55 protein-coding genes (1 of these 55 only partly in view) are annotated in these 51,149 nt (G+C 66.4%); 23 read left to right on the top strand and 32 right to left on the bottom strand.

From position 1 onward, the window contains the following. Positions 1–215: 215 nt before the first annotated feature. Entirely contained in the window at positions 216–686 is a 471-nt protein-coding gene (locus tag WS62_RS25320; protein WP_066576739.1) for a hypothetical protein, read from the bottom strand. Positions 687–1,046: 360 nt separating this feature from the next. On the opposite strand from WS62_RS25320, the gene WS62_RS36925 reads away from it, so the two are divergent. Beyond that, positions 1,047–1,562: a hypothetical protein gene (locus WS62_RS36925; RefSeq protein ID WP_156441130.1), complete on the top strand. Its 516-nt coding sequence runs from the start codon at positions 1,047–1,049 to the stop codon at positions 1,560–1,562. Positions 1,563–1,589: 27 nt separating this feature from the next. On the opposite strand, the gene WS62_RS25310 is transcribed toward WS62_RS36925, so the two are convergent. From WS62_RS25310 to WS62_RS34880, 3 genes are all read right to left on the bottom strand, one after another. After that, positions 1,590–1,922: a hypothetical protein gene (locus WS62_RS25310; protein WP_197422919.1), complete on the bottom strand. Its 333-nt coding sequence runs from the start codon at positions 1,920–1,922 to the stop codon at positions 1,590–1,592. A 13-nt stretch (positions 1,923–1,935) separates the two neighbouring features. Then, positions 1,936–2,463, bottom strand: a complete 528-nt coding sequence (locus tag WS62_RS25305) for a phage regulatory CII family protein (RefSeq protein WP_082721273.1) — start codon at positions 2,461–2,463, stop codon at positions 1,936–1,938. An 85-nt stretch (positions 2,464–2,548) separates the two neighbouring features. Continuing rightward, on the bottom strand, positions 2,549–2,758 hold the full coding sequence (locus WS62_RS34880) for a hypothetical protein (protein WP_082721272.1): 210 nt from the start codon (positions 2,756–2,758) through the stop codon (positions 2,549–2,551). A gap of 116 nt (positions 2,759–2,874) precedes the next feature. Here WS62_RS34880 and WS62_RS25300 point away from each other — a divergent pair, with 116 nt between their 5' ends. The 10 genes from WS62_RS25300 (at position 2,875) to WS62_RS34870 (ending at position 8,112) form a co-directional block, all read left to right on the top strand. After that, positions 2,875–3,390: a helix-turn-helix domain-containing protein gene (locus WS62_RS25300; RefSeq protein WP_197422918.1), complete on the top strand. Its 516-nt coding sequence runs from the start codon at positions 2,875–2,877 to the stop codon at positions 3,388–3,390. Beyond that, positions 3,332–3,868, top strand: coding sequence for a hypothetical protein (locus WS62_RS36920; RefSeq protein ID WP_156441129.1), 537 nt, complete (start codon positions 3,332–3,334; stop codon positions 3,866–3,868). Before WS62_RS25300 ends, WS62_RS36920 begins: the two co-directional genes overlap by 59 nt. A gap of 81 nt (positions 3,869–3,949) precedes the next feature. Further along, the gene (locus WS62_RS25290) at positions 3,950–4,168 is read left to right on the top strand and encodes a hypothetical protein (protein ID WP_066576701.1); all 219 of its coding nucleotides are present in this window, start codon (positions 3,950–3,952) and stop codon (positions 4,166–4,168) included. A 53-nt stretch (positions 4,169–4,221) separates the two neighbouring features. Beyond that, positions 4,222–4,569 carry a hypothetical protein gene (locus WS62_RS25285; RefSeq protein ID WP_066576698.1) on the top strand — a complete coding sequence of 116 codons (348 nt, stop codon included), beginning with the start codon at positions 4,222–4,224 and terminating at the stop codon, positions 4,567–4,569. After that, complete coding sequence (locus tag WS62_RS25280) at positions 4,569–5,171, top strand: helix-turn-helix domain-containing protein (RefSeq protein WP_066576696.1); 603 nt, start codon at positions 4,569–4,571, stop codon at positions 5,169–5,171. The genes WS62_RS25285 and WS62_RS25280 overlap by 1 nt, the downstream gene beginning before the upstream one ends. Beyond that, complete coding sequence (locus tag WS62_RS25275; protein WP_066576695.1) at positions 5,168–5,617, top strand: ACP synthase; 450 nt, start codon at positions 5,168–5,170, stop codon at positions 5,615–5,617. The genes WS62_RS25280 and WS62_RS25275 overlap by 4 nt, the downstream gene beginning before the upstream one ends. Beyond that, positions 5,617–6,936, top strand: coding sequence for a ParB/RepB/Spo0J family partition protein (locus WS62_RS25270; RefSeq protein ID WP_066576691.1), 1,320 nt, complete (start codon positions 5,617–5,619; stop codon positions 6,934–6,936). The genes WS62_RS25275 and WS62_RS25270 overlap by 1 nt, the downstream gene beginning before the upstream one ends. After that, positions 6,933–7,379 carry a hypothetical protein gene (locus tag WS62_RS38430; protein ID WP_231748414.1) on the top strand — a complete coding sequence of 149 codons (447 nt, stop codon included), beginning with the start codon at positions 6,933–6,935 and terminating at the stop codon, positions 7,377–7,379. Before WS62_RS25270 ends, WS62_RS38430 begins: the two co-directional genes overlap by 4 nt. Positions 7,380–7,387: 8 nt before the next feature. Continuing rightward, positions 7,388–7,861 carry a hypothetical protein gene (locus WS62_RS25260; protein ID WP_059473698.1) on the top strand — a complete coding sequence of 158 codons (474 nt, stop codon included), beginning with the start codon at positions 7,388–7,390 and terminating at the stop codon, positions 7,859–7,861. Beyond that, the gene (locus tag WS62_RS34870) at positions 7,858–8,112 is read left to right on the top strand and encodes a helix-turn-helix transcriptional regulator (RefSeq protein ID WP_331460084.1); all 255 of its coding nucleotides are present in this window, start codon (positions 7,858–7,860) and stop codon (positions 8,110–8,112) included. The genes WS62_RS25260 and WS62_RS34870 overlap by 4 nt, the downstream gene beginning before the upstream one ends. Here the strand turns inward: WS62_RS34870 and WS62_RS25255 are convergent. Then, positions 8,063–9,364 carry a tyrosine-type recombinase/integrase gene (locus WS62_RS25255; RefSeq protein ID WP_059577227.1) on the bottom strand — a complete coding sequence of 434 codons (1,302 nt, stop codon included), beginning with the start codon at positions 9,362–9,364 and terminating at the stop codon, positions 8,063–8,065. The genes WS62_RS34870 and WS62_RS25255 overlap by 50 nt on opposite strands. Before the next feature lie 159 nt (positions 9,365–9,523). Between WS62_RS25255 and mutS the strand changes: the two genes are divergently transcribed. Beyond that, positions 9,524–12,205 carry a DNA mismatch repair protein MutS gene (gene mutS / locus WS62_RS25250; protein ID WP_066576688.1) on the top strand — a complete coding sequence of 894 codons (2,682 nt, stop codon included), beginning with the start codon at positions 9,524–9,526 and terminating at the stop codon, positions 12,203–12,205. Further along, complete coding sequence (locus WS62_RS25245; protein WP_066576732.1) at positions 12,192–13,481, top strand: hypothetical protein; 1,290 nt, start codon at positions 12,192–12,194, stop codon at positions 13,479–13,481. Before mutS ends, WS62_RS25245 begins: the two co-directional genes overlap by 14 nt. Here the strand turns inward: WS62_RS25245 and WS62_RS25240 are convergent. Next, complete coding sequence (locus WS62_RS25240; protein ID WP_066576686.1) at positions 13,461–14,012, bottom strand: FKBP-type peptidyl-prolyl cis-trans isomerase; 552 nt, start codon at positions 14,010–14,012, stop codon at positions 13,461–13,463. The genes WS62_RS25245 and WS62_RS25240 overlap by 21 nt on opposite strands. 68 nt (positions 14,013–14,080) lie before the next feature. Between WS62_RS25240 and WS62_RS25235 the strand changes: the two genes are divergently transcribed. Beyond that, positions 14,081–15,268 carry a cupin domain-containing protein gene (locus WS62_RS25235; protein WP_066576684.1) on the top strand — a complete coding sequence of 396 codons (1,188 nt, stop codon included), beginning with the start codon at positions 14,081–14,083 and terminating at the stop codon, positions 15,266–15,268. Positions 15,269–15,325: 57 nt separating this feature from the next. Continuing rightward, positions 15,326–15,595 carry a hypothetical protein gene (locus WS62_RS38910; protein ID WP_009904701.1) on the top strand — a complete coding sequence of 90 codons (270 nt, stop codon included), beginning with the start codon at positions 15,326–15,328 and terminating at the stop codon, positions 15,593–15,595. A gap of 304 nt (positions 15,596–15,899) precedes the next feature. On the opposite strand, the gene WS62_RS25230 is transcribed toward WS62_RS38910, so the two are convergent. The 10 genes from WS62_RS25230 to WS62_RS25185 form a co-directional block, all read right to left on the bottom strand. After that, positions 15,900–16,676, bottom strand: coding sequence for an MBL fold metallo-hydrolase (locus tag WS62_RS25230; protein ID WP_066576682.1), 777 nt, complete (start codon positions 16,674–16,676; stop codon positions 15,900–15,902). Positions 16,677–16,680: 4 nt separating this feature from the next. After that, positions 16,681–17,826, bottom strand: a complete 1,146-nt coding sequence (gene bamC / locus WS62_RS25225; RefSeq protein WP_066576680.1) for an outer membrane protein assembly factor BamC — start codon at positions 17,824–17,826, stop codon at positions 16,681–16,683. A gap of 110 nt (positions 17,827–17,936) precedes the next feature. Beyond that, positions 17,937–18,839, bottom strand: a complete 903-nt coding sequence (dapA, locus tag WS62_RS25220; protein WP_066494561.1) for a 4-hydroxy-tetrahydrodipicolinate synthase — start codon at positions 18,837–18,839, stop codon at positions 17,937–17,939. A gap of 44 nt (positions 18,840–18,883) precedes the next feature. Beyond that, positions 18,884–19,492: a class I SAM-dependent methyltransferase gene (locus WS62_RS25215; RefSeq protein ID WP_442855101.1), complete on the bottom strand. Its 609-nt coding sequence runs from the start codon at positions 19,490–19,492 to the stop codon at positions 18,884–18,886. A 5-nt stretch (positions 19,493–19,497) separates the two neighbouring features. Beyond that, positions 19,498–20,700: a tryptophan--tRNA ligase gene (locus WS62_RS25210; RefSeq protein WP_066576666.1), complete on the bottom strand. Its 1,203-nt coding sequence runs from the start codon at positions 20,698–20,700 to the stop codon at positions 19,498–19,500. An 8-nt stretch (positions 20,701–20,708) separates the two neighbouring features. Continuing rightward, complete coding sequence (locus WS62_RS25205; protein ID WP_066576664.1) at positions 20,709–21,374, bottom strand: site-2 protease family protein; 666 nt, start codon at positions 21,372–21,374, stop codon at positions 20,709–20,711. Between the two features lie 97 nt (positions 21,375–21,471). Further along, entirely contained in the window at positions 21,472–22,101 is a 630-nt protein-coding gene (locus WS62_RS25200) for an L-threonylcarbamoyladenylate synthase (protein ID WP_066576662.1), read from the bottom strand. Between the two features lie 67 nt (positions 22,102–22,168). Next, entirely contained in the window at positions 22,169–22,999 is an 831-nt protein-coding gene (locus WS62_RS25195; RefSeq protein WP_066576660.1) for a 3',5'-nucleoside bisphosphate phosphatase, read from the bottom strand. A gap of 256 nt (positions 23,000–23,255) precedes the next feature. Next, the gene (locus tag WS62_RS25190) at positions 23,256–24,146 is read right to left on the bottom strand and encodes an alpha/beta fold hydrolase (RefSeq protein ID WP_066576730.1); all 891 of its coding nucleotides are present in this window, start codon (positions 24,144–24,146) and stop codon (positions 23,256–23,258) included. Positions 24,147–24,566: 420 nt separating this feature from the next. Further along, on the bottom strand, positions 24,567–25,385 hold the full coding sequence (locus WS62_RS25185; RefSeq protein WP_066576728.1) for a ferritin-like domain-containing protein: 819 nt from the start codon (positions 25,383–25,385) through the stop codon (positions 24,567–24,569). 185 nt (positions 25,386–25,570) lie between these two features. Here WS62_RS25185 and WS62_RS25180 point away from each other — a divergent pair, with 185 nt between their 5' ends. The 3 genes from WS62_RS25180 to WS62_RS25170 all read left to right on the top strand — a co-directional run bounded on the left by WS62_RS25180 (position 25,571) and on the right by WS62_RS25170 (position 27,510). Next, positions 25,571–26,095, top strand: a complete 525-nt coding sequence (locus WS62_RS25180) for a gamma carbonic anhydrase family protein (protein ID WP_066494570.1) — start codon at positions 25,571–25,573, stop codon at positions 26,093–26,095. 39 nt (positions 26,096–26,134) lie between these two features. Next, positions 26,135–27,085: an Hsp33 family molecular chaperone HslO gene (gene hslO, locus WS62_RS25175; RefSeq protein ID WP_066494573.1), complete on the top strand. Its 951-nt coding sequence runs from the start codon at positions 26,135–26,137 to the stop codon at positions 27,083–27,085. A gap of 80 nt (positions 27,086–27,165) precedes the next feature. Beyond that, the gene (locus tag WS62_RS25170) at positions 27,166–27,510 is read left to right on the top strand and encodes a hypothetical protein (RefSeq protein WP_066494574.1); all 345 of its coding nucleotides are present in this window, start codon (positions 27,166–27,168) and stop codon (positions 27,508–27,510) included. A 192-nt stretch (positions 27,511–27,702) separates the two neighbouring features. On the opposite strand, the gene ftsB is transcribed toward WS62_RS25170, so the two are convergent. From ftsB to WS62_RS25125, 9 genes are all read right to left on the bottom strand, one after another. Beyond that, positions 27,703–28,134 carry a cell division protein FtsB gene (gene ftsB / locus WS62_RS25165; protein WP_066576658.1) on the bottom strand — a complete coding sequence of 144 codons (432 nt, stop codon included), beginning with the start codon at positions 28,132–28,134 and terminating at the stop codon, positions 27,703–27,705. A 91-nt stretch (positions 28,135–28,225) separates the two neighbouring features. After that, complete coding sequence (eno, locus tag WS62_RS25160; protein WP_006751590.1) at positions 28,226–29,509, bottom strand: phosphopyruvate hydratase; 1,284 nt, start codon at positions 29,507–29,509, stop codon at positions 28,226–28,228. A gap of 106 nt (positions 29,510–29,615) precedes the next feature. Next, positions 29,616–30,470 carry a 3-deoxy-8-phosphooctulonate synthase gene (gene kdsA / locus WS62_RS25155; RefSeq protein WP_066576656.1) on the bottom strand — a complete coding sequence of 285 codons (855 nt, stop codon included), beginning with the start codon at positions 30,468–30,470 and terminating at the stop codon, positions 29,616–29,618. Further along, positions 30,467–32,128 carry a CTP synthase gene (locus WS62_RS25150; protein WP_066494578.1) on the bottom strand — a complete coding sequence of 554 codons (1,662 nt, stop codon included), beginning with the start codon at positions 32,126–32,128 and terminating at the stop codon, positions 30,467–30,469. Before WS62_RS25150 ends, kdsA begins: the two co-directional genes overlap by 4 nt. A 234-nt stretch (positions 32,129–32,362) precedes the next feature. After that, positions 32,363–33,193 carry an alpha/beta fold hydrolase gene (locus WS62_RS25145; protein WP_066576650.1) on the bottom strand — a complete coding sequence of 277 codons (831 nt, stop codon included), beginning with the start codon at positions 33,191–33,193 and terminating at the stop codon, positions 32,363–32,365. Positions 33,194–33,229: 36 nt separating this feature from the next. Continuing rightward, on the bottom strand, positions 33,230–35,752 hold the full coding sequence (locus tag WS62_RS25140) for a DNA internalization-related competence protein ComEC/Rec2 (protein WP_066576648.1): 2,523 nt from the start codon (positions 35,750–35,752) through the stop codon (positions 33,230–33,232). A 51-nt stretch (positions 35,753–35,803) separates the two neighbouring features. After that, positions 35,804–36,592, bottom strand: a complete 789-nt coding sequence (locus WS62_RS25135) for a TatD family hydrolase (protein ID WP_066576647.1) — start codon at positions 36,590–36,592, stop codon at positions 35,804–35,806. 4 nt (positions 36,593–36,596) lie between these two features. Continuing rightward, the gene (gene lolD, locus WS62_RS25130) at positions 36,597–37,346 is read right to left on the bottom strand and encodes a lipoprotein-releasing ABC transporter ATP-binding protein LolD (protein WP_059473720.1); all 750 of its coding nucleotides are present in this window, start codon (positions 37,344–37,346) and stop codon (positions 36,597–36,599) included. Further along, on the bottom strand, positions 37,339–38,592 hold the full coding sequence (locus WS62_RS25125) for a lipoprotein-releasing ABC transporter permease subunit (protein WP_059473721.1): 1,254 nt from the start codon (positions 38,590–38,592) through the stop codon (positions 37,339–37,341). The genes lolD and WS62_RS25125 overlap by 8 nt, the downstream gene beginning before the upstream one ends. 361 nt (positions 38,593–38,953) lie before the next feature. Here WS62_RS25125 and WS62_RS25120 point away from each other — a divergent pair, with 361 nt between their 5' ends. From WS62_RS25120 to WS62_RS25095, 5 genes are all read left to right on the top strand, one after another. After that, positions 38,954–40,030, top strand: coding sequence for a regulator (locus WS62_RS25120; RefSeq protein ID WP_082721276.1), 1,077 nt, complete (start codon positions 38,954–38,956; stop codon positions 40,028–40,030). Between the two features lie 14 nt (positions 40,031–40,044). Continuing rightward, positions 40,045–41,739 (top strand): single-stranded-DNA-specific exonuclease RecJ, encoded by a 1,695-nt coding sequence (gene recJ / locus WS62_RS25115; protein WP_066576645.1) that lies wholly within the window; start codon positions 40,045–40,047, stop codon positions 41,737–41,739. Positions 41,740–42,230: 491 nt separating this feature from the next. Further along, positions 42,231–43,335, top strand: a protein-coding gene (prfB, locus tag WS62_RS25105) for a peptide chain release factor 2 (RefSeq protein ID WP_156441127.1) whose coding sequence is annotated in 2 segments (ribosomal slippage) — positions 42,231–42,311 and positions 42,313–43,335 — 1,104 coding nt in all. Because the reading frame shifts where the segments join, the coding sequence is not laid out codon by codon here. A gap of 91 nt (positions 43,336–43,426) precedes the next feature. Continuing rightward, the gene (lysS, locus tag WS62_RS25100; protein WP_066576643.1) at positions 43,427–44,953 is read left to right on the top strand and encodes a lysine--tRNA ligase; all 1,527 of its coding nucleotides are present in this window, start codon (positions 43,427–43,429) and stop codon (positions 44,951–44,953) included. Positions 44,954–45,309: 356 nt separating this feature from the next. Next, positions 45,310–46,029, top strand: coding sequence for a glycine zipper 2TM domain-containing protein (locus tag WS62_RS25095; RefSeq protein WP_066576641.1), 720 nt, complete (start codon positions 45,310–45,312; stop codon positions 46,027–46,029). Between the two features lie 363 nt (positions 46,030–46,392). Here the strand turns inward: WS62_RS25095 and iscX are convergent, their stop codons facing one another. The 7 genes from iscX to WS62_RS25055 form a co-directional block, all read right to left on the bottom strand. Further along, the gene (gene iscX, locus WS62_RS25085; protein ID WP_059473727.1) at positions 46,393–46,602 is read right to left on the bottom strand and encodes a Fe-S cluster assembly protein IscX; all 210 of its coding nucleotides are present in this window, start codon (positions 46,600–46,602) and stop codon (positions 46,393–46,395) included. Between the two features lie 18 nt (positions 46,603–46,620). Then, a complete protein-coding gene (gene fdx, locus WS62_RS25080) occupies positions 46,621–46,962 on the bottom strand; it encodes an ISC system 2Fe-2S type ferredoxin (protein ID WP_010104990.1) in 342 nt (113 codons plus the stop codon). 92 nt (positions 46,963–47,054) lie between these two features. Further along, the gene (gene hscA, locus WS62_RS25075; RefSeq protein WP_066576639.1) at positions 47,055–48,923 is read right to left on the bottom strand and encodes a Fe-S protein assembly chaperone HscA; all 1,869 of its coding nucleotides are present in this window, start codon (positions 48,921–48,923) and stop codon (positions 47,055–47,057) included. A gap of 56 nt (positions 48,924–48,979) precedes the next feature. Continuing rightward, a complete protein-coding gene (gene hscB, locus WS62_RS25070) occupies positions 48,980–49,507 on the bottom strand; it encodes a Fe-S protein assembly co-chaperone HscB (protein WP_066576637.1) in 528 nt (175 codons plus the stop codon). A gap of 116 nt (positions 49,508–49,623) precedes the next feature. Then, a complete protein-coding gene (gene iscA, locus WS62_RS25065) occupies positions 49,624–49,947 on the bottom strand; it encodes an iron-sulfur cluster assembly protein IscA (protein ID WP_059473730.1) in 324 nt (107 codons plus the stop codon). Between the two features lie 84 nt (positions 49,948–50,031). Further along, positions 50,032–50,439 carry a Fe-S cluster assembly scaffold IscU gene (gene iscU / locus WS62_RS25060; RefSeq protein WP_059473731.1) on the bottom strand — a complete coding sequence of 136 codons (408 nt, stop codon included), beginning with the start codon at positions 50,437–50,439 and terminating at the stop codon, positions 50,032–50,034. Positions 50,440–50,504: 65 nt separating this feature from the next. Continuing rightward, a protein-coding gene (locus WS62_RS25055) for an IscS subfamily cysteine desulfurase (protein ID WP_066576635.1) crosses the window boundary here: on the bottom strand, positions 50,505–51,149 show its 3' portion. 579 nt of this gene lie beyond the right edge of the window; the window shows 645 of its 1,224 coding nt (coding positions 580–1,224); its start codon lies beyond the right edge, outside the window; it ends in the stop codon at positions 50,505–50,507.

Genomic DNA, 51,149 nt, shown 5'->3' with positions numbered 1-51,149 from the left:
CCGACCCGCCGTTCTGAACGGTACCGCCGTCGCAACACGTCAAAGGGGCCCGAGGGCCCCTGCGTACTTGAGAAAATTACTCAGCATTGCGCCGCCGTTTAAGCGCGGTTTTACGCCGCCATCAACACGCGCGCGAATCCGAACGCACGGCGAGGGGAAACGAATGGGGAAAGGAGATGCGATGCAGCGCACGCAAAGCAACTTGGCTCGCGTCGCTACAGCGTCTTGAGCAGCGCTTGCAACTGGCGAAGCTTGTCAGCCTCGCGCCCGTTCGCCGACTGCTGTTCCTCGATCACGAGCGCGGCGGTTTCGATCTCGACGGCGATCTCACGTATCGATTCCACGGTCGCGGTCAGGCGGTTTGCGATGCCCGACAGCAGATCGATCGGCGACGCGCTGCTATCGCGCTTGCCCGGCGCTTCACTCGCGGGCGCTCGACTTTCCGGCTCCGCCTCGTCGCCCATATCAGCCGTGACGCCACACGTCGCGAGCCGGACGCGTCGAAATTCGCCGCGCGTCACCTCGCGGACGAGCCCGGCATCCCTCAGCCGTGCGAGGCAGTTGTCCGCCGTTCGCGAATCGATTTGCGCCTTGGTCGTGGCTTTCACCTGTGTCACGATCTGCTTGGTCGTCCACGATTCTTGAATCGGCACGAACTCGAAGACCTTCTGCGCGACGGACGGCATGCCACGCAGAATGGATTGCTGACGGCCGGGGTTCATGCCTGCCCCCGCCGCTTTGAGCCCGTCGAAATACCCTTTTGCATAAACCCTCCTGTATGCGTTGCGATCCTTTTCCATCGCTGCTTCCCCTCCATCACCGCGCGCCCGAGACGTTCATGCCGACCAGCTCGGTCATGCGACGATCGTGCGCCAACTGATGCGAGTAGTTCCGCCAACGCGCCCGGCCGGCGATGTAGGTCTGTTGCCCGGACGGCGAGCGCCGGTAGTGGGATGCTCGGCGACGCACGCCGCTGCTCGTGCTGTTTATATTCACTTCGTGTCTCCAGTGCCAACTTCCTTCCAACCCTCACCAACGAAGCACTCATGGAACCGTTATCGATAATTTCGACTGTAATTTCGACGCTTGATTCGGCACTCAACCTGCGTGAGAAAGCCGTAAAGGCGCGCGATGATCGAGCCGTGGTATCGCAAATACAGGTCTGGCTCAGAGATGCTGAGGTCACGCGGCAGGCTGCACTTCAACTTGAGGAGAAAGTGAGATCGCTCATGAACGAGAACGATGCACTTCATAAGAAGGTTTGCGAATTTGAGACACGAACGAGAGATCTTGCACGCTACCGTCTGCACAAATTTCCCGACGCCGGGATCGTTTACAAACTCTCTGAAGATCCAAATAGCGAGACCAGTGATATTCCCCACTACATTTGCCAGCCCTGCGCTGACAATCGACATCAGAAAAGCGCGCTCCAGACGGTTGGAAAGCAAGGTCATGTCTATTTGCACTGTCCAGAATGCAAGGCGTATTACTCGACGGGCGACACGTACGCAGTCGCGCCACGTCGGGTCGGACCAAGTCGGTATATACATATCAAACGGTGATTTCATCGTCACATCCTCGAATTCATGTTATTTGCCGCGCAGGCGTCGCCACTCGGCCGACATCAACTCGTCGAAGATCGCAAGATCCGCCGAACTGAGACAGCCCGCGATCTGATTGCGGAAGGCGTGGCGCTCAGCCTTGGTCGGCAATGCCGCGCAGGGCAACGCCGCGCGTTCGATAAACAGCGCGACACGATCGGAGAAGGTGGAGATCAGGGAGATGAACAGCCGTCCGGCCTGCTCCGGGGCGGTTTCGAATCGGTACGTGAGCGCAGCAACGGCGCATGCGATCTGCTCAGAGCGGTCGCAACACAGCTGCACCTGCTCGCGCGCGATACGGCAGCACCCCATGTCGGGCATGAATCGCTGCATGTCAGCGACGACGCCGGGCGGCAAGGTTGCGGGCGGCATGGATCAGGCGCTGGAACAGACGCTGCCCCTTGCGGCCGGTCGCGATGATCTGCTCGGCTTCGCGATCGTCGATTCGCTGATCTTCGAGTGCACGCGTCACGTCGTCGGCGACCTTCCCCACATGCGCTTGCAAGTGAAGCGTCGTCGTCACGAGACGCATCGTGCCGGGATCGTGCCCTTCGTCGACGGGGTGATCGTCGACGCGCTCGGCCACCAGTCCGAATCGAGCGTTGAGCGCATGCAGCGCATCGAGCGCGTGCGCCTGGGCCTCGCTTTTCTCTTGCATCCACTCGATGAGCAGCTCGAACATCTCCATCGAGAGCCGACTGTCGCCGACGCCGCGCAGACGCAGTCGAAGCGATTCGGCAGAGATGTTTTTACCGCGACGGACGGTCAGGTGATTTGCGGCATCCGCCACACCACCCTGCGTGTTGCGTACGGACGTGTAGAGCACGTCGAGCCATTCAGTAATGTCGTATCGGCAGGTCATATCGGGTATTTGAAAAGATGCGCCGTTCATCCTGTCGTGGGTAAAGGCTCACGCGTAAGATGCGGCTATGGTCCATGTCCGTACCTCACCGGACGTCGACCGCTTCACGCTCGGCGAAGTAGTCATACAAGGCCTGAACCGTCGAAACACGCGGATCTGTTACAGCACGCGAACTGATCTTTGACAAAGTGGAGTACGGCACGCCCGTCGCCTCTGAGATCGCTCGCATGCCGCCCTTCTCTCGATCTAGACATTCAAGCGTCACTGCCAACAGCGGACGGCGGTGATAGGTCATCGCGGAATCCCGGAGCTATGAGCCTCGACATAATAACCATTAATGGCTATTTCCGCAATCAAACACAACCCCGAAATTGCCGCAAATGGATAGCCGCAAGTGGCACGCTGTGCATCATGAAGAAAATCGACATTCGGCAAGTGCTGGCGCAGCGCCTTCAGAGCCTCATGGCGCTGGATCCGAGCCTTGACACACAGGTCAAGGTTGCTGCGCGCGCAAAGATCGCCCAAAGCACCGTAGGTCGCATCCTGCGCGCCGAGGTGTACGCACAGCTCGCCCAGGTGCAATCTCTCGCCGAGGCGTTCCGCGTCTCCACCGCATCACTACTATCAGACGACGGCGATACGCAAAATGCGCAGCTCATGTACGATCAGGCCGGGTTTTCAGCCCTACCCGAAGCCGAGAAAGAACAGATCAGAACCTTCATCGACTTCGTAATCAAGCGCCACCAAGCGTCGGCCAACGCCGAAACCCTCTCCCTCAGCTCAAGCAGGGAACCTCCGGCGGGCCTGAAGGAACGGCTCTTGAATGCCATTCAGCGTGAATTGAATGATGACACGCTGAATCTACCCAATGAACCAAAACAAGAGAGCAATCAACCGCGTCGAGGCCGACGTTCTTCGTCTCAGTGATTTCCGAGGCAACCCAAATCAAATCGACCAAGCCGCCATCCGAGCGGCGATCGCGCGAACCGTTGCAGCGCGGCAGCACATAACCGATACCCTACTTAACCCGCAGACCCCAGCCGTTGCCGCTGCGGCTGTATTCATCGACATACACGGCAAGGTATCGATCTCTGCCACCGGCATCGAACCTGAAATGGCCGCATCGATCGCCGACGAGCTACGCTCGCTCGCAGCACTCATAGAGCAACATCAGCAGCGCACACACGAAAAAGGCAAGCGGCAACGCGGCGATTGCAGCCTTTTCATCCTCGCCACACTGGCGTTCATGAGCGCAACGTACCTCAATCAGGTCGACTGGATTGACGCAGCGCTATCCATCGCAGCACAAGTCTCTGCCGCCCTATTTGCACGCCACACACGCGCACAAAGCCAACAAGCAACAACCACAAAGGGCGCTGCGGAACGCTTGTTCATCTTAAAATAACCATTTATGGCTTGCCGAAATTTCCATTAATGGCTATTCTCCGGTCAATGCGTCACCCGACGCTCAACCGGAGAATCATCAATGAAACCGACCGATCTTCACGCAGAGGCCCGCCGGAACTGGCTCCGTGACGAGCAAGCGCCCCGCGTTGTGCCTTCTGCGCCCGCCCGCCAAAGCAACTTGGAAAAGTCTCTGCTGTTCAAGTGCGTCCTTGCCGCCGCCGCACTGATCATCGTCGCGAACGTGCTGGATAACAGCCCCGTCGCCGACAAGCCCGCGACCTACCGCGCCACTGTCTGACATCGTCGACGCCGAGCGCAGAACAGTCCGCTCGGCGCACTGGAGACCACACCATGCCTCGCATCAACGCACTGCAACACGCGGGCGTTCCGCGCCGCGACACCCTTCCCTTGCGCACCGTCGTGCGCTACGAGCGCAACCAGCAGTTGCCGTCGACGCCGATTCTTGTCGGCAAACACATCGTCATGCGCCGCCCGCTCGTAGACGGCGTCTACACCGAATACCTGATCATGTACGGCAACCGGATCGCGGCGCGGCAGATTTCGATCCCGGACGAATCCGACTGCGCGGCAGCGATCAACCGTCTACGCGCCGCGATGCGTCCTGCCAACGATGCCGCGCGCGACGCAAAAGAGAAGACGAAGAAGTCGCGAGCGCTCACGATCCGGGAGGCGGCCTAATGCACACGCCCCCGAACCACGACGCACCGCGATTTAATCCGCCAGTCGACCTGACCGCCGGACAACGCGCCGAACTTGCAATGCGGATCCTCGACGCATTTCGCCAATCCAAGCGCGCGATGACGGCGGATGAAGTCTGCAAGACGTTTTTCGCCGACATGCCGACTGCCGCCGCTCAGCACATTGACAAGCTGGCGCGCGGCGGCCTTCTCCGCCGTCAGCCGCGCCCCCACGATCTTCGGTTCGTGTACTGGCTCGCGGGCTCGGATGCGGCTCCGCCCCTCCGGATTCCGTGCAAACAAGCAGACGGGACGTTTGCCACCGATGCTGTCGACTCGACCGCACTGCGCCACGCTGGCGACCGGGCGGCAGCGTCGGCCGGCTCGATGCTCACCCGCCCAGAGTTTCATTCGCTCATCACGCGGGACGACGGCCGGCACGTCGCAGTGTCGTTCCCTCATCTGTACCCGCTCGAAGTCACTGCAGACGCGTTGCACGAATCCGCGACACGCAGGCTTCGCTATCTCCGTTTGTTCCGCCAAAGCGTCGATCTTGAAATCGCTCGACTCGAACAACTGACCCATCGTCGGGGGGCTGCATGAAGCGCCATGCCACCTACAAGCACCCGACGTCGTACAACGAGATCGTCGCTCACGCGAATGCCGTTCACGCACGTCGCCTCGCTCAACTCAAGAAGGCGGAGAAGCATATTCGCGCCATCGAGTGCGACCTCACGTTGGTCGCTGAAGGCGGGATATACATTGCCCTCGACGAGTATTCGATGCGTCTCGAAGATTGCCGTAGCCCCCACGAATACGGCCTCAACGTGCGTGCGAAATGGGCACTCCGCATCGGCACCGGGATTTTCAGCGAAACCGCCGATCGTGCCGTCCGCGCATTTCTCGCGCTCGGCTGGATCGTCGAGCGCATCGACGCCACTCCGCATCGCGCGAAGCTCCTTCTTCGACGTCCGAAAACGCAGTCTCGCCTGCTGCTCGACTGCACCGTGGAACTCGCCCAAAGTCTCCAACCGCACGAGGCCGAGTAATGGATACCCGTACCCAATCGCTCACGCTCGTCGAGCCGATCGTCACCGGCAACACGAAGGCCGCCGCTGCGGCGGCGGGCGCGACGTCGGCAGACCTCTGGATGGTGCCGTACGAACAACTTCACTACGATCCGCGCGACAACGTGCGTCCCGTCGATCACCAGTGGGTGTCGCACCTCACCGCCCTGATGATCGCGAACGGCTACGACAAGAGTCAGCCCCTCCACTGCTACATCCGGAAGGTCGACGGGAAGGATCTCATCTACGTCTACAAGGGACAACACCGCTACCTCTCCGCAGGCAACGCGATCCGCGCGGGAAAAACGCTCGGCAAGATCCCGGTCGTCGTGCGCGATGCAAAGACGGTTGAACGCGCCGAGATGGTGATCGACGGATACCTCAGCAATGAAAGCAAGCGCGCGTCTCCGCTCGAACTTGCGACGCTCGTCGCGGAACTGCGCGACGTACATGGCGTCGACACGAAAACGATCTGCAAGCGCCTGAACGTTACGGATCAAACCATTCGCGACGTCGGCCTGCTTGAAAATGCACCTGTAGAGATTCACCAGTTCGTACGCGACGGCTCGATCTCGGGCACGCTTGCTATCGAGCAGATACGGCAGCACGGTGCGGAAAGGGCGCTGGAGCGGATTGCCACGGGCATGTCGAAAGCGAAAGACGCAGGCAAGACGAAGGTCACGAAAAAGCATCTTCACGCGACGTCGCCCAAGAGCGTCGCGGCGACCACCGCCGCCGCCGAGCCTCAACGGAAGATTGGCGAACAGCACGCAAAGCAACTTTTTCAAGCGCTGCAAAGCGTGTTGCACGATCCCGGCTTCGGCAAGTTGTCGCCGGGCACGATCGAAGGCGTGCATCGCGCGCTGACGGGCCTCGAAGACCTGCTCGATGCCGTGCCGGCACGTCGCCCGAAGTATCCGATTGCCAAGGCAAACGAGCATGGCGTGTATGAGCCGTCGGAAATCTTGTCCGCTCCCATCTCAAAGAGCACCGGACGCACGGCTGTCGAGATTCGGCTCGCACAGATCGCCGAGGGCGATTGGGAATTCGGATACTCGTACACGTTTAACAGCGCGGGCGGATCGTCGCCATGCAAACGCATCGACGGCGAATCGCCCGGCCGGTACAGGACGCGCGTCGAAGCGATCCGAGCTGCGGTTCAGGCGCTCACGCTCATCCTCGAAAACAGCAGCGCCTCGAAAGCGAAGGAAATGGCAGGCGTTCGGCGGTGGCTCGACAAGCTGTTCACGATGCCGGATCCGGACTGGACGCCAGGAATGGCGCAGGAGACCGCTCAATGACCCTGCGCCCGGCCCTTTCTACCCCACGTCCGCTGCCGCGAAAGCGGGAACGCGCGGACAAGCGCCCGGCTATCGCACTGGCGAGCGTCGACGGCAATGCGGTTTCGAACCGTGTACGCGGGCTTGCGCCCGCAAAGGCAATCCAGAAGGACGAAACGCCGCGTGCGCGGCGAAAAGCGATCCAGAGAAACGAAACCCCTGCGGATACCCGCAGGGGCATGCACGCACGCCTCGACGCGCTTTGCATCGAGATCCGCGCCCTTGTGAGCGACGTCTCTCACTCGGCCGACATCGTGCTGCTCGACCTGATGGCCGACGACATCGGCGGCTACGCGCGGCACAAAGCGGCGCAGGACGCTCGCACTTGGGCGGCGGCCGCCGGCGTCACGCTCGAAACGGGTTTGATGCAGCTCGGCCGGGCGATACCACACAATCAGAATTGAGGACGACCATGAACGACAAACAGAACACCGCACCGAACTGGTTGCAGGAAGGCGATCTGCTCTATCGCATCACGATCGACACGCACCGGCAAAACCATGACGAAATCTATGTCACGCTGGCTGAAGGATCGCGGGACATACGTGCACGAGCAGCGCGGGCGGCGGAGCTTCGGGAAACTTTGAAGCGGCTCGGACCCAACAGGCTAATCGATGGCACCTCGCCCGAAGCGCTCACGAAGCTCAAAAGGCTCATTGCCGCCGACGAATACGCGATCTCGTTTCAGACGATGCAGCAGTATCGATCCGCGCTGCTACGGGAAATTGACAACGCGAGTCCCGTTCGCTCGATCCCGGCTACGATGACGCAAGAACAGCACGCGGCGATCGAGTTCGCGCTTGGCGCATGTGCCGGTCATCCGGCCGGCGAACAGCATGTGGCCGCACTTGAATCACTGCTTTCGCGGGGAGGCGACCACGCATGACTGTCGCGATGAAGCCCATATATCTCGACATCGCATCGATATCAGCGGCGGTCTCCCTGTCGCCCGCGGTCATCCACAAACTCGTCCGGCAAGAGGAGTTCCCGAAGCCGCGCGCCCTTTCCGGGCGACGCGTCGGTTGGCTCACGCGGGAAGTCGAAGAGTGGGCAGAAGCTCGAACGCCGTCCGAGTTCCTGCCGCCGCCTAACTGCGGGACCGGCCGGCGGAAAGCGACAATTGATGCGACCGGGTAACAGCCTCCAGCTTCTCATCGAGCTTCGTCAACCAGAGCCGGCGCTCGGCGTCATACGAGTGCCGGTTATAGATACCGCCGACACCCGGCAACATGTGCCCAAGGATGGCCTCGCCGATCTCGTACGGACAGCCGAGCGCAGCCAACATCGTGCGAGCCGTTCGACGCAGATCGTGAGGGGCCCAATGCGTGACCGGAAGACGCGGCCGGGCTTGTTCCGGCCGCGTCTCGCTATAGGGCATATGGAAATGAACGGCCTGACCGAACACCTTCTGCTGCATGTGCCCGCCTCGCTCAGCCGGGAACACCCTCCCCTTGCCGTAACGTTCGAGGCGTCGGCGCACAACAGCATCCGCACGTCCGATTAACGGCACCCGAAGATCCGTCGCCTGCTCGTGCCGGGCGTTCTTGGTCTTGGCCTTGGGAATCGTCCACCACAGGCCGTCCCGTTCGTCGGTAATCTCTGCCCCTTCCATTGCGCCGATCTCGGCACCGCGCGTCCCGGTCCAAAGGTACAGCGTCAACGCATCCTCGACATTGCGACTGAAATTCGGCAACCAGTTGATCAATGCACCCGCCTCGACGTCGCTCAGGAACCGCTTTGCGGTACCGACCGGCTGCCCTTGGATCCGTCTGCCGTTGCTGCGTAGTCGACCGCGCATGATTTGTCGCCACCAGTTCGACGCAGACTCGGGCAGCCGGCCAGCATCCAGAGCGTAGTCCCAAGCGGCCCCGAGTTCGAGTCGAAGCTTCGACGCCTGCACCGGAATTTGCCGATACGAGTCGATCTTGCTGAACGCCCGCTCGCGCGTCAGCTCGGCGGCCGGCAGCGCTGCAATATCTCCCAACATCGTCCGGAACATCCGGGCCACTTCGGCCGCCCCCTTCGGCTGTCGATTGCGCTCGACGTGCCCCTTCAGGTAGGCCATACAGATATCGCGCACTGTCGGCGAATCCCCTTGCTGTACCATAACGCCGACAGAATCGTTTGCTTGCCGCTTGGCGAGCGCCGGGTCGTTGCCTGAGTTGCGCTCTTGTTTCAGACGCTCCCACTCAACGGCGGCCGCCGCGATGGAAAGCGCTGGCCACTCGCCGATTTTGATTTGTCGCATACGCCCATCGACGAGCGACTTGTAACGGTAAATCCAACTGCGACGCGATGCCGTCGCCTCGAGCCTGAGCCCCGGACAGCCATCGATTTTCAGGTGTGCACCGGGCAAAAGTTGCTTTGCCGATCGGGCGTCAAACCGCATTCAGACCTCAGCGTAGGTTTCCGCCACGCGCATAACATCAGCGGCGTAGGCGTAGGTTCTGGAAGAGCCGAAAAGCTACGCTGACAATGGAAATTTAGCAAGATGTCGATAGGCAGGGATATTCGACAGCGAACACCCCGAAATGGACGGAAAGCCTTGATGGATAAGGACGTGCAAGAAATTACGGATTCAAAACAGCAGCTTACAGAAGGGGCGTTCAGCAACCACACGCCGATGATGCAGCAGTACCTTCGCATCAAGGCCGAACACCCCGACACGCTCGTGTTCTACCGGATGGGTGACTTCTACGAGCTCTTCTTCGAAGACGCTGAAAAAGCCGCGCGCCTGCTCGACCTGACGCTCACGCAACGCGGCGCGTCCGCTGGCACCCCGATCAAGATGGCGGGCGTGCCGCATCACGCGATCGAGCAATACCTCGCGAAGCTCGTGAAATTCGGCGAATCCGCGGCGATCTGCGAACAGATCGGCGATCCGGCGACGTCGAAGGGCCCCGTCGAGCGCAAGGTCGTGCGCGTCGTCACGCCGGGCACGCTGACGGATGCCGCGCTGCTGTCCGACAAGAGCGACGTGTTCCTGCTCGCGCTCTGCCCCGGGCACAACAAGCGCGGCGTCGCATCGAACATCGGCCTCGCCTGGCTCAATCTCGCGAGCGGCGCACTGCGGCTCGCCGAGATCGCGCCGGACCAGCTCGGCGCGGCGCTCGAGCGCATCCGGCCCGCCGAGATCCTCGCAGCGGACGGCGCAATCGAATCAGTGCCCGCCGGCTTGGGCGCGAACACGCGCGTGCCCGCGTGGCACTTCGACATCGCGTCGGGCACGCAGCGCCTGTGCGACCAGCTCGAAGTCGCGAGCCTCGACGGTTTCGGCGCGCAAGCGCTCACGAGCGCTTGCGGCGCGGCAGGCGCGCTGCTGATCTACGCGGCGGCCACGCAAGGCCAGCAGTTGCGCCACGTGCGCAGCCTCAAAGTGGAAAACGAATCCGAATACATCGGGCTCGATCCGTCGACGCGGCGCAATCTCGAACTCACCGAAACGCTGCGCGGCACCGAATCGCCGACGCTCTATTCGCTGCTCGACACCTGCTGCACCGCGATGGGCAGCCGCCTGTTGCGCCATTGGCTGCATCATCCGCCGCGCGGGTCGGTCGCGGCGCAAGGGCGTCACCAGGCGATCGGCGCACTGCTCGACGCGCCCGCGAACGCGAGCCTCGACAGCCTGCGCTCGGCGCTGCGGCAGATCGCCGACGTCGAGCGGATCACCGGCCGTCTCGCGCTCCTGTCCGCGCGGCCGCGTGATCTGTCGAGCCTGCGCGACACGTTCGCGGCCCTTCCCGCATTGCGCGAGCGCGTCGCCGAAATCGCCCCGAACGCGCCGGCGCTCGGCCGCCTCGAAGCCGCGCTCGAGCCGCCCGCCGGCTGTCTCGACCTGCTTGCGCGCGCGATCGCGGTCGAGCCGGCTGCGATGGTTCGCGACGGCGGCGTGATTGCTCGCGGCTACGACGCGGAACTCGATGAACTGCGCGACATCTCCGAGAACTGCGGCCAGTTCCTGATCGACCTCGAAACACGCGAGCGCGCACGCACAGGCATCTCGAACCTGCGCGTCGAGTACAACAAGGTGCATGGCTTCTATATCGAAGTCACACGCGGCCAAACCGACAAGGTGCCCGACGACTATCGCCGTCGCCAGACCCTCAAGAACGCGGAGCGCTACATCACGCCCGAGCTGAAGACGTTCGAGGACAAGGCGCTGTCCGCACAGGAGCGCGCGCTCGCTCGCGAACGCGCGCTTTATGACGGCGTGCTGCAAGCGCTGTTGCCGCATATCGAAGGCTGCCAGCGCGTCGCAAGCGGCCTCGCGGAACTCGATTTGCTCTCGGCGTTCGCCGAACGGGCCCGCACGCTCGATTGGGTCGCACCGGAATTCACCGACGAGATCGGCATCGAGATCGATCAGGGCCGCCATCCTGTCGTCGAAGCGCAGGTCGAGCAGTTCATCGCGAACGATTGCACGCTGAATACGGATCGCAAGCTGCTTCTCATCACCGGCCCGAACATGGGTGGTAAATCGACGTTCATGCGACAGACGGCGCTCATCGCGCTGATGGCGTACGTCGGCAGCTACGTACCGGCGAAAGCGGCCCGCTTCGGTCCGATCGACCGCATCTTCACGCGAATCGGCGCGGCGGACGATCTCGCGGGCGGCCGTTCGACGTTCATGGTCGAAATGACGGAGGCCGCGGCAATCCTGAACGACGCGACACCGCAAAGCCTCGTGCTGATGGACGAAATCGGCCGCGGCACGTCGACGTTCGACGGCCTGGCGCTCGCGTGGGCGATCGCGCGCCATCTGCTGTCGCATAACCGCTGCTACACGTTGTTCGCGACGCACTACTTCGAGCTCACGCAGTTGCCGGCCGAATTTCCGCAAGCGGCAAACGTGCATCTGTCGGCGGTCGAGCACGGCCATGGCATCGTGTTCCTGCATGCGGTCGAAGAAGGTCCGGCGAACCAGAGCTACGGGCTACAGGTCGCTCAGCTCGCGGGCGTTCCGGCACCGGTGATTCGCGCCGCTCGCAAGCATCTCGCGCACCTCGAGCAGCAGTCCGCCGCGCAAGCGACGCCGCAGCTCGACCTCTTCGCCGCACAACCGTCCGTCGACGAACCCGAATACGACGAGCCGCCGGCGGCCACGCCGCACCCGGCGCTCGAGCGCCTGCTCGAGCTCGATCCGGACGACTTGAAGCCGCGCGACGCACTCGAGCTGCTCTACGAACTGCATGCGCTCGCTCGCTCAGGCGCGACGGATGCGCAACACTGACGACACCGCGCGACGCGCGGCGCTTCGCTCGCATCTCGCCGCGCTCACGCTCGCCTGCGCACTTGCCGGCGGCGCACAGGCGGCCGCGCCCGCGTCGCCGGCTGGCGGCGAGCCGTACACGTTCGCGGTGCTGTCCGGCGTAATCGCGTCAGCAGACGACGAGCCGCATGCTCGGCGCCTGCTCGATGCGGTCGCGCGCGACCGCTCGGTGTCGTTCATCGTCTACGAAGGCAATCTGAAGGGACCGAAGGAAGCCTGCCGCGATCGGCTGTACGAGCAGCGCAACCTGCTGCTCACGACGTCCCGAGTCCCGCTCGTGCTGCTGCCCGGCCAGTTCGACTGGGCCGCATGCGGCACGCGCGACGCCGGCGCGTACGACCCTGTCGAGCGGCTCGACTTCCTGCGTCAGAACATCTTCTCCGAGCCCGCATCGCCCGGCGCGAATCCGTTGCCGCTGTCGCGCGAAAGCGAAGTGGCGCGCTTTCATCCGTATCGGGAGAACGTCCGCTGGGTCCGCGACGACACGGTGTTCATCGGCCTGAACGCGCCGAACCCGAACAATCGCTATCTGACGGCGGGCGGCCGCAACGGCGAGTTCGAAGATCGCGTCATCGCGAACGCGTTCTGGATCGATCATGCGGCCGAGTACGCGAAGCGCCGCAGTGCGCGCGCGCTCGTGATCTTTCTCGAAGGCGATCCGCAGTTCGAACGCTACCAACGTTCGGAGCGCTTCGGATGGCTGCGCTTCAACCGCCCTCGCGTACGCGACGGCTTTCGTGAATTCAAACGTGCATTGGCGAAAGCCGCGGCGGTCTTTCGCGGCTCGATCGTCGTCGTGCACCCGAGCGGCGAGCCGCTCGCGAACGGCTTCAGGATCGACCGTCCGCTGCGCGACGACAAAGGGGATCTTGTCGGCAATCTGACGCGCATCGCGATCGCGCCGCGCGCGCGTCTGAGTCAATGGGTGCGGATCGGAGTCGATCCGGCGAAACAGCCGATGTTCAACGTGAGCGTGCAGACCGTGCCGAAGCATCTGCCTCAACCGCCCGCACTACCCGTCGTGCCGCATGACGACACGCCGCTGCCCGAGATGCCGGAAATCCCGGCGCCGCCGACATTACCGGATTCGAGTGCGAGCGGCGTGGAGCCGCCCGGTTATGGCTATGACGAATGGCATGGCGTGCACGACGCCCACTACGATCACCGTGCGTCAGGCGCGACACCCGGCCAGTCGCCGAGCGTCGCCCCGCCCGGCTCAATGCAGGGTGCGCACTGAACCGTTACCGTCGTTGTCGTTTTCGTCGTCATCGTCCTCGTCGACGATTTCGAGCCCCTCCGCGCCGTGCGCGTGCTCATGCTCGATCTCGTCTTCCGTCGCTTCGCGCACGTCCTTGACGGTCAACGAGAAGCGCAGCGCCATCCCGGCGAGCGGGTGATTGCCGTCGAGGACGACCTTGTCTTCCGCGACATCGGTCACGGTGTAGACCAGCGAATCGATTTCCTCGTCACCGTCTTCCGGCGTGCCTTCGAACTGCATACCGACTTCGAGCGGCTCGGGGAAACGGTCGCGCGGCTCGATCTTCACGAGTTCAGGATCGTAATCGCCGAACGCATCCTGCGGCTCCAACTGGATTTGCGCTTGATAGCCGGGTTCCTGGCCGTCGAGTTGTTCCTCGATCTTGGGGAACGTGCCATCATAGCCGCCGTGCAGATAGACCATCGGCTCATCGCTCTCCTCGATCAGATTGCCTTGCGCATCCGACAGCTTGTAAGCGACCGATACGACAGTGTTTTTTGCGATTTTCATCCAATTCTCCCAAGTACAACAGTCATTATACGATGCCCAAACGGCCATCACCCGAACCGTCCGGCCGTGTGCGCGAACGCACGCGCGCGCCGCTGTCCGAGGCGCCGACTCAGCTTCTCGGCAACCTCACGCCTGCGCAATTCATGCGCCGGTATTGGCAGAAAAAGCCGCTTCTCATTCGCCAGGCCATTTCCGACATCGCACCGCCGCTGTCGCGCGATGCGCTGTTCGAGCTCGCGAGCGACTATGACATTGAGTCGCGGCTCATCACCCATTTTCGTAACAGATGGCAACTGGAGCACGGCCCGTTCGAGCCGGAGCATCTGCCATCCGTGAAGCGCCGCGAATGGACGCTGCTCGTGCAGGGGCTCGATCTGCATGACGAACGTGCACGCTCGCTGCTCGAGCGTTTTCGCTTCATTCCGGACGCGCGCCTCGACGACCTGATGATTTCGTACGCGACGGACGGCGGCGGCGTCGGCCCGCATTTCGACTCGTACGACGTGTTCCTGCTTCAGGTGCACGGCAAGCGCCGCTGGCGGATCGGCGCGCAGCAGGATCTGTCGCTGCAGGAAGGATTGCCGCTCAAGGTCCTCGCGCATTTCGAGCCGACCGACGAATGGGTGCTCGAACCCGGCGACATGCTATATCTGCCGCCGCACGTCGCGCACGACGGCGTTGCGCTCGGCGAGTGCATGACGTGCTCGATCGGCTTCAGAGCCCCGTCCGCAGGCGAATTGCGCGCTCAGTTCCTCTATTACCTGGCCGAGCGCGGCGGTTTGCACACGGGCGCGCGCGACGACGCGCCGTACCGCGATCCGGCGCAGCCCGCGGTCGACGCCCCGGCGATGCTGCCCTCGGCAATGGTCGAGCGTGTCGCCGCGATGCTCGCCGGAATCAAATGGGACGAGCGCGATATTGGCGATTTTCTTGGCTGTTACTTGAGCGAGCCAAAATCGAACGTCGTTTTCGAGCCCCCTGCCCGGCAGTTGGGCGAAGCCGCGTTCGCGGCCCAGGCCGCGCGCCACGGCATCCGACTCGACAGGAAAGCGGCGTTGTTGTATAACGCGCGCTCGTACTTCATCAACGGTGACGCGTTTCCGCTCGCAACTGCGGCAAAATGGCTGCCGGAACTGGCCGATACGCGCCAGATGGAGGCGAAACGGTTTGTAACACTCTCCCGGGCCCCCTCCATGACAGCCTTGCTGCACGAATGGTATCGTGCGGGCTGGATACGGGTGGGCAACATGGAGTAAAGTTGCCCGGCCGTATGCCCATGCAGATGCGTGTTTTTGTATGGGAAAGACAACGTATTGACCCCGCATTTGTCGACGGTCGATAGGAAAGTGCATATAATTTCCGCCCAAGCCGTAGGGAAGATTCACGCTCTAGAAGTGCATCTCCACCAGCGGCCCAGGTCGGTGTTGGAGCACATTACCGGTATTGTTTCGCGCTGTTGCTTACCTTTAACCATAAAAGGACGTGATCATGAAGAAATCCCTCCTCGTAGCTTCCCTGTTGGCTGCCGTTGCACTGGCTGCGTGCAACAAGAGCTCCGAGCAAGCTGCTTCGTCGGCTGCTAGCGACGCTACCGCCGCCGCTGCTTCGGCTGCTTCGGGCGTTGCCGCTGCTGCTTCGGAAGCGGCTTCGGGCGTTGCTGCCGCTGCGAGCGATGCTGCTGCTGCTGTGGCGTCGGCTGCTTCGGCAGCGACGGCTGCTCCGGCTTCGGGCGCAAGCCAGTAAGTCGCGTCAGCATCAGCTGAAAAAAAACCGGCCCGCGGGCCGGTTTTTTTTACGTCTTCAGCACGCCTTTCCTACGGCGTCACGGCCTCTTGTTCAGGGTCCCCATACGCCGCAGCGGGTACGTGTGCGCCCGCCGACGTCACGTCAGCGCAGGCTGAGCCAGCCGAAGCCGTCGTCCTGCGACGCGACGAGCACGTCACCCACCCCTCCTCCCAATGCCGCCGACAGCGCCGCTTGCGCGAGCGCCGGCGAATTGTTCTGCTGACTCAGATGCGCGGCCACCAGATGGTGCAGCCGGCTGCGATCGAGCTCGGCGAGGATGGCCGCCGCCGCATCGTTGCTCAGATGGCCGCGGGGGCCGCCGATACGCGCCTTCAGCGACGCCGGGTAGCGGCTTGCCGCGAGCATCGCGACATCGTGGTTCGCTTCGAGCACGAGGCCGTCACAGCCGCTCAGGACGGCGCCGATATGCGGCGTCGACATGCCGACGTCGGTCAGCACGCCGAGGCGCGCCGCGCCGTCGCTGAAGACGAACTGGAGCGGCTCGCGCGCGTCGTGCGGGACCGTGTAGGGCAGCACGCACAGATCGCCGAGCGCCGCCTCGTCGCCGCTCCAGAGGACGTGGAGGTCGACGTCGGCGTCGTCCGCGCCAACCGCGCGCGCGGTGCCCCAGCTCATGTACAGCGGCAGCGATGCGCGGCGGGCGAGCGTCAGCGCGCAACCGACGTGATCGCCGTGTTCGTGGGTAACGAGGATCGCGTCGAGCTCGTCGACGCGCAAATCGAGGCGCGCGAGCCGGCGTTCGAGTTCTTTCGCCGAGAAACCGCAATCGAGCAGGACGCGCGTCGTCGTCGCGCCATTCGACGCTTCGACGACGAGCGCATTTCCTTCGCTGCCGCTTCCGAGGCTCGCGAATCGCACGCGCTTAGTTCAACTGCGCGTGCAGCAGCGAGATGAGCCGCTGCGCGTCGGACGAGCTGTCGATCTGGCCGTTCGCGTCGACGACAGCCACTTGCGTCTTCCCGTCGCCTTGCGGACGCACGTTGACGAGAAACTCCTTGCCCGACTTCGCGGCCGTCGAACCGCCGTAGAACAGCTTGCCGAACAGGCCGTCGCGCTTCAGCTCTTCCATCGAATTCGCATAGCGCACGTAGTAGATGCCCTTCGTGCGATCGCGGTTGTCGACCGTGAAGTTCGTCCGGTCGAGCGCGATGCCGACGCGCAGCCACGCGCGATCGAACGATTCGGCCAGATCGAGCGTCGACGCGCCGGCATTGGTGTCGACGACGGTCGCGGGCGCCGTCGCCGGGCGCGCATCGGCGAGCAATTGCTTCGCCTGCGCATCGGTCAGACCGAATTTCTCCATCAACTTCGCGAGGAACACCGCTTCGAGCACCGGGTTGCGGGGACGCTCCTCCCAGCGCGACGACGTGCCGCCCTGCGCGCCCGTCAGCTTCTCTTCCATCGCGCTATGCGTGATCGAGATGTCGGTATTGCCGCCCGAGGTGCGCGTGACGAGCGTGCGGAAGCGATCGCGGGTGCCCGACGAATAGGCGAAATCGATCACGCGGCCGATCGTGCGGCGAAACCAGTCATCGGGGATGTTCGCGCGGTTTTCCGCCCAGTCGGTCGACATGATGCCGGTCGAGGGCGCGTCCGTCTTCAGCGCGAAGCCGTTGTCCTGCCAGAACTCCTTCAGCTGCGGCCAAAGCTGTTCGGGCGTGCGGCCGTCGACGACGAGCCAGCGGCGGTCGCCGTCGCGCTCGACGTGCATCCCGAACGGATCCTGCGCGGTCGGCTGCCCTTCCGTCGTGTTGCCCGCCGCGGTGACGGCGCGCGTCGGCGCGGAGCCCAGGCCCGAGTTCGTCGGCGGCGCGATGAACGACGGGCTGAGCGGCACGGCCGTCAGATCCTGCGGCACCTGCAGCGGCGGCGCCGAGCCGGTCGACTTGTAGTTGACCCGGTCGGGCGCGAGATAGTCGTTCAGCGTGTCGCAGCCGGCGAGTGCGCCCAGCGCGAGCGCCAGTACCGAAATCTGGATCGCGCGAGAGGAAAAGGCGGAATGTTTCATGAAGTCCTTCGTCTTGCTAGAACGCGTGTCACGCCCGACGCCGGGAGCGGCCGGGTCGGTGTCGGATCGAACGGGATGCGGCGCGGCCGCATGGGCGGCCGCGTCCGGCCTCACAGGAGGCCGGCCTCGCGAAGCGCGCTGCGCACGGCTTCGTGGCAGCGCTCGTCGAGGGGCGTGAGCGGCAGGCGGATGCCGCCCGCGATCTTGCCCATCTGTTGCAGCGCCCATTTCACGGGAATCGGGTTCGCTTCGATGAACAGATTCTTGTGCAGCGCCAGGAGCTTCATGTGAATCTCACGCGCCGTCTTCGCGTCGGCGGCGAGCGCCGCGCGGCACAGTTCGCTCATCGCGCGCGGCGCGACGTTCGCCGTCACCGAGATGTTGCCGTGGCCGCCCAGGAGCATCAGCGCGATCGCGGTCGGATCGTCGCCGCTGTAAATCGAAAAGTGCGCGGGCGCCGCCTTGATCAGTTGCGCGGCACGGTCGATGTTGCCCGTCGCGTCCTTCACGCCGACGATGCCCGGCACCTGCGCGAGGCGCAGGATCGTCTCGTTCGACATGTCGGCGACGGTACGGCCGGGCACGTTGTACAGGATCACCGGCAGGTCGACCGCTTCGGCGATCGCCTTGAAGTGGCGGTACATCCCTTCCTGCGTCGGCTTGTTGTAATACGGCACCACTTGCAACGTCGCGTCGGCGCCCACCGCCTTCGCGTGCTTCGACAGCTCGATTGCCTCGGCCGTCGAGTTGCCGCCCGCGCCGGCGACGATCGGAATCCGCTTCGCCGCGTGCTTGACCGCGGTTTCGATCATGAGGACGTGCTCGTCGACCGAAAGCGTCGCCGATTCGCCGCTCGTGCCGACCACGACGAGGGCATCCGTCCCCTCTTCGATGTGCCAGTCGATCAGCTTGCGGAAGGCCGCCAGATCGAGGCCGCCGTCCTCGAGCATCGGGGTGACGATCGCGGGGACGCTGCCGCGGATTTGAATGCCGTCTTGAGTGCCGTTAGCCATGAAACAAACGCGATGAAAAATCGGTAAAGGTCGATTGTAGCGGATTAGCCTGCCAGTCCGTAACGCGGAAATCCCGCCCCTGCTTCCGGCGCGGCGCGCTCGCGCACCGCGCAGATTCGTTGGATGAATGCGCCGCGCGGCGCGTCCAGGAATCCGTCCTCGAACGCGACGACGCGCAACTGCCCGCGCACCGCGTCGAGCAACTCGCCCGGCGCGAGCAGGAACGCAGGATTGGACGGCTTGCCGACCGTTTGGTTGCCTTGCGCGAACGTTTCGTACAGCAGCACGCCGCCCGGCGCGACTGCGGCAACGAGACGCGGCAGCAGCGGACGATGCAGATAATGCGTCACGACGACGGCGGCGAAGCGCGCGTCGTCGGCGAGCGGCCACGGCGCGCCTTCGAGATCGGCCGCCTGCGCAGCGATGCCCGGCAGCGCGCGGAGTGACGCGAGCCCGGCCGGATCGCGCTCGAGTGCGCACACCGGATGACCGCCCTCGGCGAACCAGCGCGCGTGCCGGCCGTGGCCCGCGGCGACGTCGAGCACCGCGCCGCCCGCCGGCACCAGATGCGACCACCTGCGCACCCACGCCGATGGTTCGGTCGTCGCACCGTGCGAGCCCGCGTGCGGCGGACCGTCGACTGCAATCGTCAGCGTTTTCAACTGTACGACAGCCCCATTGCCTCGCGCACATCGCGCATCGTCTCGGTCGCGTACTTGCGCGCCTTGTCGCAACCGTCCGCGACGATCGCGCGCAGCAGCGACGGATCGTCCATGTATTTCTGCGCGCGCTCGAGCATCGGCTGCTGCTCGCGCAGGATGCCCTCGATCACCGGCTGCTTGCAGTCGAGACAGCCGATGCCCGCCGAACGGCAGCCCTGCTGTACCCACTCGTGGGTCGTCTCGTCGGTGTAGACCTGATGCAGCTGCCAGACAGGGCACTTGTCCGGATCGCCCGGATCGCTGCGGCGCACGCGCGCGGGATCGGTCGGCATCGTGCGGACCTTCTTCGAGATCGTCTCGGCGTCCTCGCGCAGGCCGATCGTGTTGCCGTACGACTTCGACATCTTCTGGCCGTCGAGGCCGGGCATCCGCGACGCCGCGGTCAGAAGCGCCTGCGGCTCGACGAGGATGATCTTGCGCGCGCCTTCGAGATACCCGAACAGCCGCTCGCGGTCGCTCATCGACAGGCTCTGCGACTCCTGCAGCATCGCGCGCGCCTGTTCAAGCGCCTCGTCGTCGCCCTCCTGCTGATACGCGCTGCGCAGCTCGCGATAGAGCTTCGCGCGCTTGCCGCCCAGCTTCTTCGCCGCTTCGAGCGCCTTGTCCTCGAAGCCCGGCTCGCGGCCGTACAGGTAGTTGAAGCGGCGCGCGATCTCGCGCGTCATCTCGACGTGCGGCACCTGGTCCTCGCCGACCGGCACGAGCGAGCCGCGGTACAGCAGGATGTCGGCCGCCATCAGCACCGGGTAGCCGAGGAAGCCATACGTCGACAGATCCTTGTCCTTCAGCTTCTCGATCTGCTCCTTGTAGGTCGGCACGCGCTCGAGCCAGCCGAGCGGCGTGCTCATGCCGAGCAGCAACGCGAGCTCGGCGTGCTCGGGCACCTTGCTCTGGATGAAGAGCGTCGCCTGCGCCGGGTCGATGCCCGACGCGAGCCAGTCGATCAGCACGTCCCACACGTTCTTCTCGATCACCTCGGGCGTTTCGTAGTGCGTCGTCAGCGCGTGCCAGTCGACGACGCAAAAGAAGCACGGGTACTCGGACTGCAGCTTGACCCAGTTCTTCAGCACGCCGTGATAGTGGCCGAGGTGGAGCGATCCCGTGGGTCGCATGCCGGAAAAGATACGGTCTGGGAACATGATTGTCGTTAGAAAAGCGAGGCGAAAGGAGTCAGGATGGCCGTCACGACGGTGTAGCCGGCGCCCACCAGCGGCCGCAGCCAGAATTTCGTCAAGAGCCCCGTCGCGACGAGCGCGAGCACGATGAAGAAGCCGTACGGCTCGAGCCGCGACAGCGCGATCGATTGCTTCGGCGGCAGCAACGCCGCGAGAACGCGCCCGCCGTCGAGCGGCGGCAGCGGAAAGAGGTTCAGCACCGCGAGCACGAGATTCACGCCGACGCCCGCGCCCGCCATCCGCGTGAAGAACGGCTCGTCGACCGCGAGCGCGGCGAGGCCGATGCTCACGAAGCCCCACAGGAGCGCCTGCACGAAGTTGCAGCCCGGCCCCGCGAGCGCGACCCACAGGCTACCCCAGCGCGGATCGCGCAGATTGCGGAACGTGACGGGCACGGGCTTCGCATAGCCGAACAGGAACGCGCCGCTCGTCAGGAAGTACAGCACGAGCGGAATCACGATCGTGCCGAACGGATCGATATGGCGCATCGGGTTGAACGACACGCGGCCCATCATGTACGCGGTGTTGTCGCCGAGCAGGCGAGCGACGTAGCCGTGGGCAGCCTCGTGCAGCGTGATCGCGAAGACCACGGGAAGCGCATAGACGGCAATCGTCTGTATCAGGGAAGAAGCATTCATAGCGCGCTATTGTAACAAGCGGGAAACGCGCGAACGGCGCGCGTGCATGCGGACCGAAACGGCGGCCGCTCCGAAGCGCCAGGACAGCGCGCGCCGCTCACGCGGCGAGACCGAACGGATCGAGCGGACCGCGCCCCGCCCGCACGAGCTGCGGCTCGTCGCCCGTCAGGTCGATCACGGTCGACGGCTCGCGCGGGCACGCGCCGCCGTCGACCACGAGATCGACCTGCTTTTCAAGGCGCGCGCGGATTTCTTCCGGGTCGTTGAGCGGCTCGTCGTCGGGCGACAGGATCAGCGTCGTGCCGAGGAGCGGCTGGCCGAGCGCCTCGAGCAACGCGAGCGTGATCGCGTGCGCGGGCACGCGCAGCCCGATCGTCTTGCGCGACGGGTGCGACAGCCGCCGCGGCACCTCCTTCGTCGCCTGCAGGATGAACACGTACGGGCCCGGCGTCACCGATTTGATGAGCCGATATTGTCGATTGTCGACCATCGCGAACGTCGCGAGCTCGGACAGATCGCGCACGAGCAGCGACAGGTGCTGCTTCTCGTCGAGCCCGCGGATGCGGCGCACGCGCTCGACCGCGTCCTTGTCGTCGAGATGGCACGCGAGCGCGTAGCTCGAATCGGTCGGCAGCGCGATCACCCCGCCGCTACGCACGATTTCGGCCGCCTGCTTGACGAGGCGCGGCTGCGGATTATCCGGATGAATCCTGAAGAATTGGGACATGAGGACAAGAGGGTATGGATCGGCGCGCACGCCGGCCTGCGGCCGGACGCGCTGCCGGCAAACGCCGCTACAGCCAGCGTTCCCAGACGGGTTTGAGATCGGACGGCAGCGGCGGCAGGCTGCCGAGTTCGGTGCGCCCTTCGCCCGGCGCGTGGAAATCGGAGCCGCGCGACGCCTCGAAGCCGAAGCGCCGCGCGACGTCTGCGTATTCGCGGTACTGGCCGGGCGTGTGACTGCCCGTCACGACCTCGATCGCGACGCCGCCCAGATCGATGAATTCGCCGAAGAACGCGTCGAATTCGACGGGCGTGTACGCATAGCGGCCCGGATGCGCGACGACCGCCTCGCCGCCCGACTGCCGGATCCACGCGACCGCGTCGGACAGCTTGGCCCAGCGGTGCGCGACGTAGCCCGGCTTGCCGTCGCCGAGGTAGCGGTCGAACACATCGGCCGTCGACACCGCATAACCCTTGTCGACGAGAAAGCGCGCGAAGTGCGTGCGCGAGATCAGGTCGGGATTCGACACGTACTCGAGCGCGCCTTCGTAAGCGCCTTCGATGCCGAGCGCGGCGAGCGCGTCGCCGATCGCAACCGCGCGCGCTGCGCGGCCGTTGCGCGTCCGGTAGAGGCCGTCGGCGAGCACGCGGTTCTCCGGATCGATGTGCAGACCGACGATATGCACGGTGCGCGACGCCCACGTCACCGAAATCTCGACGCCGTGCAGATAGCGCATGCCGAGCGCCTCGGCGGCTTCGCGCGCGGCGCGCTGACCGCTGACCTCGTCGTGATCGGTCAGCGCCCACAGCATGACGCCGCCCGCGTGTGCGCGGCGCGCGACGTCGGCGGGAGAGAGCTGACCGTCGGAGACGTTCGAATGGCAATGGAGATCGGCGTTCATGGGGGCATCGGGGACTAAGCGTTCATTCTACTGCAATGCGCAAATTCGCCGCAGCCGCCCCGGTGGTGGGGGAACGGCTGGGGCGGCGGTTTTCGGCTCGTCGCCTCTTGCCTCTTGCCTCTTGCCTCTTGCCTCTTGCCTCTTGCCTCTTGCCTCTTGCCGCCTTGCCGCCTTGCCGCCTTGCCGCCTTGCCGCCTTGCCGCCTTGCCGCCTTGCCGATCTGCCGATTCGCCCGATCGCCGAACCCGCAGTCAGTTCACGCGCAGAACGCTTCGATCAGCGCGGCGATCTGCTCCGGCTGGTCGTGATGGACCATGTGCCCCGCATCCTCGACAAGCTTCTCGCGCCAATCCGCGAACGCCGCAAAGCGCGCCTTGAATTCGGGAATCGGGATTTCGCCCGCGAGGAACGCGAGCGTCGGCGAATCGACGGCCTCGACGTGCAGCACCTTCGCGCGCACCTTCGACCAGATCGCCATCACCTCGTCGAGCCGGTACAACAGCGGGCCGCGCAGCTTGTGCGCGGGATCGGCGAGGAGCCGGTACTGGCCGTCCGCATCGCGCGTCGACCAGTGCGCGGCGAGAAAGGTCGCGCGGCGGGCGTCGAGGCGCGGATTCGTCTTGATGAGGCGTGCGGCGACGTCTTCGAGCGACGCGTAGCGCTTGAGCGTCGGCGGCGTGCGCAGCTCGTCGAGCCACTGCGCGAGGCGCCGCGGCGCCTGCTCGGCGCGCGCGGGCGCAAGCCCGAAGCCCTCCAGGTCGACGACCCGCCGCACCCGCTGCAGCCGCGCGCCCGCGTACAGGCACACGACGTTCGCGCCCATGCTGTGGCCGATCAGGTTCACTTCGCCGTCGGGCGTGTAGTGGTCGATCAGCGCGTCGAGGTCCGCGAGGTACTCGTGGAACCAGTAATGGCCGCCGCCGTGCGCGGCGACCGGCCAGTCGGACAGCCCGAATCCGCGCGCGTCGGGCGCGATCACCTGCCAGTCGCCCGCGAGCGCGTCGACGACGAACTGGAACGACGCCGCGACGTCCATCCAGCCGTGCAGCATATAGAGCGTCGGCGCGTCGGGCCGCCCCCAGCGGCGCACATGCAGCTTCACGCCGCGGATCGTGAAAAAATCGGAAACAGATTGAGTGGAGTGCATCGCAATCGCCAAAAAAGAATGACCGTTCGATTATATCGATCCGGCCCGTCCGGCGTGGGCCGCGCGTCGAGCCTGTGTGTGTCGAGGCACTTCTCTAGGCGGTCCTGGGCCGGAAGCAGCGAACGCTTGATGGGGTCGAAACTGATGCCATGGATCAGGCCGACTGAAATCGCCGACTGCGTCTCGAACGGTTCGGATGTCCGTCGTCTTCGATCGCACTCCGATACCGATCAAATCAAACACGAATCCGGCAACCGACGCGCCCCGCTTGCGAGCGTCTTCGATTAGTCAACCAGTCATCCGCGGCCTCACGCAGTCGACTTCATCGCCCCGCGCCCCGTCGGCCCCCGACGATCCGCTCCCGCGCTCGATTTACACCGCAGCCAAGCCGCCCCCGCACACGCGATGCGCCCCACCCCGTCAAGGCTTCGGCTCGACGTCCTGCGCGACGAGCGCGTTCAATTCGTCGTCGTTGAAACCCGCCGCGCGGCGCGCATCGAAGTTAAACGGACCGCGCAGTCGCGGCGCGCGATACTGCGCGGCGAGCCGTTCGTAGGTCGCGCACGGCTCGAGCCCCGCCTCGCCGCACAGATGGCGAAACCAGCGATTGCCGATCCGCACATGGCCGATCTCGTCGCGCAGGATCACGTCGAGAATCGCTGCCGACGCGTGATCACCGGCCTGCAGAAGCCGCGCGCGGATCGGTGGCGACGCATCGAGCCCGCGCGCCTCGAGCGTGCGCGGCACGAGCGCCATGCGCGCGAGCACGTCGGCCGCCGTCCGCTCGCACATCTCCCAGAGGCCGTCGTGCGCGGGAAAATCGCCGTACGCGTGCCCGAACTCCGCGAGGCGCGCGGCAAGCAGCGAATAATGATGCGCCTCCTCCGCCGCGACTGTCAGCCAGTCGGCATAGAACGCAGCCTGCATCCGCGCAAAGCGCCATACGGCGTCGAGCGCGAGATTGATCGCGTTGAACTCGATATGCGCGAGCGCATGCAGCAGCACCGCGCGCCCTTCCGGCGAGCGCATGCTTCGCCGCTCGAGCCGGCGCGGCTCGACGAGCTCCGGCTGCGCGGGCCGCCCGGGCAAGCCGTGCTCGGGCGCGCACAGCTCGCGCTCCGGCAGCGCCGTCGCGCGTCCGTCGAGCAGCGCGGCGCGCAGCTCGCCGACAAGCGCGGCCTTGCGCGCAGGATCGGGCTCGCAGAGCGCAGCGAGCGCGTCGCTGCGCGCGCAGCGCAGGGGTTCCAACGATGAAATCGGGACGAATGACATGAGAAAGCGACATGCCCGCGCGCGGCGAGCGCGCGCGAACGAACGACAGGGACAACCGTTTACAATAAAGGATTCGATCGCGCCGCATCCAAGCGCAAACACAACCGCGCGCCATTGTACCGGCCGCCCAGACAAGCCCCAAGGGAGACACCGTGACCATCTACAAGCTCGGCGACAACGCCCCGTCCATCCACGAAAGCGTGTTCGTCGCGGACAGCGCGGCGATCGTCGGCAAGGTCGTGCTCGAAGAGAACGCGAGCGTCTGGTTCGGCGCGACGATCCGCGGCGACAACGAGCCGATCACGGTCGGCGCGGGCAGCAACGTGCAGGAAGGCGCGGTGCTGCACACCGATCCGGGCTGCCCGCTCTCGATCGCGCCGAACGTAACGGTCGGCCACCAGGCGATGCTGCACGGCTGCACGATCGGCGAAGGCTCGCTGATCGGCATCCAGGCGGTGATCTTGAATCGCGCGGTGATCGGCCGCAACTGTCTGGTCGGTGCAGGCGCGGTGATCACCGAAGGCAAGACGTTCCCCGACAATTCGCTGATTCTCGGGGCGCCGGCGAAGGTCGTGCGAACGCTGTCCGACGAGGACATCGCGCGGATGCACATGAACACGAAGAGCTACGCGATGCGGCGCGCGTATTTCAAGGAGCAGCTCGTGCGGATCGGCTGAAAAGCCGCGCGCGAGCCGTTTGATTGTCGAGGGAAAAAAGTGAGTGACCAGTTACAGAAATTCATGTTCAACGCGGCTCCGGTGCGTGGCGAGATCGTCTCGCTGCGCAACACGTGGCAAGAGGTGCTCACGCGCCGCGACTATCCGACGCCCGTGCGCAACGTGCTCGGCGAGATGATGGCGGCCTGCGCGCTGCTGTCGGCGAACCTGAAGTTCGACGGCACGCTCATCATGCAGATTTTCGGCGACGGCCCGATGAAGATGCTCGTCGTCCAGTGCAGTTCGGACCTCGCGATGCGCGCGACCGCGAAGTTCTCGGGCGACGCCGCGCAGACGATCGGCGAGGACACTTCGTTCGCCGACCTGATCAACGCGAGCGGCCACGGCCGCTGCGTGATCACGCTCGATCCGACCGACAAACGGCCCGGCCAGCAACCGTACCAGGGAATCGTGCCGCTGAACGGCGAGGACGGCCCGCTCGCGTCGATTGCCGACGTGCTCGAACATTACATGCGGCACTCCGAGCAGCTCGACACGCGCCTCTGGCTCGCGGCCGATCACAATCGCGCGGTCGGCGTGCTGCTGCAGAAGCTGCCGGGCGACGGCGGCATCGTCCCGCGCGTGGAGGAAACCGACACGGACACGTGGGAGCGCGTCTGCACGCTCGGCGGCACGCTCTCGTCGAAAGAACTGCTCGAAGTGGAACCCGAGACCGTGTTCCGGCGTCTGTTCTGGCAGGAGAATGTGCAGCACTTCGAACCAACGAGCACGCGCTTCCATTGCACGTGCTCGCGCGAGAAGGTCGGCGGGATGCTGCGCATGCTCGGACAGGTCGAGATCGACGGCGTGATCGAGGAGCGCGGCCACGTCGAGATCCACTGCGAATTCTGCAATCAGCGCTACGAATTCGATCCGGTCGACGTCGCCCAGTTGTTCTCGACGCCCGAACTCGGCGCGAGCGTAACGCCCGCCGCCGAGCGACGGCACTGATTCGCGCGCGTGCACGCGGGCAACGCGCCGCACGCGCCGTCCGGCGGGCAAGTCGCCGGCACAAGCCAGGAGGCAGCAGCATGAAACCGATTCTTGTTCGCGCCGCACCGATCGCGGCGCTCGTTGCGGCCGCGTCGCTGAGCGGATGCGTCGCGCCGCCACCGACGACGGTCCTGAGCCGCCTGCCCGAGCAGGCAGGCGCGACGTCGCGCACGCTCACGCCCGACGAACGCAAGCGCTACGACGAGATCGACCGGCAGGTGCTGCGCGAGCAAAACGCGGCGATCGCGGCCGACGATGTCGCGCGCGCGTGGACGTACTACTATCCGCCGCCCGTCACCTACTACGGCGGCTATTACGGCGGAGGCTGGGGGCGTGGCTGGGGCACGGGCTTCAGCTACGGCTACCCGGGCTGGTGGTGGTGAAAACACCGGATTCCGAACGATTGAAAATCAGCGGGAAACAAAAAAGCGCGGCCGAAAGACCGCGCTTTTTTGTTAGGCGCTCCGAAGCTTCATCACTGCGCGAAGCTTGCGATGCCCAGCCGGTCGAAGCCGGCAACGCGAGCGATGCGCGTCCCGCCAGGCACCGGCGCATGCGTCGCGCTCGGCGGCGCGTCAGCCGTGCGCCGGCTTGCGCGCCTTGTCGCCGCCGTGCCGCTTTTCGGACTTCGCGCGCGACACCGGATTCGGCACGACGCGCACCGGCGCGGCCGACACCTCGCCGCGCGTCGACGTCGCCGGCTGCGCATTGCTCTGCGCCGCAGGCGCCGGCGAGTTCGGCGACACGAACTGCACGAACACTTCGCCGTCCTTCACCATGCCCATCTCGTAACGCGCACGCTCCTCGATCGCCGAGGTGCCGCTCTGCAGATCCTGCACTTCGCCCGCGATCCGCTCATTGCGCAGCTTCGCGTCGGCGTTCTTCTGCAATTGGTCGTTCAACTGCTGCCGAAGCTCGTGCACTCGCAGCCAGCCGCCATGCCCCCACCACAACGGGTACTGAATCACGATCAGCAAAGCGATCAGGACGACGGTAACGAGCCGCATGAATAAGCCGCAGATATAAGAAGCGCCGCTTCACGAGATCGCGAAGCGGCGTCATCGATGAACAAGACCGATATTAACGCGTTAGCGCGCGTCAGCGCAGGTTATAGAACGCCGACTTGCCCGGGTAGCTCGCGATATCGCCGAGATCTTCCTCGATGCGCAGCAGCTGGTTGTACTTCGAGATGCGGTCGCTGCGCGACAGCGAGCCCGTCTTGATCTGGCCGGCGTTCAGGCCGACTGCGATATCGGCGATCGTCGAGTCTTCCGTTTCGCCCGAACGGTGCGAAATCACGGCCGTGTAGCCGGCGCGCTTCGCCATCTCGATCGCCGCGAACGTTTCGGTCAACGTACCGATCTGGTTGATCTTGATGAGAATCGAGTTCGCGATGCCCTTCTCGATGCCTTCCTTCAGGATGCGCGTGTTCGTGACGAACAGGTCGTCGCCGACGAGCTGAACCTTCTTGCCGAGGCGCTCGGTCAGCAGTTTCCAGCCTTCCCAGTCGCTTTCGTGCATGCCGTCCTCAATCGACACGATCGGGAACTTGTCCGCGAGCGTCGCGAGGTAGTCGGTGAACTCGGCCGACGACAGCTGCAGGCCTTCGCCCGCGAGCTGGTACTTGCCGTCGTGGTAGAACTCCGACGCCGCGCAGTCGAGCGCGAGCAGCACGTCTTCGCCCGCGCGGTAGCCGGCCTTCTCGATCGCCTGCAGGATCGTCGACAGGCATTCGTCGTTGCTGCCGAAGTTCGGCGCGAAGCCGCCTTCGTCGCCGACCGCCGTGCTCATGCCGCGGTCCGACAGGATCTTCTTCAGCGCGTGGAACACTTCCGCGCCGCAGCGCAGCGCTTCGCGGAACGTCGGCTGGCTCACCGGCACGATCATGAATTCCTGGATGTCCAGGCTGTTGTTCGCGTGCGCGCCGCCGTTCACGATGTTCATCATCGGCACCGGCAACTGCATCGCGCCCGAGCCGCCGAAGTAGCGGTACAGCGGCAGGCCGGCTTCTTCAGCCGCGGCCTTCGCGACCGCCATCGACACGGCGAGCATCGCGTTCGCGCCGAGGCGCGACTTGTTGTCGGTGCCGTCGAGTTCGAGCAGCGTCTTGTCGAGGAACGCCTGCTCGGACGCGTCGAGGCCCATGATCGCTTCGGAGATCTCGGTGTTGATGTGCTCGACGGCCTTCAGCACGCCCTTGCCGTTGTAGCGGCCGGCTTCGCCGTCACGCAGCTCAATCGCCTCGCGCGAGCCAGTCGACGCACCCGACGGCACCGCCGCGCGGCCCATCGTGCCCGACTCGAGCAGCACGTCGCACTCGACGGTGGGGTTGCCGCGCGAATCCAGAATCTCGCGGCCGATGATATCTACGATTGCACTCATGGTTTCCTCTGAAAATGACGATGGATTCTGTCTTCAGCGATGGCGGCCAGCGCGCACGCGAAAGCCGCTTTCACTACTGACGCGCGCGAGGGCCGCCGAGTTCATCTCAATTGAAATCGTTTTCCAGGAACGGCGCGCGCTTCACCGCCCGATCGAGCGTGGCGAGCGTCTCCAGCAGCGCGGCCATCTTGCCGAGCGGCACCGCGTTCGGGCCGTCCGACCGGGCCTCGGCCGGGTTCGGGTGGGTCTCCATGAAGAGCCCCGCGATGCCCGTCGCGACCGCCGCACGCGCGAGCACCGGCACGAATTCGCGCTGGCCGCCCGAGCTCGTGCCCTGCCCGCCCGGCAGTTGCACCGAGTGGGTTGCGTCGAACACGACGGGCGCGCCCGTCTCGCGCATGATCGCGAGCGAGCGCATGTCCGACACGAGGTTGTTGTAGCCGAACGACACGCCGCGCTCGCACGCGAGGAAGCGGTCTTCCGACAGCCCCGCGTCACGCGCGGCGTCGCGAGCCTTGTCAATCACGTTCTTCATGTCGTGCGGCGCGAGGAACTGGCCCTTCTTGATGTTGACGGGCTTGCCCGACTGCGCGCACGCGCGGATGAAGTCGGTTTGACGGCACAGGAACGCGGGCGTCTGCAGCACGTCGACGACGGCCGCGACAGGCGCGATCTCGTCGGTCTCGTGCACGTCGGTCAGCACCGGCACGCTCAGCTGGCGCTTCACCTCGGCGAGGATCCGCAGGCCCTCGTCCATCCCGAGCCCGCGAAACGACTTGCCCGAGCTGCGATTGGCCTTGTCGTACGACGACTTGTAGATGAACGGCACGCCGAGCTTCGCGCAGATCTCCTTCAGCCGGCCCGCGGTGTCGATCGTCATCTGCTCCGATTCGACGACGCAGGTGCCGGCGATCAGGAAGAACGGCTGGTCGAGCCCGACTTCGAATCCGGCGAGATTCATGCTTTCACTCCGGCGCGCGACTGCTGATACGCGAGCGCGGCCTGGACGAACGACTTGAAGAGCGGATGGCCGTCGCGCGGCGTCGACGTGAACTCCGGGTGGAACTGGACGCCGACGAACCACGGGTGCATCGCGCGCGGCAGCTCCATCATTTCCGGCAGATTCTCGCTCGGCGTGCGCGCGCTGATCACGAGGCCGCCCGCTTCGAGCTGCGGCACCAAGCGGTTGTTGACTTCGTAGCGGTGACGGTGACGCTCGTTCACGTCCTTGCCGTAGATCTCTTCGGCGAGCGTGCCCGCCTTGATCGGGCAGCGCTGCGAACCGAGCCGCATCGTGCCGCCGAGATCCGATTCCTCGGTCCGCTTCTCGACCTTGCCGTCGCGGTCGAACCACTCGGTGATCAGCGCGACGACACGCTCCGGCGTGTTCGGATCGAACTCGGTGCTGTTCGCCTGCGCGAGGCCGACGACGTCGCGCGCGAATTCGATGACGGCGAGCTGCATCCCGAGGCAGATGCCGAGATACGGGACCTTCGATTCGCGCGCATGGCGGATCGCCGCGATCTTGCCTTCGGTGCCGCGCCGGCCGAAGCCGCCCGGCACGAGGACCGCGTCGAGATGCGCGAGGCTCGCGGTGCCGTTCGCCTCGAGCTCTTCCGAATCGATGTACTCGATGTTGACCTTCGTCGACGTGTGGATCGACGCATGGCGCAGCGCTTCGATCAGCGACTTGTACGATTCCGTCAGGTCGACGTACTTGCCGACCATCCCGATCGTCACCTCGTGCTTCGGATGCTGAAGCTTCTCGACGAGATCCGACCACATGCGGAGATCGGCCGGCTTCGGATCGAGCTTGAGCTCCTCGCAGATGATCTTGTCGAGGCCCTGGTCGTGCAGCATCTGCGGAATCTTGTAGATGCTGTCGACGTCCCACACCGAGATCACCGCGTCTTCCGGCACGTTCGAGAAGAGCGAGATCTTCTTCGATTCGTCGTCGGGGATCGGGCGGTCGGCGCGGCAAAGCAGCACGTGCGGCGAAATGCCGATCTCGCGCAGCTTCTGCACGCTGTGCTGGGTCGGCTTCGTCTTCAGCTCGCCCGCCGTCGCGATGAACGGCACGAGCGTCAGGTGAACGAAGCATGCGCTGTTGCGGCCGAGGCGCAGGCTCATCTGGCGCGCCGCCTCGAGGAACGGCAGCGACTCGATGTCGCCCACCGTGCCGCCGATCTCGACGATCGCGACATCCGGCTCGCCGCAGGTGGCCGACGCCGCGCCGCGCTCGACGAATGCCTGGATCTCGTTCGTGATGTGCGGGATCACCTGGACGGTCTTGCCGAGGTAATCGCCGCGACGCTCCTTGCGGATCACCGATTCGTAGATCTGACCGGTCGTGAAATTGTTGGCCTTGCGCATCTTCGTGCTGATGAAGCGCTCATAGTGGCCGAGGTCGAGATCGGTTTCCGCGCCGTCTTCCGTCACGAACACTTCGCCGTGCTGAAACGGGCTCATCGTGCCGGGATCGACGTTGATGTACGGATCGAGTTTGAGGAGGGTGACTTTGAGACCGCGCGATTCGAGGATCGCGGCGAGAGAAGCGGCGGCAATGCCCTTGCCGAGGGAAGAAACTACGCCGCCGGTGACGAAAACATATTTGGTCATCGCTGGATGCTCGCGGGAAAAACGGATTATACCGTAAAGGCCGCGCGTCACTCAGCAATCAACGCTCGATCACACCCTTTCCTTCTCCTTTCCGGGCGCATGCGCGCCCCTCCCCGGCCGTCCCGCGCCCCCCCCGCCGCACGCCGCGCAAACCTGTCGCGCGGACCTTGCTTCGCGCGCGTTGCGTCCGCCCTCTTGCGCACCGCGGCACGCTCGAAGCGGACGCCGACACGATCACGCGCGCCGCGCTTCGGCGCGGCCGCTCTCGGCGGCGCGCAGCGCGTTGATCATGCGCTGCAGCGCCCGCGCGGTCTCGAGCGGCCGCTCCATCGGGAAGAGATGACTGCCTTCGAGCCACTCGATCCGGCCGCGCGCCGCCCGGCGCGTCGCCGCGAGCCCGATCTGGCGGATCTCGCGCGAACGCGTGCCGGCGAGCAAGCCGATCGGCACGGGCGCGCCGTGCGCAAGCCGCGGGCCGAGCGTATGCGGCAGCGTCCGGTAGATCATGTATTCGATCTGCCGGTCGAACGCGAGCGCGCGCTCGCCCGCCGCACTCGTCTGCGGAATGCCGTAGTCGATATAATCGGACAGCATCCGTTCGTCCCAGCGCGCGAACGACTGCTTCGCGCGGAAATGCCGCCAGGCGTCGTCGCGGCTCGCCCAATGGACGCGGCGGTTGCGCGTCGCGGCGGCGGGCGACAGGCGCTCGTCGAGCCCCGTCCATTGGCTCACGCGCAGCGCGCTGCTGCGCCAGCCCGCGATCACGGGCGAATCGAGCATCACGACGCCGCGCACCCATTGCGGACGCTTGAGCGCCGCCATCAGCGACAGGTAGCCGCCGAGCGAATGGCCGACGAGCCAGACGGGCCGCTCGTACGTGCGGCCGATGTCGTCGAGCAGTTGCTCGACGAGGTGCGGCCAGTCGCGCGTCACCGGAAAGCGGCGGTCGTGTCCGATTCGCTCGATGAAGCGCAACTCGTAATCGTCCGCAAGCTCGGCGAAGATCGTCCGGTAAGTGGATGCCGGAAAGCCGTTCGCATGGGAAAAATGGATGATGTCCTTCAAATGCCGCTGTCTCCCTGTCGTAGCCTCCGCGCCGCATCACCAGCCCATCCAGTAGCGCCGGCGCGCGTCCCGGTATCGGATCGGCACGGGGGCCCCGCCGTCCGACGCCACGTCGATGCGCACCGCGCCGTCGCGGTCGGTGCGAGGCAGCTCGATGCCGCGCCCGACATAGCGCGCCCAGACGGTCGGATGCGGATGCTGGAACCTATTTGCGTAGCCTACCTGAAATACGGCAATGCGCGGCTCGACCGAATCGAGGAAAGGTTCGGTCGACGACGTGCGGCTGCCGTGATGCGGGACGACGAGCACCTGCGCGGCGAGCGCCTCGCGCGATCCGGCCACGAGCGTGCGCTCGGAGCGTGCGTCGACGTCGCCCGTCAGGAGCGCCGCGCGCTCGCCCGCCGACACGCGCAGCACGCAGGACTGCGCGTTCGTCGCACCGCCCGCCCGTGGGCCGCCGCCGGGCCAGAGCGTCGCGAATTCGACGCCATCCCAGTGCCAGCGCTGCCCCGCGGCGCACGGCAGCGCGTCCGTCACGCCGGCTGCGCGCGCGACGCGCCAGAGGCGATTCGAAGGCGGCAGGCCGCCCGTCATCTGCGCGACCGCGACCGATTCGAGCACGGCGGGCGCGCCGCCCGCGTGGTCCGAGTCCGCGTGGCTCACGACGAGCGCGTCGAGCGCGCGCACGCCCTGCGCGTGCAGGAACGGCACGACGACCCGCTCGCCCGCGTTCGACGCCTCGGGCCCCGGGCCCGCGTCGAACAGCAGCGCGTGCCGCGCGGTCTCGATCAGCACGGCGGAGCCCTGCCCGACGTCGAGCGCCGTCAGCCGGAACGCGCCTTCGGGTGGCGCATGCGACGCCGGCGCGAGGAGCGGCAGCCAGGCAAGCGGCGCCGCGTGGCGCAGCGGCCAGCCGCGCGGCGTCAGCGCCCAGACGACGCCCGCCGCCGCCGTCGCGAGCGCGAGGCCGCCAGGCATCGGCAACATCCAGACCGTGCGCCCCGCGCCGGCCGTCGCTTCGAGGAGCCGCACCATGGTCGCGACGAGCGCATGCGCAAACGCGAAGGCGAAAGCATCGAGCGGCGCGGGCAGCACGACGCCGGCGAGCACCATCGGCGTGACGAGCGAGCCGACCCAGGGGATCGCAAATGCGTTCGCGAGCGGCCCGGCGAGCGGAATCTGCGCGAACCACAGCACGGTGAGCGGCGCGAGCGCGATCGTCACCGCGTACTGCGCGCGCGCGGCATCGCGCACACGCCGGGCGAGCCGCCTCATCGCCCGCGCGAACGCCGTGCGCAACCGCGCGGCGTGCGACGGCGGCACGCCGTCGCCACCATCGCCGCCGTCGATTGCGCCGAGCCCCCCGCGTCCATCGTCTGCCTCACGCGCATCGCGCGCGGCACTTCGCCCCGACGACACGAACAGGATCGCCGCGACCGCGCCGAACGACAGCCAGAATCCCGGCGCCGTCACCGCCCACGGATCGACGAGCAGCACGCAGCCGAGCGCCGCCGCCAGCACCGACGATGGCGCGAGCGAACGCCCGCTCAGATACGCGACGCCTGCAGCGGCGAGCATCCACCACGCACGCTGCGCGGGCACATTGAAGCCGGCGAGCGCCGCGTAGCCGGCGCTACCGACGATCGCGCCGATCGCCGCGATCTTCTGCGCGGGCAAGACGAGCGGCCAGTTCCGCCCGACGTAGCCCGAGCGCCGCCAGAACCCGCCCGCGAGCCACGCGCACAAGCCGCCGACCATCCCGACGTGCAGCCCGGAGATCGCGACCAGGTGGCTCGTGCCGGTGTCGCGCAGGATGCGCCAGTCGTCGCCGCCGATGTCGCCCTGCGCGCCGATCGCGAGCGCGACGACGATCCCGCGATGCGCAGCGTCGCCGAGCGCGTCGACGATCCGGCCGCGCAGCCGCGCGCGCAGCCGGTCGATCGCGGCGGCGATGCCGGGCGCCCCGCCCGTCAGCCGCTGTGCATCGTGCGGCGCGGACACGTAGCCGAGCGCCCGGATGCCGCGCGCGAGCCATGCCGCCTCCGCGTCGCGCACGCCGAAGTTCGCGTTGCCGTGCGGGCACTTCAGACGCACGCGCAGCCGCCATCGGTCGCCCGGCACGAGCTCGGGCGGCGGCGCCGTGCGCCTGAACGCATACCAGGCGAGCGACAGCGTCGCGGGAAACCGGACGACGCCCGCATCGTTGTCGTCGACGTCGAACAGGAAGCGCACGCCGTTCGCGTCGCGCGACGGCAGCCCGCGCACCGCGCCCGTCACGACGATGTCACGCCCTTGCCACGGCTCGGGCAGCGCATCGCTCAGGCGCCACTGCGCACGCGCCGCCGCGTAGCCGAAGCCCGCGAGCGCCGCGGCGCAACAGCACGCGCAGAAACCGGCCCGCCGCATGCGCGCACGCGCGTCGCCGCGCAGCGCGGCCGCAAGCCATACGCACAAGCCGAACGCGAGCCCGCCGCCCGCCCATGCCGCCGCACCCGGCAGCGCCGCCTGCTGCTGCAGCGCGACGACGCCGAGCGCGAACGCGCCGCACATCACCCGCATCGCGCCTCCGTGTTTCGCGCCGCCTGGGCGGCGCGCCTGATCACGGATCGATTATGCGGACGAAAGCGCGAGACGCGGCAGCGCGGCGAGCGCGTTAGCCGAAGTGGATAGCGAGAGTCGGGCGACGTCGATGCCGCGCAGCGCGGCGATCGCCGCGCCGATGAGCGGCACCTGGTCGGGCGTGTTGCGCTGCCTGTAGCGCCATTCGGGCGGAATGTCCGGGGCGTCGGTCTCGACCACGAGCGCGTCGAGCGGCAATTGCCCGGCGAGCCGCCTGATCTGCAGCGCGCGGCCGAACGTCACGTTGCCGCCGAAGCCGAGCTTGAGCCCTTGCGCGAGATACGCATCGGCCTGCTGGAAGCTGCCGTTGAACGCGTGCGCGATGCCGCGCCGCACGCCCGCGCGCCGCAGCCCGGCCAGCACGCGATCCTGCGACTTGCGCACATGGCACACGACCGGCAGATCAAAATCGCGCGCGAGCCGCAACTGCGCGTCATAGAAGCACTGCTGCCGGTTCTCGTCGAGCCCCGGCACGAAGTAGTCGAGGCCGATCTCGCCGATGCCGACGAAACGCGGATCATCGAGGCTCGCCTCGACCTCCATCCGCAGCCGGTCGAGATCCTCGTCGCGCGCATGCGGCGTGTACATCGGATGAATGCCGAGCGCGTACACCGCGCCTTCCGTCGCGTGCGCGAGCTCGCGCACCGTCGCGAAATTCATGCGCCCGACGCTCGGGATCACGATCCGCGACACGCCCGCCGCCCGCGCCGCATCGGCAACGGCCCCGCGATCGGCGTCGAACTCGGCCGCGTCGAGATGGCAGTGCGTGTCGATCCACATCGCGTCACACCGGCACGGCCGGCTCCTCGTGCAGCACGCCGTCGCGCAGCCGCAGGATGCGGTCGCAGCGCGCGGCGAGATCGGGATCGTGCGTGACGATCACGAAGCTCGTGTCAAGCGTCCTCGACAATTCGAGCATCAGGTGGAACACGTGATCCGCAGTCGAGCCGTCGAGGTTGCCGGTCGGCTCGTCGGCGAGCACGCACGCCGGCTTCGTGACGAGCGCGCGCGCGATCGCGACGCGCTGCCGCTCGCCGCCCGACAGCTCGCCCGGCCGGTGCTTCGCGCGTGCGCCGAGCCCCACCTCCTCAAGCATCGCGCGCGCGCGATGGCGCGCGTCCTCGGTCGACATCCGGCGGATCCGCAGCGGCATCGCGACGTTGTCGAGCGCGGTGAACTCCGGCAGCAGATGGTGAAACTGATAGACGAAGCCGAGCGCGCGGTTGCGCAGGTCGTTGCGCTCGCGCTCGGCGAGCTGCGTAAACGGCTTGCCGAGCAGCGACACCCGTCCGGCGCTCGGCTCGTCGAGGCCGCCCAGCACGTGCAGGAGCGTGCTCTTGCCCGAGCCCGACGCGCCGACGATCGCAAGCTTCTCGCCGCGCCGCACCGACACCTCGGCGTTGTCGAGCACCTGTACGTTGAAGCCGCCCTGCACGAACGTCTTCGTGATCCCATGCGCCTCGAGCACGCACTCGCGCGCGGCGCCATCCTGATAGTTCTGATTCATCGTCTGTTCGAAGACCCGGTCATTCATAGCGCAGCGCCTCCGCGGGGCGCACCTTCGCGCCGCGCCAGCTCGGATAGAGCGTCGCGAGCGCGGACAGCGCGAACGCGATCACGCCGATCTTGATCACGTCGCCCGGCACGAGCTCGGACGGCAGCTCGCTAATGAAGTACACCGACGGCGGCAGGAACTGCACGCCGAACGCATGCTCGATCATCGGGATGAGCCACGGGATGCTCCACGCGATCAGGCAGCCGAGCGCGACGCCCGTCGCGGTGCCGGCGAAGCCGATCGTCACGCCCTGCACGACGAAGATCTTCATGATCGAGCCCGGCTGCGCGCCGAGCGTGCGCAGGATCGCGATGTCCGCCTGCTTGTTCGTCACGGTCATCACGAGCGACGACACGAGATTGAACGCCGCGACCGCGATGATGAGCGTCAGGATGATGAACATCATCCGCTTCTCGATCTGCACCGCGGAGAACCACGTCTTGTTCTGCTGCGTCCAGTCGCGGATGTACAAGTCGCCCGACAGCGTGTGCGCGAGCTCGCGCGCGACCTGCGGCGCCTTCTGCATGTCCGTGAGGCGCAGCCGCACGCCCGTCGGCGCGGGCAGCCGGAAGAGCGCCTGCGCGTCCTGGATGTCGATCATCGCGAGCGAGCTGTCGTATTCGTAATGGCCGGATTCGAAGAGGCCGACGACCGTGAACTGCTTCAGGCGCGGCATCATCCCGGCCGGCGTGATCGTGCCTTCCGGCGCGACGAGCGTGACCTTGTCGCCGACGCCCACGCCGAGATTGCCCGCGAGCGCGTCGCCGAGCACGATCCCGAACTGGCCGGGCGCGAGCGCCGTGAGCGCGCCCGCCTTCATGTCCTTGCCGATGTCGGACACCTGCGGCTCGAGCGACGGCTCGACGCCGCGCAGCATCACGCCGCTCACCGCGTCCTGGCGCGTGAGGAGCGCCTGCGCGTCGACGTAGGGCGCCGCGCCGATCACGGACGGATTCAGGCGCGCCTCCTTCGCGGTCAGTTGCCAGTCGGGCATCGAGCCCGTCGGCGAAAAGACCTCGACGTGCGCGAGCACCGACAGCATCCGGTCGCGCACTTCTTTCTGGAAGCCGTTCATCACGGACAGCACGACGATGAGCGCCGCGACGCCGAGCGCGATCCCGAGCATCGACACGAGCGCGATGAAGGAGATGAAGCCGTTGCCGGTCGTGCGTTTGCCGGCGCGCGTGTAGCGCCAGCCGATCTGCCATTCGTACGGAAGTTTCAAGCGTATCCTTTCTGCTGGTTGGGACGCCGCGCGCCGCGCGAATCCGCGCGCAGGAACCGGGCCTGCCCGGTCACGCGCGCAGTGTGCCATACAATGCTTAATCGACCCTGAAAACGCTCCGGATCGGGGCGGCCGGCGGCGACGCGGCGGATTCGGTCGAATCCGCCACGCCAGGCGCGATCGACGCGGCGTCGACCGATACTCGCGGGTGCGCCTTCGCCGCGGGCAGCGTGCGCCGGCAAGCGACGCGTGCGCTGCGCCGATCCTCAATTTTACCAACGGAGTCACGCGCGCCGCGCACGCGGCGCGCGGCGCGACATCGGCGACCGGCCTTGCCGTTTGGCCTACAATGCGCACCATCATGCGTGCCCAACGTCTTCACTTCCTCGTGCCTTTCGCGCTGCCGTCGGTCGCCGACGCCGCGTCTTCCCTCCACACGCTCGACAGCCCCGCGCTCGACAAGCTTCTCGCTCGCGCGCGCCTCGTCGAGCGCACGGTCGGCGAAGATTTCCAGCGCACGCTGCCAAACGAACGCTGGCTCGCGCGCCAGTTCGGCGCGATTCCCGCCGACGCCGACGACGCGCCGCTCGCGCCGTACATGCTCATCGCCGACGGCGGCACGCCGGGCGACGACACATGGGCGTGCGTCGAGCCCGTGCACGTGCGGATCGCGACCGATCACCTCGTGCTGATCGATCCCGCGTCGCTCGAGATCGGCGACGACGAAGCCGCCGCGCTGCTCGACACGGCGCGCCCGCTGATCGAGGAGCTCGGCGTGAAGCTGCAGGCGCCGCGGGCATCGCGCTGGTATCTGTCGAGCCCGCAGCTCGCCGGACTCGCGGGTGCCGCGCCGCTGCGCGCGAGCGGACGCAACATCGAGATCTGGCTGCCGCACGAGACGCAGACGGGCGAGCGCTCGCGCGCCTGGATGAAACTGCAGAACGAAGTGCAGATGGCGTGGTTCCAGCACCCCGTCAACGAGGCGCGCGAAGCGCGCGGCTACCCCGCCGTCAATTCGATCTGGTTCCACGCGCAAGGCGCGATGAAGCCGGTGACGAGCCCGTTCGCGCGCGTGCTGTCGCGCTCGCCCGGCGCACGCGGGCTCGCGCTTGCGGCGGGGTCGGCCGCCGGCGAGCCGCCCGCCGCATTCGATGCGCTCGCCGCCGGCGCCGCGGCGCAATCGAGCGACACGACGCTGATCGAGCTCGACGCGCTGACGGCGCCGTTCATCGAGCAGGACTGGGCGCGCTGGCACGACGCGCTCGCCGCGCTCGAGCGCGACTGGTTCGCACCCGCGCTCGACGCGCTCGCGCAAGGCCGCGTCGGCGAGCTCGCGCTCACGCTCTGCGGCGATACGAGCACTGCGACGCTCGCCGCGACGCGCGGCGATCTGCGCAAATTCTGGCGCCGCCGCACGCTCGCCTCCCTGTTCGAATAACGCAACCGCTTCGCATGGCCCACATCGTCACCCGCTCAGCCGCCCCCGCCGCGCTCGATGCGCTCGCCCGCCACGGACTGCATCCCGTGCTCGCCCGCCTCTATGCGGCGCGCGGGATCACGTCGCCCGCCGACGTCGAAACCGCGCTGTCGCGCCTCGTGCCGCCCGCGCAGCTCAAAGGCTGCGCGGACGCCGCCGCGCTGCTCGCGGACGCGCTCGAGGCCGGCCGCAAGATGCTCGTCGTCGCCGACTACGACTGCGACGGCGCGACCGCATGCGCGGTCGCCGTGCGCGGCCTGAGCATGTTCGGCGCGAAGATCGACTACCTGGTGCCGAACCGCTTCGAGTACGGCTATGGCTTGACGCCCGAGATCGTCGAGCTCGCCGCCGCGCGCAAGCCCGATCTGCTGATCACCGTCGACAACGGGATCGCGAGCGTCGACGGCGTCGCGGCCGCGAATGCCCGCGGCATCGACGTGCTCGTCACCGATCATCACCTGCCCGGCGACACGCTGCCCGCCGCGCGCGCGATCGTCAATCCGAACCAGCCGGGCTGCGCGTTTCCGAGCAAGCACATCGCGGGCGTCGGCGTGATGTTCTACGTGCTGCTCGCGCTGCGCGCCGAACTGCGCGCGCGCGGCGCATTCGGCGACGCGCGTCCCGAGCCGCGGCTCGACGGCCTCCTCGACCTTGTCGCGCTCGGCACGGTCGCCGACGTCGTGCGCCTCGACGGCAACAACCGCGTGCTCGTCGCGCAGGGCCTGCAGCGGATCCGCAACGGCCGGATGCAGCCCGGCATCGCGGCGCTCTTTCGCGCGGCGGCGCGCGAAGCGCGCAGCGCATCCGGCTTCGATCTGGGCTTCGGCCTCGGCCCGCGCCTGAACGCGGCAGGCCGCCTGTCCGACATGTCGCTCGGAATCGAATGCCTGACGACCGACGACGTCGGCCGCGCGTGGGAGCTCGCCCAGCAGCTCGACGCGATGAACCGCGAGCGGCGCGAGATCGAGGCGGGCATGCAGCAGCAGGCGCTCGCCGATCTCGCGTCGGTCGACCCGGCCGAAGCGGCGACGATCACGCTCTTCAACCCCAAATGGCACCAGGGCGTGATCGGCATCGTCGCGGGGCGGCTGAAGGAGCGCTTTCACCGGCCGGCGTTCACGTTCGCGCACGCGGACGACAGCGGCGCGCGCGTGAAGGGTTCGGGCCGCTCGATCCCCGGCTTCCATCTGCGCGACGCGATCGACCTGATCTCGAAACGCGAACCCGATCTGATCGTCACGTTCGGCGGCCACGCGATGGCGGCGGGCGTCACGCTCGACACCGAGAACGTGCCGCGCTTCGCCGCCGCGTTCGAGGCGGTCGCGCGCGAACGGCTGTCCGACGATGTGCTCGCGCGCGTGATCGAGACAGACGGCGATCTCGAGGACGCGTATTTCACGCCGCAGGTCGTCGAGCTGCTCGATTCGGCCGTCTGGGGCCAGGGCTTTCCGGCGCCGCTCTTCTCGGGCGAATTCGACGTGGCGTCGCAGGCGCTCGTGAAGGACAAGCACCTGAAACTGCAGTTGATGCGCGGCCGCCAGCGCTTCAACGCGATCTGGTTCAACCACGCCGAGCCGCTGCCCGCGCGCGCGACGCTCGCGTTCCGGCTCGCGAGCGACACGTGGAACGGCATGACGCGCGTGCAGTTGATCGTCGAGCACGCGGCGTAGGGCGCGCCGCCGATCGCCCGCCCGCGATGAAGCGCGCGGACGTGCGCCGATGCGCGTGATCGGCCGGGTGGAGACCGGCGCGATGACGCGCGGAGCGCGAGTGCGGCGCGGAGCGGCACCGCGCGAGGCTTCGCATCGAATGCAAACGCGCCGTGCGATAAAAGCGCCACCCGGTTCGCTTCCGTTCGCGCCCCGCACGCTCTAGCCGCTCGCGCCAGCCGTCCGCGCGCCCGATTCGTCACGGATTTCCGACGAATCGAATCCACGCGGTCCATCCCGCCCGCACGGCTCACGCGATCCGAACACAGCCGCACCGCCAACGCGCGACCTCGAATCCCATCCCGCCGATCGCCGCCCGCCCCGCCGCGCACCGAATCGGCGCCCCCCGCGAGCTGCGCCGCGCCGCGCACCGCCGCCCGCGCCGTACCGGCCGAGGCCGTCGATCGGCTATAATTTCCCCTTTTCACGAAGCGTCAAAAGCGAACAAGATCATGGAAGCGGAACGTCTGAACGCGATCGAAAGCTCCCTCGCGGACCTGCGCCGGCGCGCGGGCGAGCTACGGGGGTATCTTTGACTACGACGTCAAGTCTGCACGTCTAGCCGAAGTCAACAAGCAACTCGAAGACCCGAACGTCTGGAACGACTCGAAGAACGCCCAGGCGCTCGGCCGCGAGAAGAAGTCGCTCGAAGGCGTCGTCATGACGCTCACGGCGCTCGATGACGACCTGCGCGACGCGCAGGACCTGTTCGACCTCGCCCACGAGGAAGACGACGAAGACACGCTCGTCGCGACCGAAGAGGACGCGGCGAAGCTCGAGGCGCGCGTCGCCGACATCGAATTCCGCCGGATGTTCTCGAACCCGGCCGATCCGAACAACTGCTTCATCGACATCCAGGCCGGCGCCGGCGGCACCGAGGCGTGCGACTGGGCGTCGATGCTGCTGCGCCAGTACCTGCGCTACTGCGAACGCAAGGGCTTCAAGGCGGAAGTGCTCGAGGAATCCGACGGCGACGTCGCCGGCATCAAGAACGCGACGATCAAGGTTTCGGGCGAATATGCATACGGCTATCTGCGCACCGAAACCGGCATCCACCGCCTCGTGCGCAAGTCGCCGTTCGATTCGTCGGGCGGCCGTCACACGTCGTTCTCGTCGGTGTTCGTCTATCCGGAAATCGACGATTCGATCGAAGTCGAGGTCAACCCGGCCGATCTGCGCATCGACACGTACCGTGCATCGGGCGCGGGCGGCCAGCACATCAACAAGACCGACTCGGCGGTGCGGATCACGCACATGCCGACGGGCATCGTCGTCCAGTGCCAGAACGACCGCTCGCAGCACCGCAACCGTGCGGAAGCGATGGCGATGCTGAAATCGCGTCTGTACGAAGCCGAGCTGCGCAAGCGCCAGGCCGAGCAGGACAAGCTCGAATCGAGCAAGACCGACGTGGGCTGGGGCCACCAGATCCGCTCGTACGTGCTCGACCAGAGCCGCGTGAAGGATCTGCGCACGAACGTCGAAATGAGCAACACAAAGGCCGTCCTCGACGGCGACCTCGACGACTTCATCGGCGCGAGCCTCAAACAGGGCGTGTAAGCGCCCCCGCGCGGGCGCGGCCCGGCCGGCCCGCGCGCCGGCCGCGTCGGCGCCGCGCCCCGCTGCCGCATTACCATCGAACCCGACCATCATGACCGAACCGACCCAACCGCAGGCCGCTGTCGCAGCGGACGAAAACCAGATCGTCGCCGAACGCCGCGACAAGCTGCGCGCGCTGCGCGACCAAGGCATCGCCTATCCGAACGACTTCCAGCCGACCCACCATGCGGCCGATCTGCAGAACGAATACGCGGACACCGACAAGGAAGCGCTCGAAGCGAAGCACCTCGAAGTCGCGATCGCCGGCCGGATGATGCTCAAGCGCGTGATGGGCAAGGCGAGCTTCGCGACGGTGCAGGACGGCTCGGGCCAGATCCAGTTCTTCGTGACGCCGGCCGACGTCGGCGCCGAGACCTACGACGCGTTCAAGAAGTGGGACCTGGGCGACATCGTCGCCGCGCGCGGCGTGCTGTTCCGCACGAACAAGGGCGAGCTGTCGGTGAAGTGCACGGAGCTGCGGCTGCTGTCGAAGGCACTGCGCCCGCTGCCCGACAAATTCCACGGCCTCGCGGATCAGGAGACGCGCTATCGCCAGCGCTACGTCGACCTGATCGTCACGCCGGAGACGCGCTCGACGTTCCGCGCGCGCACGAAGGCGATCGCGTCGATCCGCAAGTTCATGGGCGACGCCGACTTCATGGAAGTCGAGACGCCGATGCTGCACCCGATCCCGGGCGGCGCGGCGGCGAAGCCGTTCGTCACGCATCACAACGCGCTCGACATGCAGATGTTCCTGCGCATCGCGCCCGAGCTGTACCTGAAGCGCCTCATCGTCGGCGGCTTCGAGCGCGTGTTCGAGATCAACCGGAATTTCCGCAACGAGGGCGTGTCGCCGCGCCACAACCCGGAATTCACGATGATGGAGTTCTACGCCGCGTATACCGACTACCGCTGGCTGATGGACTTCACCGAGCAACTGATCCGTCAGGCGGCCGTCGACGCGCTCGGCACCGCGACGATCCAGTACCAGGGCCGCGAGCTCGATCTCGCGAAGCCGTTCCATCGGCTCACGATCACGCAGGCGATCCAGAAGTTCGCGCCGAACTACACGCACGGCCAGTTGTCGGACGACGCTTACCTGCGCAGCGAACTGAAGCGCCTCGGCGTCGACGTTACTCAGCCGGCGTTCCTGAACGCAGGCATCGGCGCGCTGCAGCTCGCGCTCTTCGAGGAAACCGCGGAATCGCAGCTGTGGGAGCCGACCTTCATCATCGACTACCCGATCGAAGTGTCGCCGCTCGCACGCGAATCGGACACGGTGCCGGGCATCACCGAGCGCTTCGAGCTCTTCATCACCGGCCGCGAAATCGCGAACGGCTTCTCGGAGCTGAACGACCCCGAAGACCAGGCTGCGCGCTTCAAGAAGCAGGTCGAGCAGAAGGACGCGGGCGACGAGGAAGCGATGTTCTTCGACGCCGACTACATCCGTGCGCTCGAATACGGGATGCCTCCGACAGGCGGCTGCGGGATCGGCATCGACCGTCTCGTGATGCTGCTCACCGACAGCCCGACGATCCGCGACGTGCTGCTGTTCCCGCACCTGCGCCGCGAAGACTGAGCCCCGCGCGAGGCGTCTTCCACCCGTTTTTCGCCCGCTTCCCCGGGGCGGAAAACGGCGGCGAACAGCGGCAAGCCCGCCTGCTTTGTAACCGCCCGTAAATCCCGGCCGCCGCGCCGCCCCCCTCTTCCGTCCCCTTCTCTTCGCTTCCTTTGCGCCGCTTGCGCGAGCGGGCATTTGACAGTGTTTGACACGCAAGTTTCCGCAGCGAATCGTTACAACTTGAAACGCCGTGCCCACGGCGTTTGATCGACACTTAGATCCAGAAAATAACGCACGACCGTGTGCGGCACGCTTTGCATGGGATCGGAGTAACTGCCAATGCACTCACTCCGATCGACACAGGAGAGTCGAAAATGGACAACCAGAACACCACCACACAGCAACGTCAGCGCATCCATCCGCTCGTCGCGACGGCCGCAGGCGCCGTCATCATCGCGAGCCTCGCCGCGACGGCCGCCGTCACGGGCCTGTTCCCGAAGGCGAGCAGCATCGATGCGCAGAACCCGCAGACGCAGGCCGCACTGATCGCGTCGCAGCCGGCCGTCGACACGGCCGCCGCCGCGAGCGCCGCGCTCGCCGCGCAAGCCGCGCAGCAGCAGGCCGCGGAACGTCAGGCGGTCGCACAAGCGGCGCCGAAGCCCGCGCCGCGCCCGGTTCATCATCACCGCGCGTCGACCGCGCCGCAGCCGCCGCAATATGCGCAGCAGCCGTATCCGCAACAGCAGCAGCAATCGACGTACTGCGCGACCTGCGGCACCGTCGCGGCGATCGTGCCGGTGCGAACGGCGGGCACGAGCTCGGGGATCGGCGCGGTCGGCGGTGCAGCCGCGGGCGGTCTCGTCGGCAACCAGTTCGGTCACGGCAACGGCCGCACCGCGATGACGATCATCGGCGCGTTGGGCGGCGGCCTCGCCGGCAATGCGGTCGAAAAGCAGGTTCGCAGCGAAACCGACTATCAAGTCCAGGTACAGATGCAGGACGGCTCGACGCGTACGTTCACGTATCACAGCCCGCCGCCGTTCGGCCAAGGCCAGCGCGTGCGCGTCGAGAACGGTTCGCTCGTCGGCGCGTGACGCGAACGCGCGGCGTGGCGGCCGCGCGCCGCTCGCCCGCGGATCGGCCGCCCCGACAATATCGGCCGGCCCATGAAAAAACGGCTCGTGATCGCTTCACGAGCCGTTTTTCTTGACGCGATCGCCGCAGACTTCACCGCAGCCGCGCCGTTGCAACGCCGGCGCGATCCGGTTCACCGCGCCGTTGCGCTGTCAATCGACCGATTGCGGCGACACCGCCGATTGCGGCGCACACCGATCCCACGCGCGGCTATCGAACACCCGCCATCCGTGCACGGCGCGCGACTGCGCCACGTCGCTCCGCCAAGCGGCCGCGCCAATCGATCGACACCAATCGACACCGATCGGCGCGGGCCCGGTCCATCAGTCTTCGTCATCGAAGTCCGATTCGTCGATCCAGTGCGCCTGGATCGCCTCGAGGATCTTCTCGCCCGAATGCTTCGGATCATCGTCGAAACCATCCAGCGCCAGCACCCACTGGCGCAGATCGACAAAATTGATCCGCTGCGGATCGACGTCCGGATGCTTGTCCGCGAGCGCGATCGCGATCTCGCGGGAATCGGTCCATTTCATCGTCGAACCTCCTCGCCGTCAGTGATTTTCTTTCGCGTGGTTGATCGAGTACTTCGGAATCTCGACCACCAGATCCACGTCTTCCTTCACGATCGCCTGGCACGACAGGCGCGACGTCGGCTCGAGGCCCCATGCCTTGTCGAGCAGGTCGTCCTCGTCTTCCTCGGACGGCTCCAGGTCGTTGAAGCCCTCGCGAATGATCACGTGGCACGTCGTGCACGCGCACGACTTCTCGCACGCGTGCTCGATCTCGACGCCGTTGTCGAGCAGGTTGTCGCAGATGCTCTTGCCGGGCACGGCGTCGATCACCGCGCCGTCCGGGCACAATTCGACGTGCGGCAGTACTACGAGTTGAGGCATGTTCGTTCCGTTCGTTCAGCCAGTGCGCGGCGTCCGGCCGCGCCGTCCATCGCCGCGCCGGCGGCCGTTCGGCCGCGCGGCGCAGTTCGTTTTCAGATCTCGTCGAGCTTGCGGCCGGCAAGCGCCCGCTTGATGCTCTTGTCCATCCGGCGCGCCGCGAAGTCGTCGGTGCCCTCGGCAAGCGCCTTCGTCGCCGCATCGATTGCGTTCGTGTCGCCGCTCGTCGCGAGCGCGCGCAGCGACGAGACGAGGCCGTCGACCGCCGTGCGCTCGTTCGCGTCGAGCAGATCGCCGTCGGCGGCGAGCGCCACCTCCGTCGCCTCGACGAGGCGCTGCGCCTCGACCTGCGCCTCGCGCAGCGCGCGCGCGCGCATGTCGACCTCGGCCGTCTTGAAGCTGTCCTCGAGCATCCGCGCGATGTCGTCATCGCCGAGGCCGTACGACGGCTTCACGACGACCGACGCCTCGACGCCCGAGTGCTGCTCACGCGCGAACACCGACAGGAGACCGTCCGCGTCGACCTGATAGGTCACGCGAATCCGCGCGGCGCCCGCCGCCATCGGCGGAATGCCGCGCAGCTCGAAGCGCGCGAGCGAGCGACAGTCGGACACGAGCTCGCGCTCGCCCTGCACGACGTGAATCGCCATTGCGGTCTGGCCGTCCTTGAACGTCGTGAATTCCTGCGCGCGCGCGGCGGGGATCGTCGAATTGCGCGGGATGATCTTCTCGACGAGGCCGCCCATCGTCTCGACGCCGAGCGACAGCGGGATCACGTCGAGCAGCAGCCAGTCGTCGCCGCCGCTGCGGTTGCCGGCGAGCAGATCCGCCTGGATCGCCGCGCCGAGCGCGACCACCTGATCCGGATCGAGATTGACGAGCGGCGGCTGGCGGAAGAATGTCGCGACCGCGTCGCGGATCACCGGCATGCGCGTCGCGCCGCCGACGAGCACGACGCCCTTGATGTCGGCGGGCGTCACCTGCGCGTCGCGCAGCGCCTTGCGGGTCGGCGCCAGCGTGCGCTGCACGAGCGGCTCGACGAGCGCGGCGAATGCATCGCGCGTGACCGTCTGCACGAGCTTCGTGCCCGTCGACAGCTTCACGTCGAGGTGCGCCTCTTGCGCTGCAGACAGCGCTTCCTTCGCGTTGCGCACGCGATCGAGCAGCAGGCGCACGTCTTCGGGCGCGAGCTGCTCCACGTCGATGCCGGCCTGCGCGAGCACGTACGCAAACAGCGCGTGATCGAAATCGTCGCCGCCGAGCGCGGAATCGCCGCCCGCCGCGAGCACTTCGAACACGCCCTTCGTGAGCTTCAGGATCGACAGGTCGAACGTGCCGCCGCCGAGGTCATAGACCGCGTAGAGGCCTTCCGAGCCGTTGTCGAGCCCGTACGCGATCGCGGCCGCGGTCGGCTCGTTCAGCAGGCGCAGCACGTTCAGGCCCGCGAGCCGCGCGGCGTCCTTCGTCGCCTGGCGCTGCGCATCGTCGAAGTACGCGGGCACCGTGATCACCGCGCCGACGAGCTCGTCGCCGAGCGTGTCCTCGGCGCGCTTGCGCAGCGTCGCGAGAATCTCCGCCGACACCTCGACCGGGCTCTTCACGCCGTCGACCGTGCGGATCTGCACCATGCCGGGCGCATCGATGAACTCGTACGGCGCGTTCGCCGCGCCTTCGACTTCCGTCTTGCCGCGCCCCATGAAGCGCTTGACCGACACGATCGTGTTGCGCGGATCGAGCGCCGCCTCGTCCTTCGCGGTGTGACCGATCCGCCGGCCGCCCTTCTCGAGGTAGCGGACGACGGACGGCAGCAGCACGCGGCCCGCGTCGTCGGGCAGCGCTTCCGGGATGCTGTTGCGCACCGCGGCGACGAGCGAATTCGTCGTGCCGAGGTCGATGCCGACGGCGAGGCGCCGCTGATGCGGCGCGGGCGCCATGCCGGGTTCGGAAATTTGCAGTAAAGCCATCTGTGTGTTCGATGAGGGCCGAAGCCCCGCTTGCATCGCGTGCGTCACGCGCGCGGTTAGTGTTCGAGGCGCTCGATCTGAGCGCCGATCTCGGTCGACACGCGCTCGACGAACATCAGCTGTCGCACGGCTTCCGCCGCACCCTGGTCCGCGCCGCTGTCGAGCAGCGCGCCCAGCTTCGCGAGGCGCGCGCGCCGCTCGTCGCGCAATTCGGCGAGAAGCGCGTCGAGCTCGCCGACGTTCTTCGCGGCCGCCGCATCCTCGATGCGCTCGCGCCACTCCATCTGCTGCATCAGGAACGCCGGCTCCATCGCCGTATTGTTCTCGGCGCCGACGTCGACGCCGCGCAGCGTCAGCAAGTACGTCGCCCGCTTGAGCGGATCGCGCAGCGTCTGATACGCCTCGTTCGCGCGCGTCGCCCATTGCATCGCGATGCGCTTTTGCGCGTCGCCCGCCGCGGCGAAGCGATCCGGGTGCACCTGCGACTGCACGGTGCGGTACGCGACGTTGAGCGCATGCTCGTCGAGCGCGAATTGCACCGGCAGGTGAAAGAGATCGAAGTGGCTGTCTTTCAGCGAAACCATCGCGTAGTAGCTGTAGCGCTCAACTCGTTGTCGACTGCGGCACGACGTGGACCGATATGCCGCCCATTAAAAAGGCGGCCCGCGCCGCCCCTTGCCCGCCTCACGCGGATCAGCCGTCACACGCGGAACGATTCGCCGCAGCCGCACTCGTCCTTCACGTTCGGGTTGTTGAACCTGAATCCCTCGTTCAATCCCTCGCGCGCGAAGTCGAGCTCGGTGCCGTCGATGTACGCGAGGCTCTTCGGGTCGACGAAGACCTTCACGCCATGGCTTTCGAACACCTGATCCTCGACGGCGAAGTCGTCGACGTACTCGAGCTTGTACGCGAGGCCCGAGCAGCCGGTCGTGCGCACGCCGAGCCGCAGGCCCAGCCCCTTGCCGCGCCGCGTCAGATACTTCTGCACGTGTTGCGCAGCCTTTTCCGTCAGTGTGATAGCCATAATGTCCCTGGTCGCACGGAGCGAGCCCCGTGCGTCATGCGTCTAAACCAAAACCATCGACGTCCGTCGAACCCGCGGCGCCGCTTACGCGGCGACCTTGCCGTCTTCAGCGCCGTCGTGACGCTTCTTGTAGTCGGCCACGGCCGCCTTGATCGCGTCCTCGGCGAGGATCGAGCAGTGGATCTTCACGGGCGGCAGCGCGAGCTCTTCGGCGATCTGCGTGTTCTTGATCGAGAGCGCTTCGTCAAGCGTCTTGCCCTTCACCCATTCGGTCACGAGCGAGCTCGACGCGATCGCCGAGCCGCAGCCGTAGGTCTTGAACTTCGCATCCTCGATCACGCCGTTTTCGCCGACGCGGATCTGCAGCTTCATCACGTCGCCGCACGCGGGTGCGCCGACCATGCCAGTGCCGACCGCATCGTCGTCCTTCGAGAACGAACCGACGTTACGCGGGTTTTCGTAGTGATCCAGAACCTTGTTGCTGTAAGACATGATTCAACTCCTTGCTTCGTTTCGTCTGCGCGGCGCTCGGGCGCCCGCGAAAAAAGTCGCTGCGCTCAGTGCGCCGCCCATTCGATCGTCGACAGATCGATGCCGTCCTGGTGCATTTCCCAAAGCGGCGACAAGTCGCGCAGCTTCGCGATCTTGCCCTTCAGCAGATTGATCACGTAGTCGACTTCCTGTTCCGTCGTGAAGCGGCCGACCGTGAAGCGGATCGAGCTGTGCGCGAGCTCGTCGTTGCGGCCGAGCGCACGCAGCACGTACGACGGCTCGAGCGACGCCGACGTGCACGCGGAGCCCGACGACACCGCGACGTCCTTGATCGCCATGATCAGCGACTCGCCTTCGACGAAATTGAAGCTGATGTTCAGGTTGTGCGGGATGCGGTGCTCGAGGTCGCCGTTCACGTAGGTTTCCTCGATTTCCGACAGGCCGCGCAGCAGCTTGTCGCGCAGCATCCGGATGCGCTCGTTCTCGGTCGCCATCTCTTCGCGCGCGATGCGGAACGCTTCGCCCATGCCGACGATCTGGTGCGTCGGCAGCGTGCCCGAGCGCATGCCGCGCTCGTGGCCGCCGCCGTGCATCTGCGCCTCGATGCGCACGCGCGGCTTGCGGCGCACGTAGAGTGCGCCGATGCCCTTCGGGCCGTAGGTCTTGTGCGCGGAGAACGACATCAGGTCGACCTTCAGCTTCGCGAGATC

The sequence above is a fragment of the Burkholderia sp. ABCPW 14 genome (assembly GCF_001523835.1).
GTDB lineage: Bacteria > Pseudomonadota > Gammaproteobacteria > Burkholderiales > Burkholderiaceae > Burkholderia > Burkholderia mayonis.
The sequence above is the reverse complement of the archived record's forward strand: the minus strand, read 5'-3'. Positions and strand labels throughout refer to the sequence as shown.

Bases quoted from the DNA above. Each gene is read 5' to 3' on its own strand.
- WS62_RS25320 (WP_066576739.1), bottom strand. From the start codon at position 686: ATGCCGTCCGTCGCGCAGAAGGTCTTCGAGTTCGTGCCGATTCAAGAA.
- WS62_RS36925 (WP_156441130.1), top strand. From the start codon at position 1,047: ATGGAACCGTTATCGATAATTTCGACTGTAATTTCGACGCTTGATTCG.
- WS62_RS25310 (WP_197422919.1), bottom strand. From the start codon at position 1,922: ATGCCCGACATGGGGTGCTGCCGTATCGCGCGCGAGCAGGTGCAGCTG.
- WS62_RS25305 (WP_082721273.1), bottom strand. From the start codon at position 2,463: ATGACCTGCCGATACGACATTACTGAATGGCTCGACGTGCTCTACACG.
- WS62_RS34880 (WP_082721272.1), bottom strand. From the start codon at position 2,758: ATGACCTATCACCGCCGTCCGCTGTTGGCAGTGACGCTTGAATGTCTA.
- WS62_RS25300 (WP_197422918.1), top strand. From the start codon at position 2,875: ATGAAGAAAATCGACATTCGGCAAGTGCTGGCGCAGCGCCTTCAGAGC.
- WS62_RS36920 (WP_156441129.1), top strand. From the start codon at position 3,332: ATGAACCAAAACAAGAGAGCAATCAACCGCGTCGAGGCCGACGTTCTT.
- WS62_RS25290 (WP_066576701.1), top strand. From the start codon at position 3,950: ATGAAACCGACCGATCTTCACGCAGAGGCCCGCCGGAACTGGCTCCGT.
- WS62_RS25285 (WP_066576698.1), top strand. From the start codon at position 4,222: ATGCCTCGCATCAACGCACTGCAACACGCGGGCGTTCCGCGCCGCGAC.
- WS62_RS25280 (WP_066576696.1), top strand. From the start codon at position 4,569: ATGCACACGCCCCCGAACCACGACGCACCGCGATTTAATCCGCCAGTC.
- WS62_RS25275 (WP_066576695.1), top strand. From the start codon at position 5,168: ATGAAGCGCCATGCCACCTACAAGCACCCGACGTCGTACAACGAGATC.
- WS62_RS25270 (WP_066576691.1), top strand. From the start codon at position 5,617: ATGGATACCCGTACCCAATCGCTCACGCTCGTCGAGCCGATCGTCACC.
- WS62_RS38430 (WP_231748414.1), top strand. From the start codon at position 6,933: ATGACCCTGCGCCCGGCCCTTTCTACCCCACGTCCGCTGCCGCGAAAG.
- WS62_RS25260 (WP_059473698.1), top strand. From the start codon at position 7,388: ATGAACGACAAACAGAACACCGCACCGAACTGGTTGCAGGAAGGCGAT.
- WS62_RS34870 (WP_331460084.1), top strand. From the start codon at position 7,858: ATGACTGTCGCGATGAAGCCCATATATCTCGACATCGCATCGATATCA.
- WS62_RS25255 (WP_059577227.1), bottom strand. From the start codon at position 9,364: ATGCGGTTTGACGCCCGATCGGCAAAGCAACTTTTGCCCGGTGCACAC.
- mutS (WP_066576688.1), top strand. From the start codon at position 9,524: ATGGATAAGGACGTGCAAGAAATTACGGATTCAAAACAGCAGCTTACA.
- WS62_RS25245 (WP_066576732.1), top strand. From the start codon at position 12,192: ATGCGCAACACTGACGACACCGCGCGACGCGCGGCGCTTCGCTCGCAT.
- WS62_RS25240 (WP_066576686.1), bottom strand. From the start codon at position 14,012: ATGAAAATCGCAAAAAACACTGTCGTATCGGTCGCTTACAAGCTGTCG.
- bamC (WP_066576680.1), bottom strand. From the start codon at position 17,826: ATGAAACATTCCGCCTTTTCCTCTCGCGCGATCCAGATTTCGGTACTG.
- dapA (WP_066494561.1), bottom strand. From the start codon at position 18,839: ATGGCTAACGGCACTCAAGACGGCATTCAAATCCGCGGCAGCGTCCCC.
- WS62_RS25210 (WP_066576666.1), bottom strand. From the start codon at position 20,700: ATGTTCCCAGACCGTATCTTTTCCGGCATGCGACCCACGGGATCGCTC.
- WS62_RS25205 (WP_066576664.1), bottom strand. From the start codon at position 21,374: ATGAATGCTTCTTCCCTGATACAGACGATTGCCGTCTATGCGCTTCCC.
- WS62_RS25200 (WP_066576662.1), bottom strand. From the start codon at position 22,101: ATGTCCCAATTCTTCAGGATTCATCCGGATAATCCGCAGCCGCGCCTC.
- WS62_RS25195 (WP_066576660.1), bottom strand. From the start codon at position 22,999: ATGAACGCCGATCTCCATTGCCATTCGAACGTCTCCGACGGTCAGCTC.
- WS62_RS25190 (WP_066576730.1), bottom strand. From the start codon at position 24,146: ATGCACTCCACTCAATCTGTTTCCGATTTTTTCACGATCCGCGGCGTG.
- WS62_RS25170 (WP_066494574.1), top strand. From the start codon at position 27,166: ATGAAACCGATTCTTGTTCGCGCCGCACCGATCGCGGCGCTCGTTGCG.
- ftsB (WP_066576658.1), bottom strand. From the start codon at position 28,134: ATGCGGCTCGTTACCGTCGTCCTGATCGCTTTGCTGATCGTGATTCAG.
- eno (WP_006751590.1), bottom strand. From the start codon at position 29,509: ATGAGTGCAATCGTAGATATCATCGGCCGCGAGATTCTGGATTCGCGC.
- kdsA (WP_066576656.1), bottom strand. From the start codon at position 30,470: ATGAATCTCGCCGGATTCGAAGTCGGGCTCGACCAGCCGTTCTTCCTG.
- WS62_RS25150 (WP_066494578.1), bottom strand. From the start codon at position 32,128: ATGACCAAATATGTTTTCGTCACCGGCGGCGTAGTTTCTTCCCTCGGC.
- WS62_RS25140 (WP_066576648.1), bottom strand. From the start codon at position 35,752: ATGCGGGTGATGTGCGGCGCGTTCGCGCTCGGCGTCGTCGCGCTGCAG.
- WS62_RS25135 (WP_066576647.1), bottom strand. From the start codon at position 36,592: ATGTGGATCGACACGCACTGCCATCTCGACGCGGCCGAGTTCGACGCC.
- lolD (WP_059473720.1), bottom strand. From the start codon at position 37,346: ATGAATGACCGGGTCTTCGAACAGACGATGAATCAGAACTATCAGGAT.
- WS62_RS25120 (WP_082721276.1), top strand. From the start codon at position 38,954: ATGCGTGCCCAACGTCTTCACTTCCTCGTGCCTTTCGCGCTGCCGTCG.
- recJ (WP_066576645.1), top strand. From the start codon at position 40,045: ATGGCCCACATCGTCACCCGCTCAGCCGCCCCCGCCGCGCTCGATGCG.
- lysS (WP_066576643.1), top strand. From the start codon at position 43,427: ATGACCGAACCGACCCAACCGCAGGCCGCTGTCGCAGCGGACGAAAAC.
- WS62_RS25095 (WP_066576641.1), top strand. From the start codon at position 45,310: ATGGACAACCAGAACACCACCACACAGCAACGTCAGCGCATCCATCCG.
- iscX (WP_059473727.1), bottom strand. From the start codon at position 46,602: ATGAAATGGACCGATTCCCGCGAGATCGCGATCGCGCTCGCGGACAAG.
- fdx (WP_010104990.1), bottom strand. From the start codon at position 46,962: ATGCCTCAACTCGTAGTACTGCCGCACGTCGAATTGTGCCCGGACGGC.
- hscA (WP_066576639.1), bottom strand. From the start codon at position 48,923: ATGGCTTTACTGCAAATTTCCGAACCCGGCATGGCGCCCGCGCCGCAT.
- hscB (WP_066576637.1), bottom strand. From the start codon at position 49,507: ATGGTTTCGCTGAAAGACAGCCACTTCGATCTCTTTCACCTGCCGGTG.
- iscA (WP_059473730.1), bottom strand. From the start codon at position 49,947: ATGGCTATCACACTGACGGAAAAGGCTGCGCAACACGTGCAGAAGTAT.
- iscU (WP_059473731.1), bottom strand. From the start codon at position 50,439: ATGTCTTACAGCAACAAGGTTCTGGATCACTACGAAAACCCGCGTAAC.